Raw genomic sequence first — 40,654 nt, forward strand, 5'->3', positions numbered from 1 at the left:
CCTTATTACTTCGATAAACAGGGGGTGAAAACCTTCAGTTGTATAATTATTCCGCTGTAGAAAAAAAAAACCGCCAAATTGGCGGCTGCACTTATGGTGCGATTATCGGATAGGAGTGGAGAGAAACCATACTGTACTTTTATTATATGTATACGGTTTCATTCTGTCAACGACTATTTTGAAAACGTTTACTGCCTTTTTAAAAAATGAGTTTGGCGCCTTTACAGCTTTTGCCTTTTGGATTGATTAATCAAATTGTTGATGGAGTGCGGCCGAATATAAGGGCTGCCTGCATTAATCCGCGGTATCTGCATGGGATCCGTTTTTGCGGAAGTTAAACCGGGCTTAGTCGTGAACGCATACTTAACCCCTGCCTCATTGAGATAGGAAATTGTAAATTCATCATAACTTCCAAAAGGATAAGCGTAAGCGTCGATAGACTTCGCTCCATTGACTTCTCTAAGTTTCGCCATGCAGGTTTTGGTATCCGAAATCACTCTTTGCTTGAGTTCTTCATCGGTTTCGGTTACGCCGTTCGTCGTCAATTTATTATTCAGCACAGGTTTGCCGTCTTTCATAACATGCAGTTGATCGGAATGAAGTTGAAAATCGATGCTCGAAAATTCTTTTCTCATTTTCCTGATTTGATCTCTGGACAAGGAGGGCAGCAAAGTTGCCGTCGGGTTGTCCAAATCTTTCGTTATAACGAAATTTACCGCTGGAATACGCATCTTTTTGAGAATCGGATAGGCATGCGTGTAAAAGCTCTCATACCCGTCGTCAAAGGTGATCAGAATGGCATTATCCGGAATTTTGGCGCCGTCTTTCATAAAACTTTTGAACTGATCCATCGTAATAAAATTGTACCCCTGCCGCTGGAGCGCACCAAGCTGCCGCTCAAATAATTTCGTTGAGATCGTCACTGAGCCCTGCACTTGATCATCGATGTGGTGATACACGAGTACGGCAACTTCCTTGGAATAAATGACATTGTTCGCACTTACAAATGAGGGGAAAAAATTAACAAAAATAATAACAGCAATCAACGCACTTTTCAACATCATCCAGATCTTCATTCCATTCGCCCCACACTTAGAAGTTTGTAATATACATATGAACGATGTCATTATAGCACGAAGTTTTTTTTTTGAGAATTACTTTCAATAGAATAAGAGAAAAGCTGGTTCCTCCCTCCTTACAACGTCTTGGAAGAGAAGAAACCAGCTTATTTGGGCACAAGCTTTGGTCAAACATGAACCTCATAAGGACCCTGGAGCAGCTCGCCTGCGCGGTCCGCGTCTTCTTGATTACGGAACGATAATCGCAGAATTCCCGGAACATCTTCACGGCTCTCAATGATTTGAATATTGCTCAAATTAATTCTCGCATTGCCTAATAGCGTAGTGATTTGACCGATAATGCCGGGATGATCGGGGATATCCACATAAATGTCGAACAGGGACGTAATCATGCCTTTTCTACGCTCAGGCAGTTGACTTCTGAACTCGCCGGCAATGCGGAATTGCTCAACAATTCCTTCGCCATCGCTGTTCTCCAGCAGCTCGACAAAACGTGAAATTTCCATATTCCAATCGGTAAGCAGCTTGAGCAGCACCTGACGGTTGTTGACCAGAATATCCCGCCAAATCGTCGGCTCGCTGGACGCAATGCGTGTGATATCTCTGAAGCCGCCCGCTGCGAGATTCTGATACAGCGGATTCGTTTCATTATATCCTCTGACTTGGTTCACGAGAGCAACCGCAATCATATGCGGCAAATGACTGATCGCGCCGACGATATCGTCATGTTCCCGGGCGCCGACTTGCACGACTTGCGCTTTCGTCATCTTGAGCAGCTCCGTCAAGCGATCGACCTCGGTTTGAGGCGTTCCCTCAGCCGGTGTCAGCACGTAGAAGGCATTCTCAAACAGATGCGAAGAAGCTGCTTCTACGCCGTGACGTTCGGAGCCTGCCATGGGATGACCTCCGATAAAGTACACGCCTTCCTTTACAAGGGTTTCGGCACTTTCCGTAATGGAAGCTTTCGTACTGCCAACATCCGTGATGATGCACCCTGATTTCAGCGGCAGCTTCATCAACTGCTGTACATACTCCTCCAACATCCCTACGGGCACGCACAAAAAGATGTAATCAGCCCCATCTACTGCCTCAGCCATGCTAGTCGTTGCCACGTCAACCACGTTCCGTTTGAGCAGCTTCTCCACCGATTTCCCATTCGGCGAATGGCCGACAACGGTAAAATCCGGTTTTCCTTTATAGCACAAAGCCAGTGAACCGCCAATAAGGCCCACGCCAAATATCGCAATTTTCGTCATAAAATCAACCTTTTAATTATATTAGGCTTGAACAGCAACCTCGGCGAGCACCTGCTGCAGAGCTGCAATGAATTTCTCATTCTGCTCGCTGGAGCCGATCGTAACTCGAATGGATGTAGGGAAGCCCAGCATATGTCCGCCGCGGACGATGATTCCTCTGCGCAGCAAACCGTTAAATACGTCGGCAGCCGGACGTCCTACATTCACCATAATGAAGTTTCCATGAGCTGGGAAAGCCTGTAATCCCATCTCGTTAAACTGCGCTGTCAAGTAATTCAAACCTGACGTATTGGCTTCGCGGCAGCTGGCAATAAAATCTTGATCTTTAATAGCTGCGAGTGCAGCAGCTTGCGCAAATCTAGTCGTGTTGAACGGCTCACGCACTTGATTGACAGATCTAATAACATCCGGATGCCCGATTCCATAACCGATACGAAGCGACGCCAGTCCGTATATTTTGGAGAAAGTACGCAAGGCAATGACATTGCGGTACTGGCCGATAAGTTCGATGCTGTCCGGGAATTGTCCCGTCGTATTGTACTCACAGTAAGCCTCGTCCAGAACGACCAACACATGGGGAGGAACTTTGGCTAAAAATGCTTTGATTTCCGCATCCGTATTCATCGTGCCGGTCGGATTATTCGGATTGCAAATCCAGACGATTTTCGTACGGTCCGTAATTGCAGCCAGCATGCCGTCCAAATCGTGCGTGCCATCTTTCAATGGAACCTCTATAGACACAGCTCCCTCAATCTCGCAATTGTGCTTATATTGCGGGAACGTGTGAGTTGCCATCACCGTTTCGTCGCCTTGCACTAGGAAAGCGCGTGCCAGCATGAGAATAACCTCATCGGACCCTGCGCCGAAAATCAACTGGTTGGTCGCCACTCCGAGGTACTCGGCTACGGCTTCTGTCAGCTGAACGGCTCCGCCATCCGGATATAAGCTGATGTTTGCAATTTCCGCTTCGATCGCCGCTTTCACTTTAGGCGAAGAGCCGAATGGATTTTCATTCGATGCGAGCTTAATCACTTCTGTTAATCCTAGTTCTCTTTTCACTTCTTCAATAGGTTTACCCGGTTGATAGACCGGCAAATGTACAATGGTTTGTTTCGGTTTCATTGGTAGCCACCTCATCAATTAGTTGTCCGAACCTTGTAATTGTCCCACATACATAAAGGTTTTGTAAAATACGGCGCCTTCCGTGCAGCAGGAATAGGGTCTTGTTCACTTTTTTAAGACAAATGTCTCAATGTTCAATACCTAATAGTGTACTGCTTTAACGCTTAACAGTAAATAGGTAATTTCAAAAAATCCCCCCAGACCTGGTGTCCGGAGGGATTTCATTATTTGCCTTTTAGCTGGCCGACAAAGCCGCCAATTTGCTGAAGTCCTTGCGGATGGGCGGCTTCTTCCTTGAAATGATGCAGCGCGCCTTCAATCGTACGGACAATGGCGCTCCCTACTACGACACCGTCGCAAAGCTTCTCAAACCGCTCGACCTGCTCCCGGTTGGAAATGCCGAAGCCAACAACGATCGGCACCTTTGCGGCTTCGCGCACGGTGGAGAGGAAGTCCTCGATCCCTCCGAAGAACTCCGCGCGTTCGCCGGTTACGCCCAGAGATGACACACAGTATACGAATCCGCGTGCTCCTGCCGCAATCCTCTTCACGCGCTCATTCGATGTCGGCGCTACTAATGGAATCAAGTGGACCCCATAAGACTCGGCAATCGCTCTCGTTTCACTGTCTTCTTCCAGCGGCAAATCAGGAATAATAATTCCGCTGATTTCGTTTTCCTGCATCGTCTTGAAGATACGGTCCAGACCGATTTGCAGGACGGGATTATAATAAGTGAATAAGATGAACGGCAGCTTTGAACCCCGGCTTCTTGCTTGGCGTGCCACATCGATCACATCGAAAATCGTTATTTTGCTCAGCAGCGCACGTTCCGAGGAGCGTTGGATAACTGGACCGTCGGCCAACGGATCGGAGTAAGGAACGCCCAGCTCGATCAAATCGGCGCCGGCCCGCTCCATCTCAAGTATAAGCTCCAGAGACGCCTCCAACGAAGGATCGCCGATGGTCAGGAAAGGGATCATCGCCGTTTCCCCCCGCTCTTTGAGCTCAGAGAATCGCTTATCAATCAGGTTCATGACTTATTCCTCCCCTGTGCCAAGATAGCTCATAATGGATTCCACGTCTTTATCGCCGCGTCCGGACAGACTGACGACAATAATTTGATCTTTGGACATCGTAGGAGCCAGCTTAACCGTTTGTGCAATCGCGTGAGCGCTCTCCAAGGCTGGGATGATGCCTTCCGTGCGGCTCAGCAATTGAAGAGCATCCAGCGCCTCTTGGTCTGTGATCGGATAATACGTTGCGCGCTCAATATCTTTGAGATAAGAGTGCTCGGGACCGATCCCCGGGTAGTCTAAACCGGCGGAAATGGAGTGGGCCGGAAGCACTTGCCCGTACTCATCCTGCAGCAGGTAGCTCAGCGAGCCTTGGAATACGCCGGGTGAACCTTTGGTCATCGTCGCGGCATGCTCTTCTGTATGAATGCCGCGTCCAGCGGCTTCCACGCCAATAAGCTTAACCGTTTCATCCTGAACAAACGGGTAGAAGATCCCCATAGCGTTGCTTCCTCCGCCAACGCAGGCAACTACGGCATCCGGCAATCTGCCTTCGGTTTCCAGAATCTGCTCGCGCGACTCATCGCCGATGACACGCTGAAAGTCGCGCACCATCATCGGGTAAGGATGCGGCCCTGTAACGGAACCAAGAATGTAGTACGTATCCTGAACGTTGCTGACCCAATAGCGCAGCGTTTCGTTGCACGCGTCCTTCAGCGTGCGAGTGCCTGAAGTTACGGGAATGACTTCCGAACCGAGCAATTTCATCCGAAAAACGTTTAATTGCTGTCTCTTCGTATCTTCTTCTCCCATGAATACTTTGCATTCGAAACCCATTAAGGCAGCGACCGTTGCCGACGCCACACCGTGCTGTCCTGCGCCTGTCTCCGCGATAATTTTCTTTTTCCCCATCTTTTTCGCAAGAACCGCTTGTCCGATGGTGTTGTTAATTTTGTGCGCGCCCGTATGGTTCAGGTCTTCGCGCTTCAAATAAATTTTGGCTCCGCCCAGCTGTTCAGATAGTCGCTCAGCATAATAAAGCGGTGTAGGTCTGCCTGAATATTGCTTTTGCAAATAACGAACTTCGGCAATAAACTCAGGGTCATCCTTATATCGGTTATAAGCTTCTTCCAGCTCAGTCAGTGCGTTCATCAGTGTTTCTGGTACGTAACGGCCGCCGAACTTGCCGAATCTGCCGTGCTCATCTGGTACTTGCGTCACTTTCCGGTCACCCTCTCCACAAATGCGGTAATTTTCGCAATATCTTTCACGCCATCCGTCTCGACGCCGCTGGAAACATCTACGCCGTCAGGACGGTAGGCTTCTACGAGTTGATTCACATTATCAGGCTGCAGTCCGCCTGCTACAAGCAGCTTCACGCCTGCTAAACGGGCCCATTCCTGATAAACGGGAATGCAGTCCCAAGCAAACGTTTTGCCGGAGCCTCCACCATAGACAGGGTCAAAAGTATCCAGCAAGACAGCGTCAACCGATCCGCTATACGGGTCCAGCTGCGCAGCTACTTCCGACAAGGAAGGAACTTTATTCTCCGATTTTGAAATCGAAACCGATTTAAATACTTGCACCCCAAAATGTTCACGCACCCAACTGCAAAACTCAGGAGTCTCCTGGCTGTGCAATTGAACAACATCCAAAGGCGCGGCAGCCAAAATTTCGGTAAGCTGCTCTTTGCTCGGATTGACGAATACCCCTACCGTAAGCGGTATGGACATACCTCTTGAAGCTTCTGTTTTCAAATACGAAATCAGTTCGCTTGCCTTATCCGGCGTGACTTGGCGCTTACTTGGGGCAAATACAAATCCGATATGGTCGATCGGCAAATTTATGATTGATTTTAACACTTCAACGCTTTGAAGTCCACAGATTTTTACGGTTGGAATCGTGCTTACAGCCATTCTTTTCGCCTCTTTCTACGCCAATTGATTCGTTGTTTTTACTTTGGGTCCCATCAGATCATGAACCGCTTGCTCAACAACAGGCTGACGCATGAAATGCTCGCCGATCAACACGGCTTGGGAGCCGACTTGCTCTAAATATGCCATGTCTTGAACAGAGGAAATGCCGCTCTCGCTGACAATTGTTTTACCTGCCGGGATGAATTGAATCAGCTCTTCCGTCGTTTTCAAATCGGTGACGAACGTTTTTAAATTCCGGTTATTGATGCCGATCAACCTCGTATCCAATTCAAGCGTCCGCTCCAGCTCCTCCCGGTCATGCACCTCAACAAGCGCATCCAGACCGAGGTCGCTCGCTAGCGACAAATACTGTTTCATTTGATCCGTGGTCAAAATCGCCGCGATGAGCAGGATCGCATCCGCACCAATCAAACGGGCTTCGTAAATTTGCTTCGGATCGATCGTGAAATCCTTCCGCAGCAAAGGGACACGGACAGCTTGCCGGACAGTTTGCAGGTAGGCGTTGCTGCCTTGGAAATACTGCACATCCGTAAGGACCGAGATGCAATCTGCGCCTGCACGCTCGTAGGACTCCGCCAGCCCTACCGGATCAAAATCCTCGCGAATCAAGCCCTTGGAGGGTGATGCCTTTTTAACTTCGGCGATCAAACCCATCGTGCGATTTTTACGCAGCGTCAACGCTTGTTCAAAGCCCAGGCAAGGAGGGAGCTGCGAAATAGCTCTCTCCGCTTCTGCGATGGAAAAGGAGCTCATCGCTTCAACTTCAGCCCGCTTAGTGGCAACAATTTTATCAAGAAACATGGCATAGTTCTCCTGTATATTGGATTAAGTCGTTCAATTTCTGTTCAGCACGGCCCGAATCAATCACATCAGCCGCAAACTTAACGCCCTGTTGAAGACTTCCGACATGACCTGTCACGTAGAAGCACGCAGCTGCATTCGCCAGCACAATGTCACGATGAGGGCCTTTCTCGCCGGCAAAAATATGACGGATAATCTCTGCGTTCAAGAGCGCATCGCCGCCGCCAACATCCTTAATGCTGTGCGCCCGCAAGCCAAGATCGTCTGGCGTGATGGTATAAGTGCTGATCTGGTCCGCTTTCAGCTCCGTCACTTTGGTTGGCGCCGAAATGCTGAATTCATCCAAGCCGTCCTCGCTGGCTACGACCAAAGCGCGTTTCAGCCCCAAAGCTTGCAGTGCTTGAGCGAGCAGCTCTGTCTTCGTCCGATCGAATACGCCAAGCACCTGACGATCCGCTCCCGCAGGATTGGTAAGCGGCCCCAGCAGATTGAACACCGTGCGGAAGCCGAGCTCCCGACGCGGAGCAGCCACGTGCTTCATCGATTGATGGTACGCTTGCGCGAACATAAAGCAAATGCCCGTTTTGTCCAAACATTTCGCCGCCTGTTCGCCGCTTAACGTTATTTTCACGCCAAGAGCTTCCAGAACGTCAGCGCTGCCGCTTTTGCTGGACATGGCTCTGTTGCCGTGCTTGGCTACGCGAATCCCGCCAGCAGCCGCAACGATGGCCGCCGTCGTTGAAATGTTGAACGTCTCTGCTCCGTCGCCGCCGGTGCCGCAAGTATCCAGCAGATCATGCTGCAGCACCTCGACTTGAATCGCCTTGCTCCGCATCGTTTCTGCAAATCCTGTAATTTCTTCCAGCGTTTCGCCCTTAATGCGAAGAGCCGTCAGCAGACTGCCGATTTGCGCAGGAGACGCCGCCCCCTCCATTATGTCCGACATCACGCCGCGCGCTTCCTCGCGGGACAGGTGGCTGCCGCTAATTACCTTGCCGAGCGCTTGCTGTATATGATTAAGTCCACTCATGACGCTAATCCTCCTCTACTTCTTTCCCTTAAGAGTTAACAAAGTAATCTTTGTTAATATCGCTTACCGGTCTAGGCTCAGGGCTGAACATCGCTTCAGCCATCCGAATCGATTTGAGCAAAGCTGTCGCTTTGTTCACCGTCTCCTGGTACTCGCTTTCCGGCACCGAGTCCCACACAATGCCGGCGCCTGCTTGCACATAGGCTTTGCCGTGCTTGAAAACAATCGTGCGGATCGTAATGCATGTATCCAAATTACCCGAGAATCCTAAATAACCGATGGCTCCCGCGTACGTACCGCGCGCCTCTGGCTCCAGCTCAGCAATAATCTCCATTGCTCGCAGTTTCGGCGCTCCAGACACCGTCCCTGCAGGCATGCAGGAAAGAAAGGCATCGAAGAAATCTTTGTCCTTCGCTATTTTTCCGGAAACGTTGGAAACGATATGCATGACGTGCGAATAGCGTTCAACATCCATGAAAGTATCGCACTTCACCGTTCCAAATTCCGATACGCGGCCGATATCGTTACGGCCTAAATCGACCAGCATCAAATGTTCAGCGCGCTCCTTCTCATCGGCAAGCAGCTCTTTCTCAAGCGCCAAGTCCTCTTCAGGCGTTTTGCCGCGAGGTCTTGTGCCGGCGATCGGACGCGTCTCTACCTTCTCCTCTTCAACCCGGACAAGCAATTCCGGCGATGTTCCGACAACGACCTCATCATCCATTTTGAGGACATACATGTAAGGAGAAGGGTTCATTGTGCGCAGCACCCGGTACACCTGAAGGGGCGAAACAGCCGTTTCCATCTCAAAACGTTGGGACAGGACAACCTGGAAAATATCGCCGGCACGAATGTATTCCTTCGCTTTGTTGACGTTGGCAATGAACTTTTCCTTCGTGATATTGGAACGAATCTCGCCGAGTTCCGGCTCCGATACGATCGGGTTGTGCGTCATCGTTTCCGTTCCGAGCGGACGCTTGATCTTCTCAATCGTCGCATCGATTTTTTGGCAGGTGGCATGGTAGGCCTTCACAATATCCGCATCCGTTGCAAAAGGCGGCACATGCACGTTGGCAATGACTTTGATCTGCTGTTTAAAATGATCGAAAACGACGACTTGATCGCAAAACATGAACTGAATGTCATTCATTTGCAAGTCATCAATTTGATGAGCAGGCAGCTTCTCATAGTATTGCAGAAGATCGTATCCAAAGAATCCGACAGCGCCGCCTGTAAAACGCGGCAAGTCCGCAAGCTGAGGGCTGGAGTAGGATCTTAGGTAAGCTTTCAACACATCGATCGGTTTCTCGTCAGAAACTTTCGTCTCGGTTTGTGTTTCAACGACCGTCTTCCCATGCTTAGCCTTAATCATCAGGAACGGATCGCTTCCAATGAAGGAATACCGGGCCCATTTCACGCCGCCCTCCACGCTTTCTAACAGGAACGCACGCTTTTCTTGGTACAAGTGCTGAAACACACGAATCGGGGTTTCCGTATCCGCTAATAGATGGCGCACCACAGGAATGAGGTTATTATTTTTGGCCAGTCGAATCACTTCTTGAATTTCAGGTGTATACATGGTAACATCCCCTCTCAGCTTGAGAGCCTGCCCTTGTTTGCCGAGGCGCTCCAAACTCTAATTGAATAACAAAAAACCTCTACCGAAGTAGAGGTTGGCTTTTAGTTAAATGTAGAAGATTAAGAAGAGTATGCAAAAAGAAACTTGGGTATGTATGAGAAAACAGACGTCTCCGAATGAGTCGTGTCCATCTCCATACGATCCTTTGTTCTCTTTCTCATCTCATCTGGGCTCTGCTCTACTCAACTAAACTCTGCTCTACTCTACTTACCTAAACTCATCTAACTCCACTATACTACCGCGCAGCTTCATTTGTCAATTTAACAATATCAGGACGAAGCGCTTTGGCTTCCTTCAAATAAATATGGTTGATTTCCGCTTGACTCTTCATTGTGTTGACTTGAACCATCAGGCGGATACATTTGGGCAATGAGTTTTCAACCGGAACTTCCAACGAACACATCAACGGAACCAATTCCCAGCCAACCATCGTGCGAATAGCCCGTGCCGGGAAGGTCGCCGTAATATCTTCTGTCACCGTAATAAAAACCGAACAAATATCTTCCGGACGAAAATCATTCGCCTCTACGATGGCATGAAGCAGTTCTCCGGTCGCGGTTAAAATTTCTTCCGCTTCATTGTGTTCAACCGTCGTCGCACCACGAATTCCCCTACAAAACATCGGCTAACTCTCCCCTTTTAGAAGCTCGACAATTTGTCTGACTTGCTCGACGGTAACATCCTTACGAATTTCAACTTTGCCAATTTCCGTAGGAATGATATAGACCATCGTGCCTTCTTTAAATTTCTTATCGTGCATCATCGCGCTCATGATGCTATCCGTGTCCAAATGAGACGGAATGGCGACCGGCAAGCCGTATTTCAGGAATAAGCCTTTGGTGACTTGATGAATCTCCTCGGCATATCCGAACTGCTGAGCAAGCTTAGCCGCACCAACCATCCCGATGGAAATCGCTTCGCCATGCAGCAGCTCGCCGTAACCGGCGACAGCTTCCAAGGCGTGGCCGATTGTGTGGCCCAGATTTAGAATCGCACGCAAATCGTTCTCGCGTTCATCTTGGGACACGACGATCGACTTTACTTTACAGCCTATGTAAAGCGCGTAACTAAGCGCTTCAGGATCAAGAGACAACAACTTCTCTGCGTTGTCGTCGCACCACTGCGTGAAAGCTGCGTCCCAGATCAAGCCGTGCTTGATCACTTCGGAGAGGCCCGCCTTCACCTGGCGCGGCGGCAAGGTCAAGAGCAAGTCGATGTCGAAGAGAACGAGCTCGGGCTGGTGGAACGCCCCGATGATGTTCTTCGCCATCGGATGATTAACGGCTACCTTGCCGCCGACAGAACTGTCGTGGGCAAGGATCGTCGTCGGGATCTGCACGAAGCGGATCCCGCGCATGAAGCTCGCCGCTGCGAAGCCGGCGAGATCGCCGACGACGCCTCCGCCCAGGGCCACGATCGCAGAGCTGCGATCAAGGCCCGCCCGGAGGGCGTCGGTCACGATTCCCTCGAGCTGCGCGAGGGATTTGGATGTTTCGCCTGCGGGAACGACGCAGGCCGTCGCGGCGAAGCCGCCTTCTTGGAGCAGCGCCATGACGCGCTCCAGGTGCAGCGAAGCCACCTCGCTGTCGGTGACCACGAGCAGCGGCGACTTGCGGCTGAGCTTCGCGCGGTCGAATAGAGACGCGATATCGTTCAGAATGCCTTGACCGATATAAATGGGATAAGACCGTTCTCCAAGCTCTACCGTGAGCTCTCTCATCTTAGTAGCTCTCCACTTGTTTCAAAAAGTTGGTTAAGTTCGCATGAATCTCCTCAATGGAGTCTCCACCGAATTTATCCAAGAACGCATTCGCAACTTCCCATGCAATCACGTTCTCCATAATGACGCCCGCAGCCGGGACGGCGCAAGTGTCTGAACGCTCAACCTGTGCGGTGAACACTTCTTTCGTGTCAATGTCCACGCTTTGCAGCGGCTTGTACAGCGTAGAGATCGGCTTCATCACCCCGCGAACAACGATTTGCTCGCCTGTCGTCATTCCGCCTTCAAATCCGCCTGCACGATTCGTTCTGCGTCTAAAGCCGGTTTCCTCTGTATATAAAATTTCGTCATGCACATTCGATCCTCTGCGCTCGGCGGCTTCGAATCCAATGCCGAATTCCACGCCTTTGAACGCTTGAATGGAAAGAACCGCTTGCGCAATTTTGCCATCCAATTTGCGGTCCCATTGCACGTGGCTGCCAAGTCCGACCGGCACGCCTTCAATGATTACTTCAACGATTCCGCCAAGTGTATCGCCATCTTCTTTGGCTGCGTCGATCGCCGCGATCATTTTCGCTTCCGCGTCTTTATCCACTACGCGCACCGGCGACTCCTCCGTTATGCGAATGAGATCGTCGATCGGCAGCTCTTGACGCTGTGCTTCCACATCCCCGATACGGATCACTTGCCCGGCAACCTTGATTCCGAACTCCGCCAGCAATTGGCGTGCAACTGCCCCTGTCGCTACGCGCATCGTCGTTTCGCGGGCGCTTGAGCGCTCTAGAATGTTGCGCAGATCTTTCTGATTATATTTGAGACCGCCATTCAAATCGGCATGTCCGGGGCGAGGGCGGTTCACGCGGCGTTTGCCTTCGTTATCCTCTTCAACCGGCTCGATGCCCATTACGGAAGTCCAATGCTTCCAGTCATTGTTGACAACGACCAGCGCGATCGGAGCGCCTGTCGTCTTGCCATGGCGTACACCGCCGGCAATTGTCGCCGTATCTTTCTCAATCTGCATCCGGCGACCGCGGCCATACCCCTTCTGACGTCTATGTAATTGAAAATTCAGATCCTCAAAGTTCAGGGTTACATTACTTGGAAACCCTTCAATAATCGCAGTGAGCTGCGGTCCATGTGTTTCTCCTGCCGTTAAATATCTCACAATCCGTTACCCCCTATAATTTGGTGAAACATTAGCCTATAAGTTCTGGCAAGCTGAACGTATTCCTATAGCAGCTTGCATTTGCTTCCAAACGCTTTAGCGCTTTGACGCGCGATTATCTTTAAGTCATTATAGTATAGGTACTCTTGTTTGGCAACAGCACAAACGCAAAAACACGCTTTGCCTCTAAGGGATTTTCCCTTAACCGCAAGCGTGTTGGCATCTGCTCAGGAGCATAGGTTACCCGTGCATTGGCTGCTTCTGGACAACTCTTGGAAGTTCTGCCAATTGTGGGTCATTCATCAAGCCCATAATTTGCGATGAATCCACTCCCAAAATTTGCGCACATTCTTGAATGGAGATCATTCCCCTGCGATAAGCGGTAATCACTTTGCGTTTGTCCATAAGAGCCCCCTAAGAGTTTGCTTCAGTTTATTTCTAGATCTAATCAACGTCACTGAGTTATGCTACATCTTAGTATTGGAAAATATGGGATTTCTTATACACCCTTTTTGCGGTAAAAGAAAGTATCCGCCGGTTCCAAGTCATATTGCCCCGGGGAGAAAATCTGCTCCGTCGAGCCCACGAACAACAAACCACCCGGCTTCAGCGCTCTCGAAAATTTTTGATACAGCACATGCTTCGCTTCTTCCGTGAAATAGATGATCACATTGCGGCATACGATCAAATCAAATCCGATATCGAACGTATCGACCAGCAGGTTCTGCTTTTGAAATTTAACCTGCTTTTTCAGCTCATCCGATACATGATACATCAATTGCTCTTGACGAAAATACTTCTTCACATACTTCTCAGGAACGTCTCTCAGCGAACGATCAAGATAGACCCCTTTACGCGCCTTGTCAAGCGCGCCTTCATCGATATCCGTCGCAAGCAGATGGACATCGCTCAAGGCTCCTTGCTCTGCCAGAATCATCGCTAACGTATAAGGTTCCTCACCGGTTGAACAGGCTGCGCTCCAAACCTTTAACCTGCGATTCTTTTTGAGCATCTCGGGAACGAACCTCGACTCCACAAGCTCCCACCGGTTCGGGTTCCGCCAAAACTCGGATACATTGATCGTCATCCGATCCAGAAATTCATAAAAGAGTTCTTTATTTTTCATCATGGCATCAAAAAAAGAGGCGAACGTTTGATAGCCACGTTTCATTCGCAATGTTGTCAGACGTCTTTTCATTTGCGCTTCTTTATAAAGAGCAAGATCAATGGACGTATGTTCTTTTACTTTTTTAATAAAAAACAAAAAATCCTGATCTTCTTCCATGCTGCCCACCTGCCTTGGTTATTGTCTAAGTACCATACATTCTTGCAAACCTTGCCAAATTCCTTCAAAACCCGACAAAAAAAAGAAACCTGCATCCAAAAAGATGACAGGTTCTCAGGTTTTCATTGCTAGATCCACTGTTGAATGATTTTCGTATAGTCAAGGATTTCGTCCTTTTTGAAGAAATTGCCGATCTCGCGTTCAGCGCTTTCCGGTGAATCGGAGCCATGGATGAGATTTAAATTCGTATGTACGGCATAGTCGCCACGGATCGTACCCGGCGCTGCTTCCAGTGAATTCGTTTTGCCGATCAACGTGCGCGATAAAGGAATCACTTGGTCCCCCTGCCACACCATCGCAAAAACGGGGCCGGACGTAATAAAATTAACGAGTCTGTCGTAAAAATCTTTTCCTTTATGCTCGGCATAATGAAACTCGGCTTGCTCTCTCGATACCATCGTCAGCTTGCTGCCGATTAGTTGAAAGCCTTTCTGTTCGAAGCGCTTTACAATTTCACCGATCAATCCACGCTGCACGCCGTCAGGCTTTACCATCAAAAACGTTTTTTCCATATAACGACTACCTCCTTAGAGTTTTCTTTGGAAAACTTACATCGTAAGCATCTGTTGAGTTTCCTTAAGAAAACTTGCCTCGTAAGCTTGTACTCCATTAGGTTTGAGCTATGTACTTCTTCTTAGTTTACACTTTTTGGCATATTTTCTCAAATTGCACCCTTAATATGAACGATTGCCGATGAAATGGGCAACTTCGATCAGATCTTTCTTCGCTTGGCCGCCCGGCAGCTTGTCCAAAGAAGCAATCGCTTTATCGAGGTACTTCTGGGACAATGCTTCCGCCTTTTGAATGCCGTCGCTTTTTCGGATCATATCCAGGAAGCCGCTCACATCCGTTTGTCCATCCAATTTATGTATACGATCTAATTCGGCCAAAATCAGCGGCTTCAAAGCAGGATCTTGCAAGGCATACAGGACGGGAAGCGTAATGTTACCTTGTTTCACATCGGAACCGGGCGGTTTGCCAATCTGCTTCTCCGTGCCGATCAAATCCAGAATATCATCGCGGATCTGAAACGTCATGCCGATGTTGTAACCGAAGCTGTACAGCTTATTGCAAATCCAATCCGGAGCGTCTGCCGCCATAGCTCCCAGTTTGCAGGAAATGGCGATCAGGAGCGCCGTTTTGCGTCTTATGCGCAGCAAGTAATCGCGGATCGATTGATCGGAATGAAAGAAAAAGCGGATTTGTTCCATTTCGCCGATGGACATTTCCACAATCGCTTTCGACATGATTTGATGTACAGCCGGTTTGTGGATTTGCGTAATGACGCCCAAAGCTTTAGCAAATATGTAATCTCCAGTAAACATCGCGATCCGGTTGTCCCATTTAGACCGAACCGTTAATTGTCCGCGTCTTGTGTTGGCGTCATCGATGACATCATCGTGAACAAGCGAGGCCATATGAATGAGCTCCAGCGGTACCGCGACGCGTTTCATCGTTTCCAGCCGGTAATCGCCAAACTCGCCGGAGAGCAGTACAAACACCGGGCGAATGCGCTTCCCGCCAGCTTTCAATAGATGGCTGGACGTTTCTCTCAGCATAGCGTGATCGGTATATACGCTTTCTTCGAGCGCTTTTTCAATTGCTGCTATATCTTTTTTCTTTCTTGAATAAATATCGATTAAATTTTTCATTCTGTCACCCGTGCCACTTTAGTCTCAGACCATAAAGCGATGCTTACCGGTTTCGGCAGGAAACCAAGCTCGTAACAATACTTGTAGTAGGTTGCAAGTCCTTCCCATTGTTCCGTTCCAAAATCATAGCATAACGTATGAAAATAATGATGCCAATATGAAGCTGTGCCGCCTACCGAAGCTTGCGCCTCGCCTATCATTTCCTCCGGATCGCGGTGGGCTTTCGCTTTGCTTGCCATGAACGCCTCGAAGACATCAGCCACCAGTTCCGGGTACATCTCAGCCGTCTCTTTGCGTATCGCCCACACGGCGAATGAAATCCATTGGCCGGTCCATTTCGCCCATTCTTGCCCAAGATCTGTAATCATATACGTTTTATTGCGCCAGCTCTCTTTGATTGCATCGTCGCCAATGAGCAGCGCCCCGTCCGCCCGGGCCATCATGCTGTCAACATTCGGATGCGCATATTCATACGTGGGCTTCCCGCCATAAAATTTCTCCAGAATGATTTTAAGCAAATTCACGGATGTAGCTGAAGTTGTCGGCAGCATAATATGCCCGTTCGCGATCTCGCGGAGCGGCTTTTCGTGGAACAGTAAAATCGAATTGACTTCTCCATAAGCGCTAACGGATAAATCCGGATACAACAAGTATTTCTCGAAGGACTCTCCGTAGGCAAAAGAAGAAATCGGTCCCATATCAATGTTTCCTGCGGCCATAGCTTGATTCAGTGAAGTTGGAACTTGTTCGATAATGTCCACATCCGAAGTGTTCATAAGCTCCGGAAAATAATAGTAGATCGGCCAAACGTTCGTATAGTTGATTCGGCCAATGCGGATTTTCGGGTCAGCGCTCATCATGGTTCTCTCCCCATCTTCGGTACAAGGAATGCTCAATCTCCATGCTGTCCAGCACTTTGCCCACCAAAAAATCGACCATCTCTTCCAAAGAGCGCGGACGATTATAAAAGGCGGGCATCGCCGGAAGCATGCGTACGCCCATTCTGGATAAGGTTAGCATGTTTTCTAAATGTATGGCATGTAATGGCGTTTCCCTTGGAACCAGAATTAATTTTCTTCCTTCTTTCAGCATCACATCTGCTGTCCGCTCTAGCAAGTTATCGGACGATCCGTGCGCAATGCCGGATAACGTGCCCATTGAGCACGGGATGACAACCATTCCTTTCGTGCGAAAGGATCCGCTGGCAACGGTCGCTCCTATATCAGCAATAGGATGATAGTCAAACGTGCCTGCGCGGCCGCCGAAATGCTCCTGAAGCATTTCCTTGCGCTTGCCGGCATTCCAATCCAATTCATCGTGCAGGACTCTCCAGCCGGCCTCCGTAACGATCAGATGCACGTTTAATCCTTGATCCAGCATGACTTGGCACAGCCTGACGCCATAAATGGCTCCGCTAGCCCCTGTAATCCCTATCACCCAATTGCCGCCGCTCATAAGTACTGCCTCACAAGCACATCAAGCAGTGTAAATACAAACATCACAAGGCTGAGCACACCGTTCATCGTGAAGAAGGCTGTATTCAGCTTGGATAAATCCTGCGGTGAAACAAGTCTGTGTTCTTTGTACAAAATAAAATACGCAATAACAAGCCCTACCAAGTAAAACCAGCTTAAATGTGTGATGAAGAATAAAGTAACGAGTCCTACAGCTGTCAGTACGTGCAAAACACGCGCCGTATTGAGCGCTGCCTTAATGCCAAAGCGGCTCGGCAAAGAATGTAGGCCTTCGTTGCGGTCGAACTCAGCATCCTGACAAGCATAGATGAGATCAAAGCCGGCACTCCAGCACACTACTGTCAAATAAAATACGATAGATGCCCAAGTGAATTGGCCTGTTACGGCAATCCATCCGCCTAACGGGGCTAATCCTAAAGTCAAGCCGAGAACAAAGTGGCATGTCCATGTGAATCTTTTGGTATAAGAGTAAAAGACAAGAAAAAACACTGCGATCGGCAGCAGTTTCATTGACAAGGAACTTAAATTAGACGTTGCCCAGAAAAGCAATGCAAATGAAATAATAATATAAATAATAACTTGCGGGATGGAAATCAACCCCGCGGGTATTGCGCGATTTTCCGTGCGCGGATTTTTCTTGTCTATCGCTTTATCGATGACTCGGTTTAAGGCCATCGCCGCGGTTCTCGCGCCAACCATCGCCAGCGTAATCCAGCCAATCTGTGCCCAACTCGGCAAATGTCCGTTCAATACCACGGATCCAAGAATTGCCCCCATGAAAGCAAAAGGCAGTGCAAAAACACTGTGTTCAAACTTAATCATTTCTAGAAAAATTTTTAATTTAGTAAACATATGCGCATTACTCTCCTGATTTCGTTTTCCCCTTGGTGCCAATATGCAAGGCTGCGACTCCGCCTGTTAACGGGTAAGCCTGTACATCATCTAATCCTAGGTTCGTAAAAATTGCCGCAAGCTGTTTGTGATCGGGAAAATGGATTAATGATTCCGGCAGCCATTTATACTGCTCATACTTCTGAGCAATCATCTTGCCCAAGAAAGGCAGAACGCGTTGGAAATAAAAATAATAGATCGACTTGAAAGGCTGCCAGGTCGGTTTAGAGAGCTCAAGAGACACAACTAGCCCTCCTGGCTTAACGACACGCTGCATTTCACGAATGACCTGCTCCAAATCGGGTACGTTGCGAAGGGCGAATCCGATCGTTGCATAATCAAACGTGTTGTCGTCAAACGGAAGACTCATTGCATTGCCTTGAATAAGCTCGATCTGCTTTTCCAAGTGAAGCTGCTTAATTTTCTCAGCGCCGTAATCCAGCATTTTCTGGCTGAAATCCAGCCCGACCATCTTACCGGTGCCGCTTGCCCGCGCCAATGAAATCGTCCAGTCGCAAGTGCCGCAGCATAAGTCAATGGCGGTTTCCCCCGGCTGCACATTCATCTTCTTCATCGTAAAATTGCGCCACGCTTTATGCCTGCGGAAGCTCAAAATATTGTTCATTAAATCATACTTTGGCGCGATGCTCTCGAAGACGGAATGTACGAACTCTTCTTTGGACTTTTGGTTTTTTACTTGTGGTTTTGATTTGGTCATATTCATCTGTCAGGTCACCTCAAATTTCTTCCAGCACTCTGGGCTGCTTCGCTAAAAATCGCAGGAACGGCTCTCCTATGTGAAACAGTTCACTTATTAGTTTGTCCGATTCAAGCTGTTGCACCCTCGATTGCAACAACTTCGTTTGGGAGTCCAGCATTTGATACAGCTGCGAAGTGATATGATACTTATGCGCTAAAGTGCGAACTTTGGCTTGATCCGCTTCCTCCGCTTGCAGCTGCTTCCGCTCATCCTTCGTGCCATGCTGCAATATGTGCCAGAATCCCCAGCTATCCTTGAAGCTCGCTCCGGATTCCATACGGAAAATCTCTTCAAAGATAACTTCGCACTTCGCATAACTCCTCAGGATCTCAGGCCAAGCGCCATCATATACGTCAGACATGAACTCCGAGAATGACAAAAAAAGCTGAGATTTGATCTCCACCGTTTGGTGAATGTAATCTTCTGCCGATAATTTCAATTGCTTCATTTTCATGTACGTGTTCATCTTAAGTCTGTTGACTTCGCAAATTGCATTCGATAACTGCTTAATCATGTCAATTTGACCGGCTCCGGCGAGGAGATGATAGAAACGGGAGCTGAAATAATCCCCGGCAAGCACTTTAAGCTGTCTGGATCTTGCCGCTTTTTTCTCTTTGAGATCATTCGAGACCGTCACCATATCATGCGTGTCGAGCGCAAGCTGCACGAGTGAGGTTGCTAGCGTATACAACTCACTGGAAGAGCTTAATTTACTGTTTCCGTTCAAGAATGCAAATAACAGACGCGTACGCAGCTCCGGGAAATCGGGCAAGTCTGTGTGAATTTGGATCATATCATACTCCGTGTACTGCTTGGCGATCTCTGGGATCCGATAAGAATTCATGCAAAAGCCTCCGTAACCGTGTGCCAAATCTCAAATATGTTGGTCTAAGTTTCAATTCAAATCATTATATCATAACACGTTAACAGAAGCACATCTAATTATAAAGGATATCTTTGCTGCCATTTGGATGTATACGTGATACGGAACCGATTCTGCAATTCCTGTTCGAGCTGAATGAGGCTAAGCTCGCCCGCGCTCTTATCCATATCCTTCCCAGATTCACGCTCGGCAACCATAGCAAGAACAAGCTGCGTCGAGGCATTGTCTGACACGCCTGAATAATCGATCACTCGCACCCACACTTGATTCACATTTTTGGTTTTCATCAGCATGGTCTGCGCAATCGTGTATAGATCGCGATATACGGAGGTTGAATCGGCATTTTTAGGCAAGCTCAAATCAAGCGATATGCGGGTGCTGCTCAGTTCAACCTTGCGAATCCGCATTTGCAGCGGAACTTGGACGAGCAAATCCGGCAAATTATTGTCCGTGACCTGCCCTACGCGGTTGCTTGGCCAATGATATGGCGAATTGATGCCAATTGAGCTATCCATTTTCGGAAGCATGGATAAACCAATGGCAATGACAAGAGATATCGTTAACGTCATGACGATGCGCATCGACCATTTCATATCGTATTGCACCTCCTGGCTATTCGGCAAGAGCACAACGGACTGTGGAAGCCGATGATTACAAGCTCTATACACCATTGTACAAAGAAAAAAAGCAGGCTATGCCTGCTTTTTCAATAATAAATTATTCTTCTGTATCGACCGTGCCGTATTTCGTCATAATGAGCGCCTTGCCTCTCACTTTAACGGCGGATGTGTGCTCTGTAAACTGGGCGATCATGACCTCGCCTTTGTCCAATTTTTCCGTATGATGAAAGCGTGTGTCTTGACCGCGCGTTAATCCAATTACATGAACACCGTTGTCTTTGGCTTTAATAACGAAATACTCATTGCCGTTCGTATTCGGTTGATTCATTTTGTTCGTATCGTCCATTCCCATCCTCCGTTCTTGCATTACGCCATGTCCCTATCTAATGATGCCAAAAAAAGCATCCCCAAGTCAACTAACCTAAATGGAAACTTCGCCAGAGGTTGTTTGTTTTCCTTTTTGATAAAACTGTTTGAATTTAACAGGCAGCACCCGATGTGACCCTAAACGAATGAGGAAATCCGATAGTTTCACCGTTCCGTAAGCAAACAGCATGCCTGCGAATACGTCAATTAACCAGTGAATTTGCAAATATAGAGTTGAAAAAATAATGGAAGCGCAGTACGTGACCATCATCGTTTTGAAAATGCGGTCCTTCTCTCTTAACGCCAGAAGAAGCATCGCAAAAGAGATTGAAGTGTGCATGCTCGGAAAACAGTTCATCACGGCGACAAGCAAAGAATTCTGATCGGCAAATACACGGTGCAGCAAATCGGGCTGTTTGTTTACATACCAAACCTCGTGCAGCAAGATCAAGTTATAGAAAGGCAGGATCAGCGGAAATTGCAGCATATGACCGGATAGTGCGTACGACAGCATTTTTTTGATACTCCGTGTCCAGAAGCTTCTTACGATACAAATCCATAAGGATAAAACAAAACCGTAATTATAAATCCAAACCATCGCTCGATCCAAAAAAGGAGACGCGATCCACCTTGCCCATCGGCCGTTATTAAGAGGAATGGCATTCATATAATCGTCCCAATGCCAAGGATGGCGGTTGTTTTCAAACATCCAATTGGCGATTTTCCACCAGAAGCCGTTTCCGGTTCCATAGAAATAATAGAATACGCCGAGCAGCGGTATGCCGAAGATAAAAAACCGCTTCCAATCCACGTCAATTTGATCCTTGCGGACACCCAGCAAACAAACTAACAGCAGAATCCAACACTCTTTGCTCCAGTTCCCCACGACGCCAATTCGCCATACTAAGTAAATCGAAGCAATAATACCGAACATCGTCCAATCTTGTGACTTTACCAGCTCGTTCAGTTTCAACTTATTCAAGACTGTTCCCCCTACATCATCTAAGAAAGCTTCTATTGGAACAAGCCTCTTCAAGAGAAAAAGACATCGGACTATCGATGTCTTTTGTCTTAATCGGAGTAACACGATTCGAACGTGCGACCTCACCCACCCCAAGGGTGCGCGCTACCAGGCTGCGCCATACCCCGTCTGTAGCTCACTTATTCACTTTGTAATTATAGTAGGAGACTTTGGAATTGTAAAGGCATTTTCTGCTAATCATAAATAAAGCCGCGACAGCAAAATGCGGTCACGGCTTTATTGATATATAACGTTCAATAGTATGTACAACGCAATTATTGAATGCCATCTTTAAGTGCTTTACCAGGTTTGAAAGCTGGAATTTTGCTTGCTGGAATTTCGATTTCATCACCAGTCTGTGGATTGCGTCCTTTACGAGCAGAACGTTCACGAACTTCAAAGTTACCGAATCCAACTAGTTGTACTTTATCACCGCTTTGCAGCGCTTCGGAAATTGCTTCAAAAACAGCATCAACTGCTTTCGTTGCATCTTTCTTGGAAAGCTCAGAGGTTTCAGCAACCTTGTTAATCAATTCAGATTTATTCATGCCATTCACCTCCCCCCAAGATTTCTTACTTCCGTTACTTCCTGTTTTCACCGTTTCCTCAGAAAATATACATGAATCAATGAAAAATCGTTGATTTTCTTAGCAAAAATGAACTTCGAAAGCAGACGAATAAACTCATAGTAATATACTACGTCATCAATTTCAAGTATCGATTTCCATTTTATGTGGGTATTTTTGCTATAAAACGACAAAAAACACTCTTTTGAGTGTTTTTTTGTCTACTTTCTTACAAGATAATGGCAATTAAACCGCCGGAGCCTTCGTTAATAATGCGGCCAAGCGTTTCCTGCAGCTTGTAGCGCGCGTTGTCCGGCATTTGGGCCAGCTTGCCTTGAATGCCTTCGCGTACAATGGAATGCAGAGATCTTCCGAAAATATCAGACTCCCAAATTTTGAGCGGGTTGTCTTCGAAATCCTGCATCAAATAGCGGACAAGCTCCTCGCTCTGTTTCTCCGTTCCGATGATCGGCGAGAATTCAGACTCGACATCCACCCGAATCATATGGATAGACGGTGCCGTAGCCCGCAATCGGACCCCGAATCTGGAGCCTTGACGGATCAGCTCAGGCTCATCCAGCGCCATTTCAGCAAGCGTAGGAGGCGCAATGCCGTAGCCCGTCGTTTTGACCATCTCCAGCGCTTCAGCGAATTGATCGTATTCCCGTTTCGCATGCGTGAAGTCCTGCATCAGCTGCAGGAGATGATCCTTGCCGCGAATCTCAACGCCGACGACTTCCACCAGGATACGATCATAGAGCTCATCCGGCGCAAAGAGGTCGATCTCGGCAACGCCTTGACCCATGCTGAGTCCGGCCAGCGCCGCCCTATCAATAAACTCATATTCCGCAAACTGGCTGACGACACGATCCACGTCGCGCAAGCGTCTAATATCTTGAACCGTATCGCGTACGGAATTTTCGAATTGCGTACGCAGCCAGTGATTCTCATCCAGAACCATGACCCAGCTCGGCAAATTCACATTGACTTCGTGAACCGGGAACTCGTAGAGCACTTCGCGCAGGACAGAAACCATTTCTTCCTCGCCTGCACTTGCCACACTCATCGTTACGACAGGCACGTCATAGCGGCTTTGCAGCTCGCTGCGCAGTTCAAGCGCCGGCTCGCTGTTTGGCTTCTGCGAGTTAATGATGACGATGAATGGTTTGCCCACTTCTTTCAGCTCATTAATCACTCTTTCTTCTGCAAGCACATAAGAGGAGCGAGGAATATCCGAGATCGTGCCATCGGTCGTCACCACGACACCTAGCGTGGAATGCTCTTGAATGACCTTGCGCGTTCCGATTTCCGCCGCTTCCTGGAAAGGAATCGGTTCATCGAACCACGGCGTATTGATCATCCGCGGACCGTTCTCGTCTTCATAGCCTTTGGCGCCATCAACTGCATAACCTACGCAATCGACAAGGCGCACATTCACATTCAGCCCTTCGGCCACGGAGATTTGAACCGCCGTATTCGGCACGAATTTTGGCTCCGTTGTCATAATCGTGCGGCCAGCAGCGCTCTGCGGGAGTTCATCGGTAGCCCGGATCCTATCCGCTTCGCTTTGAATGTTCGGAAGCACTACAGATTCCACAAAACGCTTGATAAAGGTTGATTTGCCTGTACGGACTGCTCCAACAACCCCCAGGTAAATGTCCCCTCCCGTTCGTTCTGCAATGTCCTTAAAGATATCCACTTTCTCCAAGAGAATCCCTCCTACAGTTTGGTCGTCAACTGACTTTGCGACGGTAACAATTGACTACTCGTACATTCATTTGGACTAGTAAGAAATATATGTACTTTCGATAGAAATATGATAGATGCGCCATATCTTTTTTTTGCAGCTCATATTTGATGAAGCACATATATGGCTTTCCTCACCACACCTGAAAAAATATATGATTGCAGCGGCGGTGATATTCTGAAAATTTAAAAAAACCTCCTACAAGAAAACTGTAAGAGGTTTGTATCTTATTAAGGCGACTCCTGAGGAAGCGGCTGATTATTCTGCCAATGATAAGCAAAGCTGCGGATAGGAACGAAGTACGATTTGTTCACAAGAATCTCTCGCAAATCCTCGTCCGGTTTTAACGAGCCGGCTAAACCTTGATCTTGGATGTACTTCATAATATCCATCGCATAGTCAATCGCTACCTCGCCCGTTTGCTTATTGACCAAATAGGTTACGAGGTTTTGGCGGTTGTACACCGATTTGATTTCAGGGGCTTTCATCCCAAGTTTATTGAAATCCACATATTCAAACGCTTCATTGATCGCAATACCGGGAGGTAATTTCCCGTCATGGCTCGCTTTGTAGTCATTTATTTTCTTCTGGACATCCTCGACACTTTGATACGCCGATAAGTCCATCAATTTCACGGTCGGTTTCGTTTCCGCATTCACAAGGACATAGATGAAGATGCCCCCGCTTTCAAAAGCGTTCGCCGGGACCGTGCTTAAATAGTTCGCTTTTTTCAATTTTGCAAAATCAATGACATACTTTTCATAGAGAGGCGTTGACATATCGCTATTTTTTATCGGCAGAACACCGCTTTTCTCGTGGAAAAGATCGACCGCTTGCTGCACAACGGTTATAAACTCAGCTGGGTTGATTTGATTCTCCTTGCGCAATTCCTTAGGATACGCGCACCCACTTAGCACCAGAACCATACTGATAGCTATAACTATACCTATCCATCTGCCATGTATAAGGCTTGTACCTCTTTTCACGCTTCCATCATCCTATCTATATGCTTTAAAATAAATCGTCATCGTTTTGCCTCGCAAGCTGGGCGCGAATAGCCGCCTTTAACGGGTCCTCCGGTATCGTTACCTGCACGGCCCCCATGACACGCGCCTGACAGGCAAGGCGGAAGCCTTCATCCGCTTGCGATCCGAGCTTCAAACGCTCATTGGTATTCATCGGCGCAAGTCCTTTGCAGTCTGGATCGTTTACTTTCACTTTGCACATCAGACAAGCTGCTTTGCCTCCGCAGCGCGTACGAATGTTCACTCTCGCCCTTCGGCCGGCATCCAGCAAGGTTGTGCCCGGCCTTACGCTTATTTTTTTGTCGTCCGGCCAAAAATGCACTTCCGGTCCATTCATCAGGATCACCTACTTATCTGCCATCATCCGTGACGTTACGGCGATTCGAATCTATTAAACACTCAAGTTTTCTTTGAAAATCCAGTCCCCAACGATTCCTTTGCAATAACACATTCAAGGTATGCATGTGCTTTTCCGGAGAAGCCAACATCGTCCTATAAATAGCCTCATACCGGTCCGGCCGATCACGCAATAGGTTAAAAAGAAGTTCATGCGCCAGAGGCATAACTTTCACTTCTTGATTATCTATAACTGCCAGATGACTGTGGTGCTCCCACAGAAACCCTACCTCCACTTGATAGGCAGAATCAAGCGCTTGAACCTTGAAGTCTCCCACCACTTCAACCGAATCACCATGAATCTGATAATGACTCAGGATGGACGCATACATCGCAGTTTGACTTAACACAGGCGTGTCAACGGAATAATCCTGCAAAGACGCATGTATCCCGGTCACATCGCTCAGGTCTACATAAATATCCAGATCTCTCGGACTTCTTCCGATGTCTACGTTTTGCATAAGCAGTCCGCAGCTGCCACCGATGAGCCATCGTACGCTAGGGGCTTGCATTAATTGTGTATGGATGGTCGTAATCGTTGGTACTAACGGTTCCAGCAGGACCACGTTGCCCACACCTTTCAGGCAGATTTATTAGAAATAAGGCTTATGCGTGACGGAGATCGCGCCGGATTGCTTCACGATGCACTGACAAGCCAGCCGGTACCCCTGTTCAATTTCCTCAGGCTCCAGACGGTTCTCCTCTTCGTCAGAAGGCAGAGAAAGCAGCTCCCGGCCCTCGGCTATGTAACAGCGGCACCGGGCACATGTTCCGCGCGTACACGAGAACCCCCACTCCACGTCATTTTTAAGCGCATGGTCTAAAATACTTAAGCCTGTTACCGGCTCCATCGTTTTCTGAGTTTTACGCGTTTTTAATTCCAACATCGATGACTTCCCTCCATGTTAAAACAGTGATAGCAGCATATAGAGCAAAATCGGTATAAACAAGAAAAAGGCAACGGTCGAAAGAACGACACGAATCCAGCCTTGCGTACGCGTTCTCGCATACGAAATCAACAAGGAAGCGACAACCATCAAGCCAATCGCCACAAAAGACGCCCACATTTTGTCCAAACTTGACATATTATTAACTCCTTATGTATATATCTTTAAAATGAATCACCAGTAAGTATAGCATAGGATGAGAAAAAAAGCATAAAGGGCAGCAAGCTCCCCTTCATGCTTTTTATTTTTTGCCCATCATCATGTTCATAAGCTGCTGCATGTTGTTGGTGTCCAGTTTCGAGCTTTTGACAGCCTGGATAATATCGTTGACCGTTTCTTCGGATACCTTCACATTGACTAGCCCGGAAACTTGTTTGATCAGCTGACGAAGCTGAGTCTCGCTTTGCAGTGTAGAAGGTTTCACACCGCTGGCAATTCTCTCAATATCTTTAGGTGTAACGGATTTTCCCGTTTTTTTCTTTACCACATTCAATACGTCCTTGGACATATCTTTGTTTGCCAAATGCGCCGCCTCCCATACCTGATATAAACTAAAAAGCTTATACGGTATAGTATGAATGCGGCTAGAATGTGGTGTAGGCTACTTCAGCACATTTGTAACGGCACCTGCAGCCACTTCTTCAATCTCGTGAGTTCTGACGCGTCCCATCAGGTCCTGCGCGGCAAGCTGAGGCGATTTCCCATCGAAAAGCACCTTATGCAGCTCATCGGTAATCGGCATCGTCACTTCATACCGGCGCGACAATTCGTATGCGGCTTTCGTCGTCTTCACGCCTTCGACGACCATCCCCATCTCTTGAAGCACGTCTTCCAGCGGGGTGCCCTTCGCGAGTTTATTGCCGGCACGCCAATTTCGGCTATGTTGACTCGTACATGTCACAATCAGATCGCCAATTCCGGCTAATCCGGCAAACGTCAACGGACTAGCGCCCATACTGGCGCCTAAACGGGCGATCTCTGCCAATCCTCGCGTGAGAAGCGCAGCTTTGGCATTATCGCCAAAGCCAAGACCGTCTGTCAGTCCTGCACCGAGTGCGATGATGTTTTTGAGCGCGCCGCCGACTTCGACACCGGCAACATCCGGGTTCGTATATACACGGAAATAGGAGTTGATCATTAAATCCTGTGCGGCTTCTGCCGCCTCCAGGTCTTGTGCCGCGACGACGACCGTTGTCGGACATTTCCGGATGACTTCTTCGGCATGGCTAGGACCCGAGAGCACGACAAACCTTCTCGCATCCGCTTCCGGCAGCTCATCCGCCAGAACCTCCGTCATCCGTTTGAGAGTTCCGGTTTCGAAGCCTTTCGTTGCATGAATAATCAAAGCATCCTTTTTCAAATAAGGGCGCATGAGAGCCGCTACCTCGCGCATCCCGGAAGAGGGGACGACCATGAGGATCGCGTCCGCCCCTTCAACCGCCTCCTGCAGCGAGTTTGTCGCCACAATGAGCGGCGATAGTTCCACATCTTGGAGAAAACGGCTATTGCGGTGCTGCTCGTTGATCTCTTGCACTTGCGATTCATTGCGGGACCATAGCAGCACCTGCTTCCCATTATCCGCCAGTACCGAGGCGAGTGCCGTACCCCAGCTGCCGGCTACCAGAACCGATACTTTGTTTGACATGGTTACTACCTCCTAAACGTTTGGCATGGGAGTATTCCCACTATGCTCTTTTTTGACCCAGCTTGTTCTCTTTACCCTGAATCAGCTTCACAATATTCGTGCGGTGCCGAATAAAGGCAAACGCGCACAGCAAGATGCTTATCCACAAAACAGGTATAGGCCGATCCATTCCCCAAATAAGAAAAGGTAAAAGTGCGGTTAACACCAGGGAACCGAGCGATACAAACCGGGTTATGGCAATGATAGCGATGGCTGTTAGTCCTGCGATCAACGTTGGGATGAAGCAAAGCGTGGCCATTACGCCGATCGTAGTGGCAATGCCTTTGCCGCCGCGGAAACCGTAATACACCGGCCAATTGTGTCCAATGATGGCAGCAAGTCCGCACAATACGCGAACCCAGATGTCATCGGGTCCGGGAGCTGCCCAGATGCCGAGGCAAACGGCAGCGACTCCCTTCAAGCCGTCCAAGATCAGGACGAGGATGGCCGGGCCCTTGCCCAGAACGCGGAGCGTATTGGTCGCCCCTGCATTACCGCTGCCGTGTTTGCGGATATCGATGCCTTTGAACCATTTTCCAAATAAATAACTAAAGCTTATAGCCCCTAATAAGTAACCCGCTATGATTGTTATTATGGAAATTGAAAGCAAGCTGCAACATCTCCTTATTCTTTGTCCGAAGTTTTTCTACGGCTTAGGATACGAATCGGGGTACCTTCGAAACCGAAGGCGGCACGAATTTTATTATCCAAATACCGTTCATAAGAAAAGTGCATGAGCTCAGGCTCATTCACAAAGAGTACAAAGACAGGAGGCTTAACGGCAACTTGCGTGACATAGTTAATCCGCAGGCGCTTGCCTTTATCCGTCGGAGGCGGATTGTATGCCACCGCATCGGAAATAACATCATTCAATACATGCGTCTGAACGCGAAGGGCATGATTCTCTGCCACTTGAATGACAACCGGCAGCAGCTTATGCAAGCGCTGCGTTGTTTTCGCCGATACGAAGACAATCGGCGCGTAGCTCAAGAACAAGAAATGATCGCGGATCGTTTGTGTAAAATGCTGCATCGTCTTATCGTCTTTTTCCACGATATCCCATTTATTTACGACAATGACAACCGCTTTTCCTGCTTCATGCGCATAGCCCGCAATATGCTTGTCCTGATCGATGATGCCTTCTTGACCGTCAATAACGACGAGCACAACGTCTGCGCGTTCTATCGCTTTCATTGCGCGCATCACGCTATATTTTTCCGTGTTCTCGTAAACTTTGCCTCTCTTCCGCATACCGGCGGTATCGATGATGACAAATTTTTGATCGTCGCGCTCAAATGGCGTATCAATCGCATCGCGCGTCGTGCCGGCCACATCACTGACAATTACCCGCTCTTCTCCGAGAATCGCATTCGTCATGGACGACTTGCCGACATTCGGACGGCCGATCAGAGCGAATTTAATGACTTCGTCCCCGTACTCATCGTCTTTCTTGTCAGGGAAAATCCCGCACACAACTTCGAGCAAATCACCGATTCCGATGCCGTGAGATCCTGAAATGCCGACTGGATCTCCAAATCCTAAAGAATAGAACTCATAGATATCATCTTGACGCGCCAAGTTATCTACTTTGTTAACGGCAAGTACAACCGGCTTCTTGGAACGGAACAGCAGTTGAGCCACTTCTTCATCCGATGGGGTTACGCCTGCTTTGGCATCTACCATGAAAACAATAACATCCGCTTCTTCGATCGCAAGCTCGGCTTGCACACGAACGGATTTGAGGATGGCATCCTCGCCGTCAATTTCAATACCGCCTGTATCAATCACGCTGAATGACGTATTCAGCCATTCTCCCACACCATAGAGTCGATCACGTGTTACACCCGGTTTATCTTCCACAATCGCCATACGATCGCCAACGATCCGATTGAAAATAGTGGATTTGCCGACATTCGGTCGGCCGACAATTGCAAGTACTGGTCTAGCCACTTCTCATTCACTCCTCCTGATTCCATGATCAGCCATGGAAAAATACGCAACTTACATCATAACAAAAAAGACACGGATTGGCTAATCTCTTTTGAGACTTTGCCAATTTGGTCGCTGCATACCTGCCACACTACGTATGTTTGACCAAAATCATCGTGCCGTTTTTCAAATCATGCGCGTTCGCATCCAATATCTTTTCCAAGGAAAAAGAGACCTTTTGCAGGTCCTCTTCCTGCTCTACGACAAAAATTGGAGCGCCGCCGCCAACCCGTTCCTTCGTCAATGTCACGACAGCAAGGATTTGCGCCATGTTAAGCCTCCTTTTCTTTATTCACACCGGCCTCGGACGGCATGCGCACAGCGCTTTCCAGCACGGGAATCCGATGCAGGCCAACAAACGTCTTATTCGCATCCTTTTCTTGCGGCAGGAGAAGCAATCCAAGCGTTCCGGTGTTCATATCCAGCTTGGCCATTGGCCTTAGCGAGGGCTCGCCGTCATCTCGGTATACGCCAAATAATGTAGAGATATCATGAAGAATAGCCTGTCTTTGGCCCAGATTGGCCAAGGTTACGCGAACGTTGCGATTTTTGGGTTTGACCAGAAAACCAAAGCCATGATCTTGAATCTTGCGGCGGGTGTCTTCCAGCCCCACATTCATGATATAGATGTGACCGACAAACAGATCAGGTCCTTCCATACGGATGGGCACGAGCTCGATCTCCGCGATATCCCCCAGCTTTTTGCCGGATTTAAAAAAGTTGGCCATCCAAATGGACATAACGCCAGCTAAGGCCCCCCAGTACCAAGCGAACAAAATACTAAACAGAGAAGCAAGGAAGGAAGTGAAAATGACAAGGTAATTCCTTCCCTCGAATACCATCGCAATGCCCTCGATATAGGCCGCTCCTCGGGGAACAAGCTCCAGTTCATCCACCTTCGATAAGCTCTGTCTTTCCATATTGCGAACATCCCGGAACTGCTGCGCGGCCAGCGATAAAAATGTCACCGCCGTATAGTTTTTTTCCAGCAAAGCAGGCACAGCTACCGCCCCCAAGCCGGCGGCAATGACGCCTAGGGAAATATGTATGATTTTGCCATGCGGGTAAGTCGGGTATTGCCTATAGTCTGTTCGGAGCATATTGAGCCGCGCTGCGATCCCAAAAACTACACCTACAACGATCCCTATTGTATACCGGTGCGAATACAACCAGTCCATTACTTTCTCCAGCCTCCTTTTCGCTCCATCCAGCTGCGTATCAGGTTTCGACAACCGTTATAAGCCGATTGAAGAATAATCGTCATCGTTCGCGCCGTGAAGACAGAAAGCCACCATTGGTCTTGAAATGTCGAATGTCCGAGATGATGGTAGCCGCCTACGGGATGAATGCCCGCCAAATACATATCGCCAAGCAAATAGCCAATCGAGATCGCGGCAATTTGCTCCAAAGCATTCCGCTGCAAAAGAACGGCCAGAATGGCGAGCAGGATAGCAACATCCCAATCTGAATTCCGCACAATGAGAATCGGATCCATCTCCAGCAGCTGCTGCAGCAAGAAATGAAGCGAACCCAGCAGAAGCCCGATCGAAAGCAAATGAAGCTTATGTATGAAGCCTTGGGTAACATAAAGAATAGCAATGCTCATGACAAAAATGAGGATGTAAACGAGTTGAACATGCACTTGTTTGATCGTTATGGAAAAGTTCGAACCTACCAACCACAGGGCAAAAAAAAGAAGCATGCCCTTATGCGATATACTTCTGATGTACAGTTCCTTCCATCCGCTGGCAAACAAGATCAACGTGATGCAAAGAAGAATGAGAGACAAATAACCGGAGTTCATAATCTGACCACCCTAGACTGCATAAGCTAGCTGATGACGCGAATCACCGCTTGCCTGCGGATCTTCAGGCTTCCGCTCAGTACTGATGAGGGAAGCGCTACCTGATCCTTAGTATGGCAATCTTTCGATTATTTACTCCGATTGGCTCTATCTGCGTATGAAGTTAAATTTATCCCGCGGGCGCGGCACCACTCTGACGTTTCTCCCAGAATGACGACCGGGCATTGCGCTAACGCCTTAATCGTCGGTGCGCCTAACGCTGTCATAATTAAAATAAGTCCTTGATGAAGCTCATCGGCAAAATGATGCATGCTTTCGGCGCCTTGCTCGCGCAGCACTCTCAAAAAAGCCCCCGCCATGCCGACGGCCGAGGCGCCGAGAACAAGCGCTTTGGCTGCTTCCAAAGCATTCGTAATGCCTCCCGAGGCAATCACTGAGCCTTGCGGATACACTGATAGCGACTCCAGCAGCGAGATGCTGGTCGGCGTGCCCCAATCGTTCAGCCACTCCATCGCGGCTGGACGTCTCGCATTCTCAATGGCGGCGAAATTCGTGCCGCCCGAGCCGCCGACATCCAAGATGCGGACGCCAATCTCTTGCAATTGCTTGGCATTATCCTTCAGGATGCCGAAGCCGACTTCCTTGACGATGACCGGGACCTGAACATGCCGGACAATTGCTTCAATTCGTTTCAGCATGCCGACGAAGTTGCGATCCCCTTCCGGCATGATCAATTCCTGCATGACATTCAAATGTATTTGCAGTGCGTTAGCCTCAATCATATCTATTGCTCTGACCGCTTGATCCACGGTAGCCTCGCTGCCTAAATTCGCGAACACAATCCCTTTCGGGTTCTCGCGCCGCACAACTTGGTAACTTGACGCCACCTCGCTGTTCTTAAGCGCAGACATTTGGGAGCCGACAGCCATCGCCATCCCCTTTTCCCGCGCCATAATGGCTAGTTCGCGGTTGATGCTTTCTGTCTCCTGGGCGCCTCCGGTCATCGCATTAATTAAAATCGGCGAGCTCATAATGAGATCGCCGATTTCAGTCGTTAATGACATGTGATCCGTTGAAGTCTCAGGCAGACAGTTATGCACAAGCTTGATATCCGACAGCCCTTGCTGTCTGGATTGACCAAGCTCCAGCGCGTAATGGACATGTTCCATTTTGCGTGAGATGCGCATTCCTATGGTCCTCCTAAAATCCAAGTATCATTTATTTTTTAAATTTGGAGAGTTTGTCGCCAAAACGCTCGCCAAGTGTCATGGATAGACCTTGGTTGCTCAAGGACACGTTCTCGTTGCCAGCGATCTCTTTTTGATGACTAGCGCTGTTGCCGCGATCACGATCTCCTCTTGGTTGTCTTTCTCTTTCTGGCTTGCCAGCGGATGGAGCAGCTGCGGCAGGAGCTTCCGGAGCTTCTTCTGTTTCTTTGATGCTTAGGCTAACGCGTTTCTCGGACGCATTGATTTCCAAGATTTTCACTTGAACTTCTTGGCCTTCTTTCAATACTTCGTGAGGCGTGCCAATGTGACGGTGTGCGATTTGGGAAATGTGCACAAGACCTTCAACACCAGGAGCTACTTCAACGAATGCGCCGAAAGCGGCAAGACGTTTCACTGTACCTGTTACGATATCGCCGGCTTTGAAATCATTTTCCACGTTGGACCATGGGCCTGCTTGTGTAGCCTTGATGCTCAGGCTGATTTTGTCGTTGGAAGGATCAAGTTTAAGGATTTGCACTTTCACTTTGTCGCCTTCTTTGACAACGTCGGAAGCTTGCTCAACATGGTGCCAAGCTAGTTCGGAGATGTGCACAAGGCCATCGATACCGCCGATGTCGATGAACGCGCCGAATTGTGTCAACCGTTGAACCGTACCGTCAAGTACTTGTCCTACTTGCAGACCTTCGATGATTTTCTTTTTGTTCGCTTCGAATTCTTCATCCAATACATCTTTTTGGGAAAGAATGACTTTGTTTTTCTCGCGATCGATTTCTTTCACACGAAGACGCAATGTGCGGCCTTTGTAAGAAGAGAAGTCTTCAACGAATTGACGCTCAACCATGGATGCCGGTACGAAACCGCGCACGCCGATATCAACAACCAAACCGCCTTTGACGACTTCAGCTACTGCAGCTTCGATAATTTCTTTGCTTTCCAGTTGACCTTGCAATGTTTCCCAAGCTTTCTCGCTATCCACAACACGCTTGGATAGTACCAAAGTTTCTTTGGCATCGTTGATAGAAACGACTTTCAATTCCACTTCTTGTCCAAGCTGAACCGCTTGACCCGCATCTTCTAAGCTAACGGAAGACAATTCGCGCACCGGGATAACACCATCGTATTTGTAACCGATATCCACGAAGGCTTGATCTGCATCTACCTTAACGATTTTGCCTTTTACGGTAGCGCCTTTCTTCAGCACAGCAACATTGTTCATGGCATGCTCCGCTTCTGCTTGCGATACGGCTGTTTCTTGAGCTTCTTGCGTTTGATCTTGAACTTTTACTTCATCTGACATGAGATTAGCCTCCTCTAATTACAACCAACAAGAAATAATTTATAAGTCACAAAGCAGTATGTAAGCTTCTACTCTGTTTCAAACAAAACAATCAGTACATTCGCTTTTAAAGATAGTATAATTCCAAGCTTTCATTTCCATACATTTGGCTTATGCCTTGCTATATGTACGGTGCAAGCGGCGAATTTCTTTCATAATGGCTTCAGTCGCAAGCTCCAAATCTTCGGAGCTGGCTCCCGCATAAGCGGTAAGGTCAAGCGGTTTGCCATACACGATGGTCATGCGGCGGAATAATGAATAATTGCCGACAATCGCAACGGGCACGACCGCAGCGCCGGATTTCAATGCAAGCGAGGCAGCGCCTTTCTTGCCCATTCCCCCGGCGTTATTGCGCGAACCTTCCGGGAAAACGCCCAACATATTGCCGTCACGGAGCAATTGCACCGCTAGACGGATGGAGTCTCTGCTTACGCCTCCGCGTTTGACGGGAAAGGCGCCTACTTTGGAAATGACAGAGCCCAAAACAGGAATATCAAACAGTTCAGCTTTCGCCATAAAGTGTACCATACGTTTAAGCGGAGTTCCTAATAAAGGTGGATCCAATAAACTTGTATGATTGCCGCATAGCACTACTGCGCCATGTTTGGGGACATTCTCCATGCCGATGGCACGCATTCGGAAAAATAAGGTGAAAAAGCAGCGAAACAAGGCCCTGCCGATGCGATACAGCATCTTATTTGCCACCTCCGACTTTGTTTTTACAAAGCCCAAGTATCTCGTCAACAACTTCTTCGATCGTCATAGAGGTACTGTCCATTAACACAGCATCATGAGCGCGCCTGAGCGGAGAAATCTCTCGATTCTGGTCAAACTGGTCTCTGCGGGCGATGTCCTGCTCAAGCTCGGAGAGCGTCAGCGTACAAGTACCGTTGTTCTGCATCTCCTTGAAACGCCGTTCTGCGCGTTCTTTCACACTTGCTGTCAGGAATACCTTAATTTCTGCATCCGGCATAACATGGGTACCGATATCTCGGCCATCCATGACGACGCCTTTGGATATCGCCATTTGCTTCTGAAGCGCGACCAGCAGCTGGCGCACTGCGCCATAACTGGCGATTTGGGATACATGGTCCGTAATGGCTGTGGTCCGAATAGCTTTCGTCACATCGACGCCATCAACGAAAACCTGTTGTCCTTCTTCTCCAGGTACGAGCTCAATTTGCATTCGCTCTGCCAAAGCAGCCACTTCTGTTTCTTGATCAGGTAGCAGCCCTTCTTGCTGTACTTTCCATGTTACTGCCCTGTACATGGCTCCTGTATCCACGTAAATGAATCCAAGTGCTCCGGCGACAAGCCGAGCGATGGTACTTTTACCGGCTCCAGCAGGTCCATCGATGGCAATATTGAACTTATCCAAGCTGCTGTTCCTCCCAACGATACCTTACGAACAAAAAAGCAGGCACTGCCTGCTAATCGATTCAAATTATACCACACTACCTAGGCATATGCAAAACTTGGACGCATAATAGATTGTGTCTAGACGTGCTTAATAGCGCTCCCCCTTCCCGTTTTGAGGCGTCATGTAAGGCTTTCCTTCAAGCGGCTCCACTCGGGTAAAATGTTTGCGAATATAGGGAATTTGGAGAAGCAGCTGCACGCAAATAAGCACAATAATACAGACGAATGTCGTGCGAATCATCACCTTCTCGACCTTTGCGGAAAAGAGGATAAACAATTGCTCGTAGGACTTCGCTTCCCGATCGTTGGACATGAGCGCTCACCTGCTCGAATAGGCATTTTGTCTGGTAGTATGCCCATACGAGCGGACTCTCATGCAATTAGCGTTTCCGGAAATCCATTTGGCGCTCGAAACAAAAACGAATTAATTTCTGACGCTCCCGATCGAGAATGTCCACAAATCGGAGCATCGCAAGCTGTTTGCCGGTTTCCAAATGCTTGACGCGCACAACTTCGCCGCTGAAAGAAATATGCTCGATATTGCCATTCTTATAAGGTACCAGCAGCCAACAGGAAATCGCCATATTCACGCCAAGTGGAATTTGCCCGTCATAAACAAAGGAAATCCCTCCGCCTCCGACATCGTCGGTTACGCCGATGAATTGAATCTGGTCGGACACTTTGACCGCGATTTCAAGTTCTGCCGGCACCCTCAGAAAACTTCTGCGTTGGACTTGCGTAATCGCTTCGGGTTCTGGCTTGTGAAGCTCCACCAAGCGAATGACATCTTCCCGATAGCCGGTGACAGACGTGGTGAAGTAATGCTTCACGCCGCCTTGACCGACATAATAAGCGTTTAGCTCGTCGCCGTAATACAGCTTCTTAAGTCTGCCCGTCTGCTCATTCATCGGTATTTCAATCACAATGGAAAGATCCGTCACATCGGCAATTCTGGATCTGTACTCGATTTTGGATTCTTCATCGTCGATACTGTTTACTTGTATATGTAAAATTTGGTTAACCTTGGGCAGCAATTCCTGCACCTCCGAAACATAATATGACATAATTATACCACGCCCCTCTCATTTGAATAGCAAAAAAAAAGAAGCAGGCTCCAAACCCGCTTCTCTTCCTGGCTTTATTTTGCCGCTCCGGCGGCTGCTTCCGCTTGATCCGGGCGAATCGTCTCGATTTTCTCCTCGATGCCCAAATCGCTATTGACATACACCCGGTACATCCGATTGTTCATTTTCCCGATAAATTCGTGGCAGAGTACCTCTTCATCCAGCTCATTTTTAATGATAGCCAACGTTTCACCCGTTACTTTCATATTCGGACTTAGCTGCTTGCGCGCTTCGGCCGCCGTAATTTTGGGCTGTCCGATCTTGCGCTGTACTTGGCCGTAAATATAATCGCCTGCTTGAAGACCAACCACTTCCAACGTGTCCAGAGCAACCTTAACGCTGATTTGCTGCGGATAAACGATAACGTCCTTGTCGCGTTTGGCGAAAATGATATTTGCGATGTTTTGATACTGGTCATAACTGACGGCGCTCATATCTTTATATTCATGTTGATCCAAAAACTCATTGGCGATATCCCGCGCTTGCCGGAGATCGAATTTCGCCGTTTGGACATCCCGCGGTTTCATAAAATAAATCAATTGGCCGCCTTTTTTCGTATAGTCCATCTGCACCTGATCGGCGCCGCCTTTGCCCCCTGGAATGATCACGCTATAGCTTTGATTTTCGGGCGCATTGCCGCCGTTTTCTACAACCTGCAAATTCGAGGCATCGCTTTGTCCCAGAAATTGAGCGGCTTTTTGCTTAATTTGATCGGCGGTCATGTCATTGCCTGACAGCATGCTAATCTTATTTTTAGACAATGAACTCATGCTGCCCGGGCCCCAATTCAACTCTTCATAGGCGCCTACTTTTTTGTCCACGGAGGAGAAGCCGTCGATAATAGCGTTGTCGTGCTGTTCTTTTTCCGAAGCCAAAGCCAGCTCAACGTCCATCCATCGCAAATTGTTCGTCATTACCTTGTCCTGAACACCCCTGATTTCCTTCGTAATTTCTGCAGAGTGATCGTAAAGCGCGCTTAGCGTTTTCAATTCGCTTTCCGTCAACGGCTGTTTGGCCATGTCGCGAACGGACATCCGGTACGAATAATTAGCCATGTTCGCTAAGAAATCCCCTGTTTTATTAAATGGCAGCATCGTTAACGGAAGCTGTGTGATGTCGCTTTGCGCCTGACTGGTCAGCCGCCACACATTCACCAGCCCTTTCCGGTAGGAAGGTTCCGATACGCTGTTTACAGCTAGTGTGTTTCCAAGCTCCGTATGCAGCTTATCCATATGGAAAGAAAGATCGTGGAACGCCCGCTGGTATTGGTTCTCCGCTTTGATCAAAATCGTATTTTTCTCCTGATGCTCCAAATATCCCCAAACCGAGGCGCCGATCAAGGCAAGCAAAAGAAAAGGAAACATGACAATACTCAATCTTTTATACACGTGAATACTCCTTTCATTCCCTAAACTTGCGCTTAGTTTCTGCTCGGAAAGACAGGTTTATACAAGATTGACAACAAAAAGAGGCCTATTCTTAAAGAATGGCCCCTCGTTATTCCTCGGTCTCTATTTCAAAATCATGCTCGTTACTGCAAATGCATTGCCTAAACCCTGTTTCAATTTTGCCTTTTTCTTTTTTGCCTTTCAGCACGAACTTCTCTCCGCACTGCCGGCAGCGAATCTTCACTTTCACTCGTGTTATGGACATGTACACCCTCCCGGTAGTTCTAAGCTTATCAGGCCAGGAACGCCATCTATACTGTCCAGTATTGCCAAATTAACTCATTTTAATCTTATCTTCCGCTGCCGCAACCCGCAGCGGAGAATGCGCGTTCGCACGGTCAACCCGCCAAATCGTCCGAATCCAGAGGAATGTCATGACCGGGATCATGACCCATATCCAATTCGTTTTAAAAATAAGCAAAATGTAGTCGAACAATCCATGCCAGAAAATCGGGAGCAGGAGCGAGTACCAGAGATACTTCTGCATTTTGTTCGGTACGAACTTGGCTTTTCCCATATAATACCCCATCATGACGCCGAAGAGGGCATGCGCCGATACCGGCAGCAGAGCACGGATCATGAGGGCGGTGAAAGAACTTGCATTCAGGAAAGCGTAGATGATATTTTCTAATGTCGCAAAACCCAAGCTTACCGCAACCGCATAGACAATCCCGTCATACGGCTCATCAAAGGCTGGATGCCTCAATATTAAATGATACAGAACGAACCATTTCAGGAACTCCTCAATACCGCCCGACAGAAAAAAGGAAGTGATGAAAGTTCCCTCGCCCAGTTCTTGAACTAAGGCGTTCTGAAGCACCATCGTGGGGTATACGAGCAGCACACCGAACAAGAACATGCGGATGACCAAATGGATCGGTTCCGTTTCGTATCTGTCCTTTAAATAAAAGTAGGCAAGCAGTGAGAGTCCTGGGGCTACGGCTGCAAGAACAATCGGCAATATTTGCAAATGCGGCTCCCCCTTTTGGCGATAAATCATGAAATATCGTCAGATACTTTCATGTCATCTTACATTATAGACATTTTCAAACAACTTATCTATGATTTATTCGGTGAACAGACGGCATCATGATGGAAGGCTAGTCTAATATTCCCTTACATGGGTTATGGCGCTCCAACCGGAGTTCGATGCCTCACAACGCTTCGGACACAGCGGCCGTTATCTTCGCGAAATGCGAAGTGTTTCTATGATATCGGACAGCAGAATCCTTATTTGCCGATTTGGAGGCGAAACCAGTCCCCAGGCGGGCAAATAACAGCACCGGTGTCCGTTACATGGTCGAAGAAGCCTTTTCCATCGAATAAGGGCTTCTCTGTCTGTAAGCTTGGGCAAAGACTAGGCTGACGCCCAAAATGCGGGAACTCCATTCCCTTATTTAAGCCATAAAAAAAGCATCAACAAAAACGATTGTTTTTGTTAATGCTTGTTTCATTCAACAACAGAAAGCGAAGAAGATGTCCTTTTATTTAAAGTGCTGACACAGCACTTTTACCGCGTCGTCGGCAATAATCGTCTTCCCATATTCCTCAAGCACCGCTTGTGTTACGGAAGCAGCTTCTCCGAACTCGGACAGAACCGCGATTAACGCTTGGTACTTCGTATCTTCAAGGTCAACAGGTTCTAGTTGCAAAATATATTTCCCTTTGTACGAATAAAGGGTGCCGCCTTCTATGAGAAGCGGATTAATTACTTTAGAGAGACGCAGCAGGTCTTCAAAATCTCGGAACGCATAGGAGACTAAATCGCTTTGTTCAAGCGTAACTTCCATCTCGTAGACCTCTTCAGCTTCATGATCGTCATATGCATCTGAATTCGCATACAAATCAAGCTTTCCTCTGGTTACAATAACAACCATTCCTTGTGCCGGCAGTGCAAACACTTCGACAGCAAGAGGGCCGGACGGGTCAAATCCGAGCTCTGAATATGCTTGATCCATCATTTCGCTGAATAAATCGTGTACTTTGGGGATTTCTCTCCACATGTCGTCCTTTTGAATACCGCGTTCAGTTAAGTCATCGAATGTTAGGAAAATCCGTATCTTATCCTGACTTAAGCGTTCTATTTTCATGATAGGATCCTCCTTTGAGCTTCCCTGCCGGAAAGCTTGCATCGAAAGCATGGTCATCTTATTAAAACAGAATATGAT

General features: G+C 48.2%; 48 protein-coding genes and 1 tRNA gene. All 49 read right to left on the reverse strand.

Annotation, left to right across the window (positions count from 1 at the left end; all coding sequences use genetic code 11):
- Positions 1-221 precede the first annotated feature (221 nt).
- Positions 222-1,076, reverse strand: coding sequence for a polysaccharide deacetylase family protein (locus tag AC3WRW_RS28125; RefSeq protein WP_492549531.1), 855 nt, complete (start codon positions 1,074-1,076; stop codon positions 222-224).
- 170 nt (positions 1,077-1,246) lie between these two features.
- Positions 1,247-2,335: a prephenate dehydrogenase gene (locus AC3WRW_RS28130; protein WP_492549532.1), complete on the reverse strand. Its 1,089-nt coding sequence runs from the start codon at positions 2,333-2,335 to the stop codon at positions 1,247-1,249.
- Between the two features lie 21 nt (positions 2,336-2,356).
- Positions 2,357-3,457 carry a histidinol-phosphate transaminase gene (hisC, locus tag AC3WRW_RS28135; RefSeq protein WP_492549533.1) on the reverse strand — a complete coding sequence of 367 codons (1,101 nt, stop codon included), beginning with the start codon at positions 3,455-3,457 and terminating at the stop codon, positions 2,357-2,359.
- Between the two features lie 224 nt (positions 3,458-3,681).
- Positions 3,682-4,491, reverse strand: coding sequence for a tryptophan synthase subunit alpha (gene trpA, locus AC3WRW_RS28140; protein WP_492549534.1), 810 nt, complete (start codon positions 4,489-4,491; stop codon positions 3,682-3,684).
- Positions 4,492-4,494: 3 nt separating this feature from the next.
- On the reverse strand, positions 4,495-5,691 hold the full coding sequence (gene trpB / locus AC3WRW_RS28145; protein WP_492549535.1) for a tryptophan synthase subunit beta: 1,197 nt from the start codon (positions 5,689-5,691) through the stop codon (positions 4,495-4,497).
- Positions 5,688-6,386, reverse strand: coding sequence for a phosphoribosylanthranilate isomerase (locus tag AC3WRW_RS28150; RefSeq protein WP_492549536.1), 699 nt, complete (start codon positions 6,384-6,386; stop codon positions 5,688-5,690). The genes trpB and AC3WRW_RS28150 overlap by 4 nt, the downstream gene beginning before the upstream one ends.
- Before the next feature lie 15 nt (positions 6,387-6,401).
- A complete protein-coding gene (gene trpC, locus AC3WRW_RS28155; protein WP_492549537.1) occupies positions 6,402-7,208 on the reverse strand; it encodes an indole-3-glycerol phosphate synthase TrpC in 807 nt (268 codons plus the stop codon).
- The gene (trpD, locus tag AC3WRW_RS28160) at positions 7,198-8,238 is read right to left on the reverse strand and encodes an anthranilate phosphoribosyltransferase (RefSeq protein ID WP_492549538.1); all 1,041 of its coding nucleotides are present in this window, start codon (positions 8,236-8,238) and stop codon (positions 7,198-7,200) included. The genes trpC and trpD overlap by 11 nt, the downstream gene beginning before the upstream one ends.
- Before the next feature lie 28 nt (positions 8,239-8,266).
- Positions 8,267-9,814, reverse strand: coding sequence for an anthranilate synthase component I (gene trpE / locus AC3WRW_RS28165; RefSeq protein ID WP_492549539.1), 1,548 nt, complete (start codon positions 9,812-9,814; stop codon positions 8,267-8,269).
- A 295-nt stretch (positions 9,815-10,109) separates the two neighbouring features.
- Positions 10,110-10,496: a chorismate mutase gene (gene aroH / locus AC3WRW_RS28170; RefSeq protein WP_492549540.1), complete on the reverse strand. Its 387-nt coding sequence runs from the start codon at positions 10,494-10,496 to the stop codon at positions 10,110-10,112.
- Between the two features lie 3 nt (positions 10,497-10,499).
- The gene (gene aroB / locus AC3WRW_RS28175) at positions 10,500-11,594 is read right to left on the reverse strand and encodes a 3-dehydroquinate synthase (protein ID WP_492549541.1); all 1,095 of its coding nucleotides are present in this window, start codon (positions 11,592-11,594) and stop codon (positions 10,500-10,502) included.
- Position 11,595: 1 nt separating this feature from the next.
- A complete protein-coding gene (gene aroC, locus AC3WRW_RS28180; protein WP_492549542.1) occupies positions 11,596-12,759 on the reverse strand; it encodes a chorismate synthase in 1,164 nt (387 codons plus the stop codon).
- Positions 12,760-12,999: 240 nt separating this feature from the next.
- Positions 13,000-13,164 carry a hypothetical protein gene (locus AC3WRW_RS28185; protein ID WP_202556524.1) on the reverse strand — a complete coding sequence of 55 codons (165 nt, stop codon included), beginning with the start codon at positions 13,162-13,164 and terminating at the stop codon, positions 13,000-13,002.
- Positions 13,165-13,258: 94 nt separating this feature from the next.
- Positions 13,259-14,044, reverse strand: coding sequence for a CheR family methyltransferase (locus AC3WRW_RS28190; protein ID WP_492549543.1), 786 nt, complete (start codon positions 14,042-14,044; stop codon positions 13,259-13,261).
- 128 nt (positions 14,045-14,172) lie between these two features.
- A complete protein-coding gene (gene ndk, locus AC3WRW_RS28195; protein WP_492549544.1) occupies positions 14,173-14,616 on the reverse strand; it encodes a nucleoside-diphosphate kinase in 444 nt (147 codons plus the stop codon).
- Between the two features lie 162 nt (positions 14,617-14,778).
- Positions 14,779-15,756 (reverse strand): polyprenyl synthetase family protein, encoded by a 978-nt coding sequence (locus AC3WRW_RS28200; protein WP_492549545.1) that lies wholly within the window; start codon positions 15,754-15,756, stop codon positions 14,779-14,781.
- The gene (locus AC3WRW_RS28205; RefSeq protein ID WP_492549546.1) at positions 15,753-16,613 is read right to left on the reverse strand and encodes a menaquinone biosynthesis protein; all 861 of its coding nucleotides are present in this window, start codon (positions 16,611-16,613) and stop codon (positions 15,753-15,755) included. Before AC3WRW_RS28205 ends, AC3WRW_RS28200 begins: the two co-directional genes overlap by 4 nt.
- Positions 16,603-17,211: a UbiX family flavin prenyltransferase gene (locus tag AC3WRW_RS28210; protein ID WP_492549547.1), complete on the reverse strand. Its 609-nt coding sequence runs from the start codon at positions 17,209-17,211 to the stop codon at positions 16,603-16,605. The genes AC3WRW_RS28205 and AC3WRW_RS28210 overlap by 11 nt, the downstream gene beginning before the upstream one ends.
- Positions 17,208-18,083, reverse strand: coding sequence for a UbiA-like polyprenyltransferase (locus AC3WRW_RS28215; RefSeq protein ID WP_492549548.1), 876 nt, complete (start codon positions 18,081-18,083; stop codon positions 17,208-17,210). The genes AC3WRW_RS28210 and AC3WRW_RS28215 overlap by 4 nt, the downstream gene beginning before the upstream one ends.
- 7 nt (positions 18,084-18,090) lie before the next feature.
- A complete protein-coding gene (locus tag AC3WRW_RS28220; protein WP_492549571.1) occupies positions 18,091-18,840 on the reverse strand; it encodes a demethylmenaquinone methyltransferase in 750 nt (249 codons plus the stop codon).
- Between the two features lie 19 nt (positions 18,841-18,859).
- Positions 18,860-19,726, reverse strand: coding sequence for a heptaprenyl diphosphate synthase component 1 (locus AC3WRW_RS28225; RefSeq protein ID WP_492549549.1), 867 nt, complete (start codon positions 19,724-19,726; stop codon positions 18,860-18,862).
- A 98-nt stretch (positions 19,727-19,824) separates the two neighbouring features.
- Entirely contained in the window at positions 19,825-20,358 is a 534-nt protein-coding gene (locus AC3WRW_RS28230; protein ID WP_492549550.1) for a hypothetical protein, read from the reverse strand.
- Positions 20,359-20,482: 124 nt separating this feature from the next.
- A complete protein-coding gene (gene mtrB, locus AC3WRW_RS28235) occupies positions 20,483-20,713 on the reverse strand; it encodes a trp RNA-binding attenuation protein MtrB (RefSeq protein WP_492549572.1) in 231 nt (76 codons plus the stop codon).
- 93 nt (positions 20,714-20,806) lie between these two features.
- Positions 20,807-21,733 (reverse strand): phosphatase PAP2 family protein, encoded by a 927-nt coding sequence (locus tag AC3WRW_RS28240; protein ID WP_492549551.1) that lies wholly within the window; start codon positions 21,731-21,733, stop codon positions 20,807-20,809.
- A 93-nt stretch (positions 21,734-21,826) separates the two neighbouring features.
- A tRNA-Pro gene (locus tag AC3WRW_RS28245) sits at positions 21,827-21,900 on the reverse strand.
- Positions 21,901-22,047: 147 nt separating this feature from the next.
- Positions 22,048-22,320 carry an HU family DNA-binding protein gene (locus AC3WRW_RS28250; RefSeq protein WP_171682090.1) on the reverse strand — a complete coding sequence of 91 codons (273 nt, stop codon included), beginning with the start codon at positions 22,318-22,320 and terminating at the stop codon, positions 22,048-22,050.
- Between the two features lie 247 nt (positions 22,321-22,567).
- Positions 22,568-24,046: a stage IV sporulation protein A gene (spoIVA, locus tag AC3WRW_RS28255; RefSeq protein WP_145655311.1), complete on the reverse strand. Its 1,479-nt coding sequence runs from the start codon at positions 24,044-24,046 to the stop codon at positions 22,568-22,570.
- 269 nt (positions 24,047-24,315) lie between these two features.
- Positions 24,316-25,011, reverse strand: a complete 696-nt coding sequence (locus tag AC3WRW_RS28260) for a YphF family lipoprotein (protein ID WP_492549552.1) — start codon at positions 25,009-25,011, stop codon at positions 24,316-24,318.
- A gap of 85 nt (positions 25,012-25,096) precedes the next feature.
- Positions 25,097-25,447: a 2Fe-2S iron-sulfur cluster-binding protein gene (locus AC3WRW_RS28265; RefSeq protein WP_492549553.1), complete on the reverse strand. Its 351-nt coding sequence runs from the start codon at positions 25,445-25,447 to the stop codon at positions 25,097-25,099.
- Positions 25,448-25,460: 13 nt separating this feature from the next.
- The gene (locus AC3WRW_RS28270) at positions 25,461-26,081 is read right to left on the reverse strand and encodes a nucleotidyltransferase family protein (RefSeq protein ID WP_492549554.1); all 621 of its coding nucleotides are present in this window, start codon (positions 26,079-26,081) and stop codon (positions 25,461-25,463) included.
- An 18-nt stretch (positions 26,082-26,099) separates the two neighbouring features.
- Positions 26,100-26,393: a 2Fe-2S iron-sulfur cluster-binding protein gene (locus AC3WRW_RS28275; protein ID WP_492549555.1), complete on the reverse strand. Its 294-nt coding sequence runs from the start codon at positions 26,391-26,393 to the stop codon at positions 26,100-26,102.
- An 18-nt stretch (positions 26,394-26,411) separates the two neighbouring features.
- Positions 26,412-26,591, reverse strand: coding sequence for a DUF2768 family protein (locus AC3WRW_RS28280; protein WP_492549556.1), 180 nt, complete (start codon positions 26,589-26,591; stop codon positions 26,412-26,414).
- A gap of 103 nt (positions 26,592-26,694) precedes the next feature.
- Entirely contained in the window at positions 26,695-26,961 is a 267-nt protein-coding gene (locus AC3WRW_RS28285; protein ID WP_171682250.1) for a stage VI sporulation protein F, read from the reverse strand.
- 93 nt (positions 26,962-27,054) lie between these two features.
- Positions 27,055-28,098: an NAD(P)H-dependent glycerol-3-phosphate dehydrogenase gene (locus AC3WRW_RS28290; protein WP_492549557.1), complete on the reverse strand. Its 1,044-nt coding sequence runs from the start codon at positions 28,096-28,098 to the stop codon at positions 27,055-27,057.
- A 40-nt stretch (positions 28,099-28,138) separates the two neighbouring features.
- Entirely contained in the window at positions 28,139-28,747 is a 609-nt protein-coding gene (gene plsY, locus AC3WRW_RS28295; protein WP_492549558.1) for a glycerol-3-phosphate 1-O-acyltransferase PlsY, read from the reverse strand.
- Positions 28,748-28,761: 14 nt separating this feature from the next.
- On the reverse strand, positions 28,762-30,087 hold the full coding sequence (der, locus tag AC3WRW_RS28300; protein ID WP_492549559.1) for a ribosome biogenesis GTPase Der: 1,326 nt from the start codon (positions 30,085-30,087) through the stop codon (positions 28,762-28,764).
- A gap of 130 nt (positions 30,088-30,217) precedes the next feature.
- Positions 30,218-30,397 (reverse strand): capping complex subunit for YIEGIA, encoded by a 180-nt coding sequence (locus tag AC3WRW_RS28305; RefSeq protein WP_492549560.1) that lies wholly within the window; start codon positions 30,395-30,397, stop codon positions 30,218-30,220.
- Position 30,398: 1 nt separating this feature from the next.
- Positions 30,399-31,304, reverse strand: coding sequence for a YIEGIA family protein (locus AC3WRW_RS28310; protein WP_492549561.1), 906 nt, complete (start codon positions 31,302-31,304; stop codon positions 30,399-30,401).
- Positions 31,304-31,930: a YphA family membrane protein gene (locus AC3WRW_RS28315; protein WP_492549562.1), complete on the reverse strand. Its 627-nt coding sequence runs from the start codon at positions 31,928-31,930 to the stop codon at positions 31,304-31,306. The genes AC3WRW_RS28310 and AC3WRW_RS28315 overlap by 1 nt, the downstream gene beginning before the upstream one ends.
- Before the next feature lie 128 nt (positions 31,931-32,058).
- Entirely contained in the window at positions 32,059-33,117 is a 1,059-nt protein-coding gene (fni, locus tag AC3WRW_RS28320; RefSeq protein ID WP_492549563.1) for a type 2 isopentenyl-diphosphate Delta-isomerase, read from the reverse strand.
- Between the two features lie 31 nt (positions 33,118-33,148).
- A complete protein-coding gene (rpsA, locus tag AC3WRW_RS28325) occupies positions 33,149-34,456 on the reverse strand; it encodes a 30S ribosomal protein S1 (protein ID WP_492549564.1) in 1,308 nt (435 codons plus the stop codon).
- A gap of 150 nt (positions 34,457-34,606) precedes the next feature.
- Positions 34,607-35,188: a lysophospholipid acyltransferase family protein gene (locus tag AC3WRW_RS28330; RefSeq protein ID WP_492549565.1), complete on the reverse strand. Its 582-nt coding sequence runs from the start codon at positions 35,186-35,188 to the stop codon at positions 34,607-34,609.
- 1 nt (position 35,189) lies between these two features.
- A complete protein-coding gene (gene cmk, locus AC3WRW_RS28335; RefSeq protein ID WP_492549566.1) occupies positions 35,190-35,873 on the reverse strand; it encodes a (d)CMP kinase in 684 nt (227 codons plus the stop codon).
- 129 nt (positions 35,874-36,002) lie between these two features.
- Positions 36,003-36,227, reverse strand: coding sequence for a hypothetical protein (locus AC3WRW_RS28340; protein WP_492549567.1), 225 nt, complete (start codon positions 36,225-36,227; stop codon positions 36,003-36,005).
- Between the two features lie 67 nt (positions 36,228-36,294).
- Positions 36,295-36,978, reverse strand: a complete 684-nt coding sequence (locus tag AC3WRW_RS28345; protein WP_492549568.1) for a flagellar brake protein — start codon at positions 36,976-36,978, stop codon at positions 36,295-36,297.
- Positions 36,979-37,052: 74 nt separating this feature from the next.
- Positions 37,053-38,426 (reverse strand): germination protein YpeB, encoded by a 1,374-nt coding sequence (gene ypeB / locus AC3WRW_RS28350; protein WP_492549569.1) that lies wholly within the window; start codon positions 38,424-38,426, stop codon positions 37,053-37,055.
- Positions 38,427-38,535: 109 nt separating this feature from the next.
- Positions 38,536-38,691, reverse strand: a complete 156-nt coding sequence (locus AC3WRW_RS28355; protein ID WP_492549570.1) for a hypothetical protein — start codon at positions 38,689-38,691, stop codon at positions 38,536-38,538.
- Positions 38,692-38,760: 69 nt separating this feature from the next.
- Positions 38,761-39,456: a glutamic-type intramembrane protease PrsW gene (prsW, locus tag AC3WRW_RS28360; protein ID WP_492549573.1), complete on the reverse strand. Its 696-nt coding sequence runs from the start codon at positions 39,454-39,456 to the stop codon at positions 38,761-38,763.
- A 514-nt stretch (positions 39,457-39,970) separates the two neighbouring features.
- Positions 39,971-40,576 (reverse strand): genetic competence negative regulator, encoded by a 606-nt coding sequence (locus AC3WRW_RS28365; RefSeq protein ID WP_171682107.1) that lies wholly within the window; start codon positions 40,574-40,576, stop codon positions 39,971-39,973.
- Positions 40,577-40,654: the final 78 nt, after the last annotated feature.

The sequence above is a fragment of the Paenibacillus sp. FW126-R14 genome (genome assembly GCF_058789495.1).

Excerpts from the sequence above, each read along its gene's own strand:
- AC3WRW_RS28215 (WP_492549548.1), bottom strand. The coding sequence starts at position 18,083 with ATGTTTACTAAATTAAAAATTTTTCTAGAAATGATTAAGTTTGAACAC.
- trpA (WP_492549534.1), bottom strand. The coding sequence starts at position 4,491 with ATGAACCTGATTGATAAGCGATTCTCTGAGCTCAAAGAGCGGGGGGAA.
- AC3WRW_RS28330 (WP_492549565.1), bottom strand. The coding sequence starts at position 35,188 with ATGCTGTATCGCATCGGCAGGGCCTTGTTTCGCTGCTTTTTCACCTTA.
- fni (WP_492549563.1), bottom strand. The coding sequence starts at position 33,117 with ATGCGCATCTCACGCAAAATGGAACATGTCCATTACGCGCTGGAGCTT.
- hisC (WP_492549533.1), bottom strand. The coding sequence starts at position 3,457 with ATGAAACCGAAACAAACCATTGTACATTTGCCGGTCTATCAACCGGGT.
- trpC (WP_492549537.1), bottom strand. The coding sequence starts at position 7,208 with ATGTTTCTTGATAAAATTGTTGCCACTAAGCGGGCTGAAGTTGAAGCG.
- AC3WRW_RS28185 (WP_202556524.1), bottom strand. The coding sequence starts at position 13,164 with ATGGACAAACGCAAAGTGATTACCGCTTATCGCAGGGGAATGATCTCC.
- AC3WRW_RS28190 (WP_492549543.1), bottom strand. The coding sequence starts at position 14,044 with ATGGAAGAAGATCAGGATTTTTTGTTTTTTATTAAAAAAGTAAAAGAA.
- AC3WRW_RS28230 (WP_492549550.1), bottom strand. The coding sequence starts at position 20,358 with ATGAAATGGTCGATGCGCATCGTCATGACGTTAACGATATCTCTTGTC.
- AC3WRW_RS28260 (WP_492549552.1), bottom strand. The coding sequence starts at position 25,011 with ATGGTTCTGGTGCTAAGTGGGTGCGCGTATCCTAAGGAATTGCGCAAG.
- AC3WRW_RS28310 (WP_492549561.1), bottom strand. The coding sequence starts at position 31,304 with ATGGACTGGTTGTATTCGCACCGGTATACAATAGGGATCGTTGTAGGT.
- AC3WRW_RS28200 (WP_492549545.1), bottom strand. The coding sequence starts at position 15,756 with ATGAAAAATTTAATCGATATTTATTCAAGAAAGAAAAAAGATATAGCA.
- AC3WRW_RS28280 (WP_492549556.1), bottom strand. The coding sequence starts at position 26,591 with ATGTCAAGTTTGGACAAAATGTGGGCGTCTTTTGTGGCGATTGGCTTG.
- aroB (WP_492549541.1), bottom strand. The coding sequence starts at position 11,594 with ATGAGAGAGCTCACGGTAGAGCTTGGAGAACGGTCTTATCCCATTTAT.
- AC3WRW_RS28130 (WP_492549532.1), bottom strand. The coding sequence starts at position 2,335 with ATGACGAAAATTGCGATATTTGGCGTGGGCCTTATTGGCGGTTCACTG.
- AC3WRW_RS28290 (WP_492549557.1), bottom strand. The coding sequence starts at position 28,098 with ATGTCAAACAAAGTATCGGTTCTGGTAGCCGGCAGCTGGGGTACGGCA.
- aroH (WP_492549540.1), bottom strand. The coding sequence starts at position 10,496 with ATGTTTTGTAGGGGAATTCGTGGTGCGACGACGGTTGAACACAATGAA.
- trpE (WP_492549539.1), bottom strand. The coding sequence starts at position 9,814 with ATGTATACACCTGAAATTCAAGAAGTGATTCGACTGGCCAAAAATAAT.
- trpD (WP_492549538.1), bottom strand. The coding sequence starts at position 8,238 with ATGAGTGGACTTAATCATATACAGCAAGCGCTCGGCAAGGTAATTAGC.
- AC3WRW_RS28250 (WP_171682090.1), bottom strand. The coding sequence starts at position 22,320 with ATGAATAAATCTGAATTGATTAACAAGGTTGCTGAAACCTCTGAGCTT.
- AC3WRW_RS28285 (WP_171682250.1), bottom strand. The coding sequence starts at position 26,961 with ATGTCCAAGGACGTATTGAATGTGGTAAAGAAAAAAACGGGAAAATCC.
- AC3WRW_RS28340 (WP_492549567.1), bottom strand. The coding sequence starts at position 36,227 with ATGTCCAACGATCGGGAAGCGAAGTCCTACGAGCAATTGTTTATCCTC.
- AC3WRW_RS28205 (WP_492549546.1), bottom strand. The coding sequence starts at position 16,613 with ATGAGCGCTGACCCGAAAATCCGCATTGGCCGAATCAACTATACGAAC.
- mtrB (WP_492549572.1), bottom strand. The coding sequence starts at position 20,713 with ATGAATCAACCGAATACGAACGGCAATGAGTATTTCGTTATTAAAGCC.
- AC3WRW_RS28345 (WP_492549568.1), bottom strand. The coding sequence starts at position 36,978 with ATGTCATATTATGTTTCGGAGGTGCAGGAATTGCTGCCCAAGGTTAAC.
- ndk (WP_492549544.1), bottom strand. The coding sequence starts at position 14,616 with ATGGAAAAAACGTTTTTGATGGTAAAGCCTGACGGCGTGCAGCGTGGA.
- AC3WRW_RS28315 (WP_492549562.1), bottom strand. The coding sequence starts at position 31,930 with ATGAACTCCGGTTATTTGTCTCTCATTCTTCTTTGCATCACGTTGATC.
- AC3WRW_RS28150 (WP_492549536.1), bottom strand. The coding sequence starts at position 6,386 with ATGGCTGTAAGCACGATTCCAACCGTAAAAATCTGTGGACTTCAAAGC.
- rpsA (WP_492549564.1), bottom strand. The coding sequence starts at position 34,456 with ATGTCAGATGAAGTAAAAGTTCAAGATCAAACGCAAGAAGCTCAAGAA.
- AC3WRW_RS28125 (WP_492549531.1), bottom strand. The coding sequence starts at position 1,076 with ATGAAGATCTGGATGATGTTGAAAAGTGCGTTGATTGCTGTTATTATT.
- AC3WRW_RS28265 (WP_492549553.1), bottom strand. The coding sequence starts at position 25,447 with ATGAATGGACCGGAAGTGCATTTTTGGCCGGACGACAAAAAAATAAGC.
- AC3WRW_RS28220 (WP_492549571.1), bottom strand. The coding sequence starts at position 18,840 with ATGACCAAATCAAAACCACAAGTAAAAAACCAAAAGTCCAAAGAAGAG.
- AC3WRW_RS28275 (WP_492549555.1), bottom strand. The coding sequence starts at position 26,393 with ATGTTGGAATTAAAAACGCGTAAAACTCAGAAAACGATGGAGCCGGTA.
- AC3WRW_RS28305 (WP_492549560.1), bottom strand. The coding sequence starts at position 30,397 with ATGGCGCAAATCCTTGCTGTCGTGACATTGACGAAGGAACGGGTTGGC.
- AC3WRW_RS28210 (WP_492549547.1), bottom strand. The coding sequence starts at position 17,211 with ATGAGCGGCGGCAATTGGGTGATAGGGATTACAGGGGCTAGCGGAGCC.
- AC3WRW_RS28355 (WP_492549570.1), bottom strand. The coding sequence starts at position 38,691 with ATGTCCATAACACGAGTGAAAGTGAAGATTCGCTGCCGGCAGTGCGGA.
- AC3WRW_RS28225 (WP_492549549.1), bottom strand. The coding sequence starts at position 19,726 with ATGAATTCTTATCGGATCCCAGAGATCGCCAAGCAGTACACGGAGTAT.
- AC3WRW_RS28365 (WP_171682107.1), bottom strand. The coding sequence starts at position 40,576 with ATGAAAATAGAACGCTTAAGTCAGGATAAGATACGGATTTTCCTAACA.